Source organism: Photobacterium angustum (genome assembly GCF_003026365.1).
Lineage (GTDB): Bacteria > Pseudomonadota > Gammaproteobacteria > Enterobacterales > Vibrionaceae > Photobacterium > Photobacterium angustum.
The window spans coordinates 1-57,671 of sequence record NZ_PYOM01000019.1; the positions used below are offsets into that span (position 1 = coordinate 1).

53 protein-coding genes and 1 pseudogene (1 of these 54 running past the window's edge) are annotated in these 57,671 nt (G+C 38.2%); 26 read left to right on the plus strand and 28 right to left on the minus strand.

Going from position 1 to position 57,671, the window contains the following annotated elements:
* Positions 1 to 331: 331 nt before the first annotated feature.
* Positions 332 to 763: a PaaI family thioesterase gene (locus CTN01_RS17610; RefSeq protein WP_045147733.1), complete on the plus strand. Its 432-nt coding sequence runs from the start codon at positions 332 to 334 to the stop codon at positions 761 to 763.
* Between the two features lie 63 nt (positions 764 to 826).
* Here CTN01_RS17610 and CTN01_RS17615 read toward each other — a convergent pair whose 3' ends face one another.
* The 3 genes from CTN01_RS17615 to CTN01_RS17625 form a co-directional block, all read right to left on the minus strand.
* Positions 827 to 2,131, minus strand: coding sequence for an inosine/guanosine kinase (locus tag CTN01_RS17615; RefSeq protein ID WP_045147732.1), 1,305 nt, complete (start codon positions 2,129 to 2,131; stop codon positions 827 to 829).
* 297 nt (positions 2,132 to 2,428) lie between these two features.
* The gene (locus tag CTN01_RS17620) at positions 2,429 to 3,127 is read right to left on the minus strand and encodes a DUF2786 domain-containing protein (RefSeq protein WP_045084145.1); all 699 of its coding nucleotides are present in this window, start codon (positions 3,125 to 3,127) and stop codon (positions 2,429 to 2,431) included.
* A 228-nt stretch (positions 3,128 to 3,355) separates the two neighbouring features.
* Positions 3,356 to 4,600: an NADH:ubiquinone reductase (Na(+)-transporting) subunit B gene (locus CTN01_RS17625; protein WP_005367679.1), complete on the minus strand. Its 1,245-nt coding sequence runs from the start codon at positions 4,598 to 4,600 to the stop codon at positions 3,356 to 3,358.
* A gap of 206 nt (positions 4,601 to 4,806) precedes the next feature.
* Between CTN01_RS17625 and CTN01_RS17630 the strand changes: the two genes are divergently transcribed.
* Positions 4,807 to 5,775 (plus strand): hypothetical protein, encoded by a 969-nt coding sequence (locus CTN01_RS17630; RefSeq protein ID WP_045147731.1) that lies wholly within the window; start codon positions 4,807 to 4,809, stop codon positions 5,773 to 5,775.
* Positions 5,776 to 5,988: 213 nt separating this feature from the next.
* On the opposite strand, the gene CTN01_RS17635 is transcribed toward CTN01_RS17630, so the two are convergent.
* From CTN01_RS17635 to CTN01_RS17645, 3 genes are all read right to left on the minus strand, one after another.
* Positions 5,989 to 7,074: a methyl-accepting chemotaxis protein gene (locus CTN01_RS17635; RefSeq protein WP_045147730.1), complete on the minus strand. Its 1,086-nt coding sequence runs from the start codon at positions 7,072 to 7,074 to the stop codon at positions 5,989 to 5,991.
* Between the two features lie 354 nt (positions 7,075 to 7,428).
* Positions 7,429 to 7,914, minus strand: coding sequence for a CIA30 family protein (locus tag CTN01_RS17640; protein WP_045147728.1), 486 nt, complete (start codon positions 7,912 to 7,914; stop codon positions 7,429 to 7,431).
* Between the two features lie 121 nt (positions 7,915 to 8,035).
* Positions 8,036 to 8,308: a DUF3081 domain-containing protein gene (locus tag CTN01_RS17645; protein WP_045128992.1), complete on the minus strand. Its 273-nt coding sequence runs from the start codon at positions 8,306 to 8,308 to the stop codon at positions 8,036 to 8,038.
* 206 nt (positions 8,309 to 8,514) lie between these two features.
* On the opposite strand from CTN01_RS17645, the gene CTN01_RS17650 reads away from it, so the two are divergent.
* The 3 genes from CTN01_RS17650 (at position 8,515) to CTN01_RS17660 (ending at position 10,556) form a co-directional block, all read left to right on the plus strand.
* Positions 8,515 to 8,832, plus strand: coding sequence for a heavy metal-binding domain-containing protein (locus CTN01_RS17650; protein ID WP_045147727.1), 318 nt, complete (start codon positions 8,515 to 8,517; stop codon positions 8,830 to 8,832).
* A gap of 134 nt (positions 8,833 to 8,966) precedes the next feature.
* Positions 8,967 to 9,743, plus strand: a complete 777-nt coding sequence (locus CTN01_RS17655) for a phosphotransferase (RefSeq protein ID WP_045147725.1) — start codon at positions 8,967 to 8,969, stop codon at positions 9,741 to 9,743.
* Positions 9,744 to 10,196: 453 nt separating this feature from the next.
* Positions 10,197 to 10,556, plus strand: coding sequence for a hypothetical protein (locus CTN01_RS17660; protein ID WP_146150434.1), 360 nt, complete (start codon positions 10,197 to 10,199; stop codon positions 10,554 to 10,556).
* A 119-nt stretch (positions 10,557 to 10,675) separates the two neighbouring features.
* On the opposite strand, the gene CTN01_RS17665 is transcribed toward CTN01_RS17660, so the two are convergent.
* Together CTN01_RS17665 and CTN01_RS17670 are read right to left on the minus strand one after the other, a co-directional pair.
* The gene (locus CTN01_RS17665; RefSeq protein ID WP_045147722.1) at positions 10,676 to 11,122 is read right to left on the minus strand and encodes a DUF411 domain-containing protein; all 447 of its coding nucleotides are present in this window, start codon (positions 11,120 to 11,122) and stop codon (positions 10,676 to 10,678) included.
* An 81-nt stretch (positions 11,123 to 11,203) separates the two neighbouring features.
* Positions 11,204 to 11,521, minus strand: a complete 318-nt coding sequence (locus CTN01_RS17670; protein ID WP_244155969.1) for a hypothetical protein — start codon at positions 11,519 to 11,521, stop codon at positions 11,204 to 11,206.
* Between the two features lie 343 nt (positions 11,522 to 11,864).
* On the opposite strand from CTN01_RS17670, the gene CTN01_RS17675 reads away from it, so the two are divergent.
* A complete protein-coding gene (locus CTN01_RS17675; RefSeq protein ID WP_045084134.1) occupies positions 11,865 to 12,224 on the plus strand; it encodes a helix-turn-helix domain-containing protein in 360 nt (119 codons plus the stop codon).
* A 47-nt stretch (positions 12,225 to 12,271) separates the two neighbouring features.
* Here the strand turns inward: CTN01_RS17675 and CTN01_RS17680 are convergent, their stop codons facing one another.
* Complete coding sequence (locus tag CTN01_RS17680; RefSeq protein WP_045147720.1) at positions 12,272 to 12,985, minus strand: phosphatase PAP2 family protein; 714 nt, start codon at positions 12,983 to 12,985, stop codon at positions 12,272 to 12,274.
* Between the two features lie 343 nt (positions 12,986 to 13,328).
* Here CTN01_RS17680 and nagE point away from each other — a divergent pair, with 343 nt between their 5' ends.
* The 3 genes from nagE (at position 13,329) to CTN01_RS17695 (ending at position 16,884) form a co-directional block, all read left to right on the plus strand.
* Positions 13,329 to 14,714: an N-acetylglucosamine-specific PTS transporter subunit IIBC gene (gene nagE, locus CTN01_RS17685; RefSeq protein WP_045147718.1), complete on the plus strand. Its 1,386-nt coding sequence runs from the start codon at positions 13,329 to 13,331 to the stop codon at positions 14,712 to 14,714.
* Positions 14,715 to 14,897: 183 nt separating this feature from the next.
* Positions 14,898 to 15,575: a response regulator transcription factor gene (locus CTN01_RS17690; protein ID WP_005367748.1), complete on the plus strand. Its 678-nt coding sequence runs from the start codon at positions 14,898 to 14,900 to the stop codon at positions 15,573 to 15,575.
* Positions 15,556 to 16,884 carry a sensor histidine kinase gene (locus tag CTN01_RS17695; RefSeq protein WP_045084132.1) on the plus strand — a complete coding sequence of 443 codons (1,329 nt, stop codon included), beginning with the start codon at positions 15,556 to 15,558 and terminating at the stop codon, positions 16,882 to 16,884. The genes CTN01_RS17690 and CTN01_RS17695 overlap by 20 nt, the downstream gene beginning before the upstream one ends.
* A 53-nt stretch (positions 16,885 to 16,937) precedes the next feature.
* Here CTN01_RS17695 and CTN01_RS17700 read toward each other — a convergent pair whose 3' ends face one another.
* The 6 genes from CTN01_RS17700 to CTN01_RS17725 form a co-directional block, all read right to left on the minus strand.
* Positions 16,938 to 17,663 (minus strand): DUF3581 domain-containing protein, encoded by a 726-nt coding sequence (locus tag CTN01_RS17700; protein WP_045147716.1) that lies wholly within the window; start codon positions 17,661 to 17,663, stop codon positions 16,938 to 16,940.
* 505 nt (positions 17,664 to 18,168) lie between these two features.
* On the minus strand, positions 18,169 to 19,947 hold the full coding sequence (locus tag CTN01_RS17705) for a bifunctional molybdopterin-guanine dinucleotide biosynthesis adaptor protein MobB/molybdopterin molybdotransferase MoeA (RefSeq protein ID WP_045147714.1): 1,779 nt from the start codon (positions 19,945 to 19,947) through the stop codon (positions 18,169 to 18,171).
* Entirely contained in the window at positions 19,934 to 20,527 is a 594-nt protein-coding gene (gene mobA / locus CTN01_RS17710; RefSeq protein WP_045147712.1) for a molybdenum cofactor guanylyltransferase MobA, read from the minus strand. Before mobA ends, CTN01_RS17705 begins: the two co-directional genes overlap by 14 nt.
* Positions 20,514 to 21,215, minus strand: coding sequence for an energy-coupling factor ABC transporter ATP-binding protein (locus CTN01_RS17715; protein ID WP_005367760.1), 702 nt, complete (start codon positions 21,213 to 21,215; stop codon positions 20,514 to 20,516). The genes mobA and CTN01_RS17715 overlap by 14 nt, the downstream gene beginning before the upstream one ends.
* A 15-nt stretch (positions 21,216 to 21,230) precedes the next feature.
* A complete protein-coding gene (locus tag CTN01_RS17720; RefSeq protein ID WP_045147709.1) occupies positions 21,231 to 21,932 on the minus strand; it encodes an ABC transporter permease in 702 nt (233 codons plus the stop codon).
* A 128-nt stretch (positions 21,933 to 22,060) separates the two neighbouring features.
* Positions 22,061 to 22,885, minus strand: a complete 825-nt coding sequence (locus CTN01_RS17725; RefSeq protein WP_045128982.1) for an ABC transporter substrate-binding protein — start codon at positions 22,883 to 22,885, stop codon at positions 22,061 to 22,063.
* 274 nt (positions 22,886 to 23,159) lie between these two features.
* On the opposite strand from CTN01_RS17725, the gene CTN01_RS17730 reads away from it, so the two are divergent.
* Together CTN01_RS17730 and CTN01_RS17735 are read left to right on the plus strand one after the other, a co-directional pair.
* The gene (locus CTN01_RS17730) at positions 23,160 to 24,611 is read left to right on the plus strand and encodes a sigma-54-dependent transcriptional regulator (protein WP_045147707.1); all 1,452 of its coding nucleotides are present in this window, start codon (positions 23,160 to 23,162) and stop codon (positions 24,609 to 24,611) included.
* A 59-nt stretch (positions 24,612 to 24,670) separates the two neighbouring features.
* Positions 24,671 to 26,665, plus strand: coding sequence for a sensor histidine kinase (locus CTN01_RS17735; protein WP_080896153.1), 1,995 nt, complete (start codon positions 24,671 to 24,673; stop codon positions 26,663 to 26,665).
* Between the two features lie 437 nt (positions 26,666 to 27,102).
* Here the strand turns inward: CTN01_RS17735 and pbpG are convergent, their stop codons facing one another.
* Positions 27,103 to 27,999 (minus strand): D-alanyl-D-alanine endopeptidase, encoded by an 897-nt coding sequence (pbpG, locus tag CTN01_RS17740; protein ID WP_045131720.1) that lies wholly within the window; start codon positions 27,997 to 27,999, stop codon positions 27,103 to 27,105.
* 598 nt (positions 28,000 to 28,597) lie between these two features.
* On the opposite strand from pbpG, the gene CTN01_RS17745 reads away from it, so the two are divergent.
* On the plus strand, positions 28,598 to 29,056 hold the full coding sequence (locus CTN01_RS17745) for a hypothetical protein (RefSeq protein ID WP_045147704.1): 459 nt from the start codon (positions 28,598 to 28,600) through the stop codon (positions 29,054 to 29,056).
* 125 nt (positions 29,057 to 29,181) lie between these two features.
* Here the strand turns inward: CTN01_RS17745 and CTN01_RS17750 are convergent, their stop codons facing one another.
* Entirely contained in the window at positions 29,182 to 30,093 is a 912-nt protein-coding gene (locus CTN01_RS17750; RefSeq protein WP_045147702.1) for a helix-turn-helix transcriptional regulator, read from the minus strand.
* Positions 30,093 to 30,974 carry a formate dehydrogenase accessory sulfurtransferase FdhD gene (fdhD, locus tag CTN01_RS17755; protein WP_045147700.1) on the minus strand — a complete coding sequence of 294 codons (882 nt, stop codon included), beginning with the start codon at positions 30,972 to 30,974 and terminating at the stop codon, positions 30,093 to 30,095. The genes CTN01_RS17750 and fdhD overlap by 1 nt, the downstream gene beginning before the upstream one ends.
* 311 nt (positions 30,975 to 31,285) lie before the next feature.
* On the opposite strand from fdhD, the gene CTN01_RS17760 reads away from it, so the two are divergent.
* The 10 genes from CTN01_RS17760 (at position 31,286) to cobB (ending at position 41,540) form a co-directional block, all read left to right on the plus strand.
* Positions 31,286 to 31,780 carry a DUF3305 domain-containing protein gene (locus CTN01_RS17760; protein ID WP_045147697.1) on the plus strand — a complete coding sequence of 165 codons (495 nt, stop codon included), beginning with the start codon at positions 31,286 to 31,288 and terminating at the stop codon, positions 31,778 to 31,780.
* Positions 31,770 to 32,465, plus strand: coding sequence for a DUF3306 domain-containing protein (locus CTN01_RS17765; RefSeq protein WP_045147696.1), 696 nt, complete (start codon positions 31,770 to 31,772; stop codon positions 32,463 to 32,465). Before CTN01_RS17760 ends, CTN01_RS17765 begins: the two co-directional genes overlap by 11 nt.
* Before the next feature lie 301 nt (positions 32,466 to 32,766).
* Complete coding sequence (locus CTN01_RS17770) at positions 32,767 to 34,422, plus strand: 4Fe-4S binding protein (protein WP_045147694.1); 1,656 nt, start codon at positions 32,767 to 32,769, stop codon at positions 34,420 to 34,422.
* A gap of 9 nt (positions 34,423 to 34,431) precedes the next feature.
* The gene (locus CTN01_RS17775) at positions 34,432 to 35,049 is read left to right on the plus strand and encodes a TorD/DmsD family molecular chaperone (RefSeq protein ID WP_005367775.1); all 618 of its coding nucleotides are present in this window, start codon (positions 34,432 to 34,434) and stop codon (positions 35,047 to 35,049) included.
* 97 nt (positions 35,050 to 35,146) lie between these two features.
* Positions 35,147 to 35,341, plus strand: a complete 195-nt coding sequence (locus CTN01_RS17780) for a twin-arginine translocation signal domain-containing protein (protein ID WP_045147692.1) — start codon at positions 35,147 to 35,149, stop codon at positions 35,339 to 35,341.
* Between the two features lie 13 nt (positions 35,342 to 35,354).
* Positions 35,355 to 38,213 (plus strand): formate dehydrogenase subunit alpha, encoded by a 2,859-nt coding sequence (locus CTN01_RS17785; protein ID WP_045147690.1) that lies wholly within the window; start codon positions 35,355 to 35,357, stop codon positions 38,211 to 38,213.
* Positions 38,214 to 38,224: 11 nt separating this feature from the next.
* The gene (gene fdh3B / locus CTN01_RS17790) at positions 38,225 to 38,842 is read left to right on the plus strand and encodes a formate dehydrogenase FDH3 subunit beta (protein WP_005367779.1); all 618 of its coding nucleotides are present in this window, start codon (positions 38,225 to 38,227) and stop codon (positions 38,840 to 38,842) included.
* A gap of 94 nt (positions 38,843 to 38,936) precedes the next feature.
* Positions 38,937 to 40,007 (plus strand): formate dehydrogenase subunit gamma, encoded by a 1,071-nt coding sequence (locus CTN01_RS17795; protein WP_045147688.1) that lies wholly within the window; start codon positions 38,937 to 38,939, stop codon positions 40,005 to 40,007.
* Positions 40,008 to 40,183: 176 nt separating this feature from the next.
* Positions 40,184 to 40,684, plus strand: a complete 501-nt coding sequence (locus CTN01_RS17800; protein WP_045147686.1) for a prepilin-type N-terminal cleavage/methylation domain-containing protein — start codon at positions 40,184 to 40,186, stop codon at positions 40,682 to 40,684.
* Between the two features lie 142 nt (positions 40,685 to 40,826).
* Positions 40,827 to 41,540, plus strand: coding sequence for a Sir2 family NAD+-dependent deacetylase (gene cobB, locus CTN01_RS17805; RefSeq protein ID WP_045147684.1), 714 nt, complete (start codon positions 40,827 to 40,829; stop codon positions 41,538 to 41,540).
* A 67-nt stretch (positions 41,541 to 41,607) separates the two neighbouring features.
* Here the strand turns inward: cobB and CTN01_RS17810 are convergent, their stop codons facing one another.
* Positions 41,608 to 42,078 (minus strand): glycine zipper family protein, encoded by a 471-nt coding sequence (locus tag CTN01_RS17810; RefSeq protein WP_045147683.1) that lies wholly within the window; start codon positions 42,076 to 42,078, stop codon positions 41,608 to 41,610.
* Positions 42,079 to 42,362: 284 nt separating this feature from the next.
* Between CTN01_RS17810 and CTN01_RS17820 the strand changes: the two are divergent.
* Positions 42,363 to 42,821 (plus strand): annotated as a pseudogene (locus CTN01_RS17820) (Sir2 family NAD-dependent protein deacetylase); the annotation flags it as partial.
* A gap of 67 nt (positions 42,822 to 42,888) precedes the next feature.
* Here CTN01_RS17820 and CTN01_RS17825 read toward each other — a convergent pair.
* From CTN01_RS17825 to potA, 6 genes are all read right to left on the minus strand, one after another.
* Positions 42,889 to 43,335 carry a glycine zipper family protein gene (locus CTN01_RS17825; RefSeq protein ID WP_045147678.1) on the minus strand — a complete coding sequence of 149 codons (447 nt, stop codon included), beginning with the start codon at positions 43,333 to 43,335 and terminating at the stop codon, positions 42,889 to 42,891.
* Positions 43,336 to 43,520: 185 nt separating this feature from the next.
* Entirely contained in the window at positions 43,521 to 44,576 is a 1,056-nt protein-coding gene (gene potD, locus CTN01_RS17830; protein WP_005367797.1) for a spermidine/putrescine ABC transporter substrate-binding protein PotD, read from the minus strand.
* A 305-nt stretch (positions 44,577 to 44,881) separates the two neighbouring features.
* On the minus strand, positions 44,882 to 45,919 hold the full coding sequence (locus CTN01_RS17835) for an extracellular solute-binding protein (protein WP_045147677.1): 1,038 nt from the start codon (positions 45,917 to 45,919) through the stop codon (positions 44,882 to 44,884).
* A gap of 183 nt (positions 45,920 to 46,102) precedes the next feature.
* Positions 46,103 to 46,873, minus strand: coding sequence for a spermidine/putrescine ABC transporter permease PotC (gene potC, locus CTN01_RS17840; RefSeq protein ID WP_045084112.1), 771 nt, complete (start codon positions 46,871 to 46,873; stop codon positions 46,103 to 46,105).
* Positions 46,873 to 47,730, minus strand: coding sequence for a spermidine/putrescine ABC transporter permease PotB (gene potB, locus CTN01_RS17845; protein WP_045128969.1), 858 nt, complete (start codon positions 47,728 to 47,730; stop codon positions 46,873 to 46,875). The genes potC and potB overlap by 1 nt, the downstream gene beginning before the upstream one ends.
* Positions 47,714 to 48,832 carry a spermidine/putrescine ABC transporter ATP-binding protein PotA gene (gene potA / locus CTN01_RS17850; protein WP_045147675.1) on the minus strand — a complete coding sequence of 373 codons (1,119 nt, stop codon included), beginning with the start codon at positions 48,830 to 48,832 and terminating at the stop codon, positions 47,714 to 47,716. The genes potB and potA overlap by 17 nt, the downstream gene beginning before the upstream one ends.
* Before the next feature lie 444 nt (positions 48,833 to 49,276).
* Here potA and CTN01_RS17855 point away from each other — a divergent pair, with 444 nt between their 5' ends.
* From CTN01_RS17855 to CTN01_RS17870, 3 genes are all read left to right on the plus strand, one after another.
* Positions 49,277 to 50,107, plus strand: a complete 831-nt coding sequence (locus CTN01_RS17855; protein ID WP_045147673.1) for a DUF2189 domain-containing protein — start codon at positions 49,277 to 49,279, stop codon at positions 50,105 to 50,107.
* 395 nt (positions 50,108 to 50,502) lie between these two features.
* On the plus strand, positions 50,503 to 51,732 hold the full coding sequence (gene pepT, locus CTN01_RS17865; protein WP_045147669.1) for a peptidase T: 1,230 nt from the start codon (positions 50,503 to 50,505) through the stop codon (positions 51,730 to 51,732).
* 144 nt (positions 51,733 to 51,876) lie between these two features.
* Positions 51,877 to 52,314 (plus strand): DUF4174 domain-containing protein, encoded by a 438-nt coding sequence (locus CTN01_RS17870; protein WP_045147668.1) that lies wholly within the window; start codon positions 51,877 to 51,879, stop codon positions 52,312 to 52,314.
* Between the two features lie 14 nt (positions 52,315 to 52,328).
* Here the strand turns inward: CTN01_RS17870 and CTN01_RS17875 are convergent, their stop codons facing one another.
* The 3 genes from CTN01_RS17875 to CTN01_RS17885 all read right to left on the minus strand — a co-directional run.
* The gene (locus tag CTN01_RS17875) at positions 52,329 to 55,223 is read right to left on the minus strand and encodes a hybrid sensor histidine kinase/response regulator (protein ID WP_045147667.1); all 2,895 of its coding nucleotides are present in this window, start codon (positions 55,221 to 55,223) and stop codon (positions 52,329 to 52,331) included.
* Positions 55,216 to 56,487, minus strand: a complete 1,272-nt coding sequence (locus tag CTN01_RS17880; protein ID WP_045147665.1) for an acyl-homoserine-lactone synthase — start codon at positions 56,485 to 56,487, stop codon at positions 55,216 to 55,218. Before CTN01_RS17880 ends, CTN01_RS17875 begins: the two co-directional genes overlap by 8 nt.
* Before the next feature lie 136 nt (positions 56,488 to 56,623).
* Positions 56,624 to 57,671, minus strand: the 3' portion of a protein-coding gene (locus CTN01_RS17885; protein WP_107188391.1) for an MFS transporter. It continues 155 nt past the right edge of the window; only the last 1,048 of its 1,203 coding nucleotides appear in the window; its start codon lies beyond the right edge, outside the window; its stop codon occupies positions 56,624 to 56,626.

Genomic DNA, 57,671 nt, shown 5'->3' on the forward strand with positions numbered 1-57,671 from the left:
GTGTATATCTAGTTTAAGAATTTTTATTAAGTTCAAATAAAACAGTGAAAATGTGTGACAAAAATATCACCGCTGATTAAATACTATAAAATTTTTAATTTTTCTGTATTTTTTATACTGTTGGAACGTTATATCCAGTGTCTTATAAGCGTATTCGTGATGAAATTTATGAGTGTAAATTAGTACTTATTAAAAGTAGATGAAAGGCGATAGTGTTGAAGCACTGTTGGTTTTTATATATTCATCACATCAGTAAAAGCAATAATTGAATATACTGATATCATTAATAATAAAAAAGCCTTAAACCCTAGTAAAGGAGTGTTTTCTCAACATGGATGTTCATTATAGAAAACTTGAAAACATGTATGCCGCTGCACCTATCAATCAGTTTTACTCACCATTGATGACTGTTAGTGAAGGGATGGCTGAGATTGAAATTAATGCCAACTCATCGTTACATCATTCTGCGGGGGCTGTTCACGGCTCAGTGTATTTTAAAATGCTTGATGATGCTGCTTTCTTTGCGGCGAGTTCACTAGAAACCGAAGTGTTTGTATTAACAACATCATTTACGACTTATTTAACCCGACCGATTTCAGAAGGGGCAATGCGGTCAGTGGGAAAGGTGGTAAACCAAAATAAATCTCAGTTTATTGTTGAAGCGGTAGTTTATGATGCTGAAAACAGAGAAATAGGGCGAGGTAGTGGTGTTTTCGTTCGTAGTAAACAGAAACTTGCTGAAGTAAATGGTTATGGTGTTTAAACCATATTACAGATATGAAAAAAGGAGCTAATGAGCTCCTTTTTAAACTATTGCAAATTGGAATTAACGTTCCCAGTATGCTTCTTCCAAACAGTCTTCACGCTCTGGTAGGCCATGAGATAGGCGAGGTGCGTGTTGTATCAATACTTCATAGCTAACACGGTTAGAGTACTGACAAATCTGAGAGAAAGACGAGTACGACAAGAAGTTCGCAGTGTGTTTCGCAGAATTAGGTACATTAACCTTATGGAAACGGTTGGCAGACATATCGTGTAGAAGCGCAGAAAGCGCAGCATCACCTGCACCATTTGTGTTTTTGATCTCAACTGGGCCGCCAAGGTAAGGGGCGATGTGAGAGTAAACACGAATTGGGTTTTCACATGCACTTTTTGCCATTGGGCGGCTGAATTCGTATTTATTGAATTCTGGGATCTTACCCGGAAGAAGTGGCAGTGATGATTCACGCTTTAATGAATCTTCGGTGTAACCTGCCATGTATAAACCAGCAGGACCTGCTGTACACAGAACCATATCAACCCAATCAAGTGCTTTATCAGCAGCTGTCAGTGGATCTGTTTCACCTGTTAATGCTTCTGCTTCTTCTTCGTTCATTGCAACACAGGTTACGTGCTCTTTTAGAAACTCAATCCACCACTCGCGCTTATCTTCGATAACGTATTTAGTACCCATAGTCAGTACTACTGGCACATTGTACTTTTTCGCGTATTCGATAGCTTTAAGTGCTGCATCTTTCATTGGGTCTGTTGGCTTACCACGAACAAGGTAAGTTGATAGCACCAATGCAGAGGCTTTTTTGAATGCAGATTCAGGAATACTTTCTGGACGAAGCTGGTTCATTTGACCTTCGTTAATCGCGAAAGTACGTTCACCATCTTCACTGATAAGCGTGTAGCAACGACCGATAGGACCATTTACTGGCTGTAGATAATCTAAATCCATACGGCTAGAGGTGTTACATAAATAGCGGTATGCGTATGAACCGATTTTTAGATCTTGGCTCATTACACCAAGCAGAATTGACTTATCATCAGCTAATACAGAGTAGTTGTGCAATGTATTACCAATGGTATCACCAGGGTATTCGTGGCTGATAAGCTTACGATCTTTTAATTCTTTATAAAGCAGTTCAGCTTTATCTTCATCAAGAACGACAGATTGTCCCTTAGTAAGAGCATGTCTGGCTAAGAAGCCATCGTCAACGCGAGCTTCAATATCAACTATGGTTTGACCAACACCAATTAGATGTGATTTTGCTAATGGATTGTCTTGTTGAATTTGAACAACTAATGGATCGCGGGCATTGACAGGAAAGTAATGCTTTGACTTACGTTGACCTGGAAATTTCATGTCTTGATGGCTATGGAATTAAGGGATTTTGATTTATTCTAACATAAAAACGCGACTGGAATCTCATTTCTTTGAAATATCGTGTTAATAGATGTTCTTTTGCTGCTTTTTTGAACGAGTCAAATAAAGTTACACAAAAAGAGGCTAATAACTATGCTTTTAAGCTATTTATCAATGTTGTGCATTGGTTTTTGATAGGCGTGAAATAGCCGTTATATTAGCTATTACGGTAATTTATAAATTGTAAAGTTATAAAAAAAGCCGCATTAGCAGCTTTTTTAAGAGAAAAGGTTAGAATCAGTTAAGTCTTTTTAATTCTTCTTGTGCTGATTTACCACCAACAGGGCGGCTGACCGAAATAGAGCGGCCTTTTTTCATGCCTTTTTCATAATCATCGGTAAGTGCTTTCATTGCTTCTTGAAGCTGCTTTTTAAACGTTTCACGATCAAGGTTTTCAAATTGTTTATCAATGTAGTTAGCCATGCGTTGATCATGGTCGTCGTCTGTCGTTAACTCCGGCAGTTTTTCTAATGCACCTTCAAGCCAACCCGCTAAGAAAGAATTTACACGTCGTGTTACTTCCTGTGTGCTAGTACCAGTACCGGCGAAACTGTTTCTGAATTGACCTGTTTGTTGATTCATTTCACGATATACAACATCAAAAGCAAAAGCGGCGAAAATTGCACGTTCAGCCATGCCAATGAACTCAGCTTTTTTTAAACCCTTGTAATTGGTCAGTACACATTCCACACCGAATCGACGATTAATACCGCGAATGATTTTTAAAATCTGTGCACTAATATCACTTGGGAGTAAGGTCTGAGATTTTGTTTTGCCCATTTTGATGAATTCAATATCGTCTTTTTCAAGACCATATTTGAGCATGAGGCGATGGGCCATACGAATAGCTTGCGCGGCTTCATTAACGTTAGCCGAGTTACCTAACTCAAGGCATTTTGCTATTTTCTTCAGCGCCTTTCGCTTTTGTTCAGACATTCAACATACCCACGATTTAAAACAGGGCGCGTATTTTACCGCTTTAGTTGCTTCTACATCAAGCGTAACGGCTCTTAATAGGGGGAATTAATACTAAGAATCGAATATTTATCATAACAACATACTATAACGACAATTTATGCTGATATATTTTTCTTGTTATCTGATTACACGAAACGGAAGATTATCGTGTAATCAGATAGTTGATAAGGGTATCAGTGAAGGTTTCTATTTTAATGCCGCCCGTCTAGCACGGCGTTTAATATTTCCTGTTTTGGTCATAAAATCGAACAGTGGTGCAAACAAGTTAGCAAATAAAATAGCGAGCATAATACCTTCTGGATAAGCAGGGTTAAGTACGCGAATGAATATGGTCATCACACCAATTAAAATGCCGTATGCCCATTTTCCTTTATTAGTAAATGCGGCAGAAACTGGATCAGTTGCCATAAAGAAAGTACCAAAAGCGACACCACCTATTACAAAGTGCCAATAGAAGGGCATTGAGAACATGTAGTTGGTATTTGAACCAATAGTGTTAAGTAGTAAAGAGGTACCTGCGAGGCCGATGAAAACACCTAGTACAATTCGCCAGGATGCAATTCTCATAAAGATTAATATCAAGCCTGTTAGGGCGATAAACAAGGTTGAGACCTCTCCCATAGAACCGGGAATATTACCAATGAAAGCATCAAACCATGAGATTGATTGCCCCGTCATGTTATTCGTCAGTGCATTTTGACCACCTTCATACCACTGGCTGAGTGGTGTAGCCCCTGAATAACCATCAGCTGCAACCCAAACAGCGCCGCCTGACATATTTGCAGGGTAGGCGAAGTATAAAAAAGCACGACCGGCGAGAGCTGGGTTTAAGAAATTTCGACCAGTACCACCAAAGATCTCTTTTGCGACAACAATACCAAAAGTGATACCTAGCGCAGCTTGCCAAAGTGGAATAGTCGGAGGAAGAATAAGCGCAAACAAAATAGAAGTGACGAAGAAGCCTTCATTTACTTCATGCCGCCGAATAATGGCAAATAATACTTCCCAAAATCCACCAACAATAAAGACAGTAAGATAAACAGGGAAAAAGTAACTAGCACCAACTAAAAGATCACTGATCCAACTTGATTGCTGAACTGCGTCGAGAGAACCCCATACCCAGCTAAGTCGCCATGAAGAATCCAATGCTTGCTGAGCCGCCGTCGCATCAAGTCCGTATAACAACGCATTACTGGATTGTTGTCCTATATTGTACATACCCCAAATCATGGCGGGAAAAACAGCTAGCCAAACCATGATCATAATACGTTTCAAATCAATACTATCTCTAACATGAGTAATTCCTTTATTAACTTGTCCTGGGGTGTAGAAAATAGTTTCAACAGCCTCAAACAAAGGATAAAAGGTTTGGTACCGTCCACCAGGTTTGAACTTTGGTGATTGATTATCTAAGAAACTTTTAAGACTCATAACACATCCTCCTATGTAGTATTACGAGCGCACGCTAAAATAGATCGCTTTTTAAGCAAGTTAGTGCTTTTCTTTTATCTAGCACCTATATATTTAATGAAAGATAAAATCAGATTAGCCATAAACACAGACTTTAAGTATAAATAGGCATATCAGGTTGAGAACATATCAACCTTACTAATAACCACAACAATGAGTACTCCCATATGACGACCGATTATGTGTCGATTGATGTGCCTTTTGAGTTTCGTCATACCTGTTGGTTTTGTGGCGAACCTTATTATGAAAGCCATGCTTTTATGGCAAAGCCTAATTATGATGGTCAATCTTCACCGATCATGGTGCCTTGCTGCCAAGAGTGTTTTGGTTTTACAAAAGAGATTAAAGTAAGCAGCCTTGATCTTTTGCGAGATAAAGTGAAAGAGAAACTGCATAAGAAGTATCAAAAGCATTTACAGATTGGCGTTAATTGGACCAAGCAAGAGCTGGAAGAGTGTGAGTTTGAAGGCAAAGCACTTGAAGGTTTTCGTGAAAGCGCATGGGCAATGTTTGAAATTGCCAAAGGGCGTGTTAATTATCGTGGATGGGCGGTAAGTATTGATGGTATTCCTGTTGAAGGCCTAACAACAGCGTTCCAATTTGAATTTGATGGCATTGTGTATACCAGTTTAAATCATGCCGTGATCCAACTGGCTACGGCGTATGCGATCCCACAGCCCTATTTGGAACAGGTCATTGAATTAGTCGGACGCGATAAAATGGCGTATGCCTTGCGTTTTTGTAAAACAAGCTACGGTTATTCAAGTGCTGAAATTGCGGCAAGTTTAGCGAGTTTACGAGCACTGTTAGCGGAAGAAAAAGCCAACAGAAAGATTGAAACTAGCAATAATCGTCGTCGAAAAAACACAAAAGTCGCTATTTCGGAGATTAAAGAGCTGATCTTACATCGCACGATGATTTCACCTTATGCCATTCAATGGGCGCTAGAACATGGTGCAACCACACTGCAATTGTTAGCTGAACAAGAAGAGGCGTTTTTCGAGCATTTTAATAAAGAATCTGAATTAACAGCCTTTACGTATTTTAATGGATTACAGATTTACCTTGAGCAACGAGAGATCGATCCTGAATGGGTCGTTAATTCTGATCCTAATAAGCAGCTATTTGAATCTTAATTGAGTAAATTACAGCCATCAAATGGCTGTAATAGTGAGGGGAGATTGTTGCGCTCTTACTAAGTCAGTTTCAGTGTTTCTATGGTGGAGATTTTCCTTAACCTTATAGAGCAACGGTGTATAGCGCGTAAAAAATGCTATACACCGTTTATATTTGAGTAATCTTTAACACTCGGTATAGACAGAAGAGTGTAATTAAAATAACCCAATCAACTAGCTTTGGGTTATTTCGTGCATCAAACTGTCGATTTGGACAACCACCTTTTTACTTGCTTCTTCCATAGCGTTTATTGCCGTTACCACTTCTGGCATATTGTTCGATTTAGCTTGGCTCATCGCTTCTCGACCCATTTCATGAACTGTTTTATGAGGCTCTTCCATTAATGCATAGCTTCTTAAATGGCTAAATGCTTTACCTTCACCATGGTAGTACCATTGACCTAAACGACACTCTGAGTGGTTATTAACGACTTCATTAAATGCACCACGCTGTAGGAAGCTGTAAATATTATTTTTCCAGATAGCATGATCGAGTTTAACGGTGTCTAAAAAAGCACGCGTTGATGCAATATGAATAACCCGCTGCATATGCTCAGATTGGCCAACGACTTCATTAACAATTGCACCGATTTGAGCAGAAGAAGCTGACACCTCTTCAGCACAAGATTGGTTCTCATTAATCGATGATTTTATTTCATTAACCTGTTTAAGCACTTGGCTAACAAGCGTGTCTATCTGCTCGCTGGCTTCGCTCGCTTTACCTGCCAAATTTCTAACTTCATCGGCTACAACTGCAAAACCACGCCCAGCTTCACCCGCACGAGCGGCTTCAATAGCGGCATTAAGCGCTAACAAATTAGTTTGGTCAGAAATTTCTTTAATCGTAGATACAAGGTGAGAAATAGAAGTGGCGGTTGTATCGAGTATTTGTACAGAGTCAGTGCTCTGAGTTGCTTGGGAGCTGATGTTAACGGCACGATTTTCAAGGCGTGAAAGAGCCTGATGGGTTTGTGAAAACATTTCGTCTAGTTGTTGTAGCTGATGGTTTTCATGTTCCATTGATTGAGCACTTTCAACCATCTCATTACGGATAGTTGCAAGCATGTCGCCACCTTTTAAGCTGCACGATAATAACTCATTACTTTTATAGTTATCCTGCTTAGTCGATTGAATAAGTTGCTGTTTTTTTTGAAGTTTTTCTTCTAGGGTGGTGATATCAGCTTGATACTTTTCTTTAAGGTCTGCTAACTCTTGCTTTAGCGCTTTATTTTCTGTTTCTATTCGTTTTCGTCCAAACATCGTTATCAAACCTTTATTTAGCCGTGAAATACAATGGATCTTCCATAGTTAAAGTAATACTGAGTACTAATAATAAAATTAAGAATATTATCTTATAAATACAATTTTTATACCGTGACTTGTTACAAAAATTTAAAGATTGTGAATAAAAAACAAAGCAATGTGTTGTTAACCAGTTAACAATGGAGTGGGGGGATTGTAAAAGCTTTGTAGGCAGATCAAGTGAAACAGCTTCATTAACAATTGAGTGAAGACATCCAAGCACATTAAAGTGTTTAATATTTTTATTAATTATGGAGTGGTAGGAAAAGACTAGTTAATTCTCTCCCCCACATTTCTATGCGTAAATGAAGTTTATTTAAAATTAAGGAATTCAACACTCTGAATTTTCAAGACGAAAGGGAGTGGTGTTTTGTCAGCAATTAAAAGGCCTATTTGTTTGATATCTTGTGCGGCAAGTTCGGGAGCGCCACTCAGTAACCTTCCTCTAAAAACAGCTTTAAAATTATTAAAGTTAAAAGTTTTACTTTGTTGTCCTTTAATCGTTTCAAATTCATGTTTGTAGTTAATACGGTAGCCATCTTTCCAAGTTGTAAAGCGTAATTGATATGTTCTACCATCACCAATATAGCTGAGGTTTACAGCGTTAATGTCATTAGTTAATGGTGGTAGTAATCTATTTACCGAGCTAAATCCGCCGTTGTTAGCTAATGATAGCTCACCGGTAAATTGACTTATGCTTCCATCATAGCTAAATTTCCCAGTGGAAATACCACCCATTACATCATCATTAACAGTAGTCCAGTATTGATGTTCATTAGGTTGAGTAAAATCAATCATATTGAGCCTTGATGCAAAAGTGTGTTTAGAAAAAATAATACAAGTAACGATCAATACCAACAGTGATAAAAAGTGTTCTAATAAATTATATCGATAAATACTGGATAATTTCATAGAAACCCTACATATTTTCTTTATCGTTCGTGGCGAGCATAGCTAAGCATTGATGAGTAAAATCAGAATAATTTGCAAGTTTATCGTACTCGACGTTGAGAGAGCCATGAAACATAAGTGTTACCGTAACGTCCCTATAATTGAGCCAGCATGTGTAACCGTCATAATCGTGCCAAGCGTATATATCGCCTAGTTTATATCTATTATTGAGCTGTTCTCCTGTTGAGCGAATATAGTCAAACACTCTGAGAAACTCTTTAATAGTCAATTTTCTCTCCATTGTGATCCTAGTTATCTTTATGAATAGATTAATTATATACAACTAAAGATACTACGATTTAAGGATATTAATTGATCACTTAAAATCATTAATGAAAGCTTTAGAAATAATGAGATAAAAATTAAAAAAACATGACGTATTAAATGAATAGCAATGTTACTTTGATAAGGTATTGATAATTTTTAACTATGGTCAAGAGGCAAGTCATGATTTATACAACAACAGAAACAGTTCCAGGTCGGGAAATTGAAACGATATTAGGTGTTGTTAATGGCAATGTTGTTCAGTCTAAGCACGTTGGAAGAGATTTAATGGCGGGGTTGAAAAGTATTGTTGGTGGTGAATTGAAAGGCTACACCGAAATGCTGACTGAAGCACGAGCTATCGCGACGGAAAGATTAGTGTCAGAGGCTAAGAACCTTGGTGCGGATGCTATTGTTGGCGTAAGGTTTACTACTAGCGCTGTTACTGATGGCGCGTCCGAGATTATGGCATTTGGTACTGCTGTTAAGTTACGAACATAAGGATAAGAGTTATCCACTATTTGTCACTTTATACGTTAGCTGAAGTGTTGGAATAGTCTTGTGAAAATTGTCTATTGGTGCCGTTTATTTATAAATACATTCTTATTACATGGATTTTAATGAAAGGAACTAGTATGGAAGAGCTTCAAGGTGGACGACAAGGGCAAATTTTTCTTACTGAAGATGAAGTGTATCGACCAAGTGGTTTCTGGTCAGAGTCCGTTCATAAGTTGTTATACCACCTTGAAAATAAAGGTTTTAATAACACGCCAAAGTTTTTAGGCTTCGACTGCGATGGAAACGAGATATTGTCTATCGTATCTGGGGATGTTTACAATTATCCGTTAGAGGGAAATATTGCCACAGATGAGGCGTTAATTTCTGCAAGTAAGCTTTTACGCCAATACCATGATATTACTGCTTCGTTTATCACTAGCCCATCATTTAAACATTCGCAATGGATGCTACCAAGTAGAACACCATATGAGGTAATTTGTCATGGTGATTTTGCGCCTTACAATGTTGCTTTAGATGGTGTTAAAACAATCGGTATCTTTGATTTTGATACGGCTCATCCAGCGCCAAGGCTTTGGGATATTGCCTATGCTATTTATTGTTGGGCACCATTTAAAACCAATCAATATGATGCTTTAGGAGATTTGGCAGCCCAATCCGTTAGAGCTCGTCTCTTTTGTGATGGTTATGGTTTATCAAATAAAGAGCGCGGAAAGTTAGTTGAAACAATGATTGATAGGGTTCAAACCTTAGTTGATTTTATGCAAAGTGAAGCCAACAAGGGAAACGCTTCCTTTATTGATAATATTAATAATGGTCACCATCTCGCTTATCTTAGCGATATCGAATATTTTAAAACAAATTCTCAATTCATAACGAATAATTTATATAAGTAAAAATTAAGACTTTTATTAATTAAAAGACCTAGGGAATGTAATATCTTGGTCTTTTATTTTAAATACAGAACGTTTATTGATTGTGCTATAAATAATCATTATTTCAGCCCTGTTTTTGTTACTTATCGCATTTTGATTAATCTCATTTGCTCTGTTTACTCGGCCAATTATACTTTTATTCAATCAGTTTATTTTTCCTGCTTTGTCCATACTGAACTCTATATATTTGAAAATATAGCGTTTAGATTATTAATATTTAGCAATTGTATATTACATACGTTGATAGCAATATTTTTAACGAGATGTATCAATAAAGTGTTCAAGGTGTCTCGTGATATATGGTTTCATGAGATGTTAGTACGATTAAATATTTTGATGTTTTAGTGTAATAACTTGTCAGTATATAGAAATGATTATTGAGGCTATATGTTTCGTTATGCCATAGGAGGGCTTGTGAGAAATCTATTATTTTTAATTTTGTTATTGAGTGTCAATGTACATGGTGGTGAAAGTACGCTTTTCTTTGTTGATAAGTCTCGAGCCATTGTTATAGCGGAATCAGCGATAGCTGAAAAGTATGGCGCTTTTGTTGAAAATTATAAAGAGCCTATTTTAGTTCAACACCATTTTAAGAGTCCGGTTGAGCAATCGGAGCATTTACAAGTTCAATTTACCAAACAGGAATCAATAGAGCAATTAGCTAACGGATATGAAAAAATCACCAGTAATAACTTTACTGTTAGGATGGATAAAAGTGGTGAAGTATTAAGTGTGAATAAAGGCTTATCTCTAATGACCTCGAAGAAAAAATAATGATTTATAAACGATAAATGCATTAACACATTATTAATCTTAGTGTGAAAAAAGTGATAAAAAAGCCCGTTATTAAAAAACGGGCTTTCTTTTGTTACATGTATTTATATACGTTTAGATTACTGGTTGTGGCGTGACCAAACCATGGTGTTGCCATCCTTATCAAATGCTAACACTTCATAGGCATCTTTTTTATCGCCATATTCCATACCAGGTGAGCCCATTGGCATACCACCTACAGCAAGGCCAATCATACGCTCAGGCTTACTTTCTAAGAAACGCTTAATTTCAGCCGCTGGAATATGTCCTTCAAAAGTGTAACCTTCAATTTGTGCAGTATGACATGACGCATATTCAGGACGTAAACCCAATTTAACTTTAATTGGTGTTAAGTCTTCTTCGTACACCATATCTAATTTAAAGCCATTGTCTTCCATATGCTTAACCCATTCTTTACAACAACCACAGTAAGGTGACTGGTAGTTAGTGCCAGTAATTGGTGTACTTGCTTGAGCCAATGAGGTAAAAAATAAGCATGTAGCTGCAAAGATATGTGAAATTTTCATCTGTAAATCCTTCAAATTACGCGAAAACTGTCGCGCTAAATAACAAAATAAAGTGGTGGCAAATGCCGATTAGTTATTTTGTTAAACGAGAGGAGGTCTTAGCTGTGTTTCACTAAAATGAACAGGTGTGTGTGTTTGACTTGCATATAATTGAACGTCATTAACAATCGCAGAAAACGCAAAGAAAGTTAACAGTGCGGCTTGTGTTTGTTTGCTCTTGCAATCATCGTCATTACAGCATGATGATTTTTCTTTAACAGTATCGTTGTGAGTGAGTGATATATCATCGATATCGCTCATATCACAAGAGGAAAGCGTCGTTATGTTCGTTGACAACATAGGCATACCTTCATCGCAGCATTGTTCTGGATGGGCTGCTTCTATTAATGGTGTTGTCATTTGAAGGCAATGTATCTGAGGTATTTGATCAAAGCTAATGGTGCGTGCAATTACAGCGTTAGTAAAAACACTGAAAATGATAAATAGTGTGAGGATTGAACTACGACACAACCTAACCATATAAAAGCAAGCATTCCTTACATAACATTAGCTTATAAATATTAATTACTAACAAGTATATATAAACATAATGTAAGTACAATAACGAGGTTGTAACGAGTTGTGTTATCGAAGCAGAGCTTAACGCGATTTTGACATTAATACCTAGTAACTAGGCGTAAACTATTCTGACTAGAGGAAATTACTCTGTTTTAAAATAAAAAATGCGCTGTTAGGGCTAATTATGTTGTATACCGAAAAAGATCGTCAAATTTTGCATGACACATGGATGAGTTATAAAGCAAAAATGCGTATAACTCAGATTGAAATGGCTAAAAAGCTAGGCTTAACGCAACTGGAGTTTTCAGATATTTTACGAGGATCTAAACCGATTGAGCAACAGTTCGTCAATGAGTTTTGCGGTTTATTAAATGTTGACCCTATCTTGATTTTACCGTCACTGCGAGAGCAAATGGCTTCAGGACAAAGCGCTAATTCATCTATTAAGAATACGTTTATTTTTGATGGTGAAATTACTAACGTAACGTATTCGGGTAATCAATTGATTGTTGAATACGAACACAAAGCGACACCTGTACAGTAAGTTAATATCGTGTTGATGTAAAAAGGGCTCTTGCGAGCCCTTTTTTATTATTTCTCAGAATCTACTCGCCACTCGGGTATAAATAAATATAACACTGCGGCAGATAAGATAGATCCCATTACGTCTGATGAGAAATGCATACCTAGCCATAAACGGCTAATACCTACACCTACGGCCCATACTACAAGTCCACCAGCTAATAAATAGTGGCGAGTACGTAATAAGAAGCCGCCCCAAAACAGAATACAAATCGCTGCAAAGATTGTATGCCCTGATGGAAAAGAATAGTTAGTTTCACCTTCCCAACTACGAATACGCCATCGGCTAATATAGGCAGATGCTTTTTTAACTACGTTTTCCTTTTCACTTTTATTCAGCTGATAAAAGTTTTCAGGTGATGGGATTAGGTTTAAACGCTGTAGTTCATAAGTATAAGGACGAGGTATTGCGGTTTCATGCTTTAAGATTGTTTTCGCGCCAAAACTTAATACCAACAAAATAGCGAATTGAATCCACAATTTAATGATTTGTTTTTTAGGTAAACGGAAAAAGACCGGTAATAAACACAGTAGTACGGTTGTGATAAGGAAGAAGGGTTTACCTGCCGTATCCGTTAATAAAGAAAATGATAAACCAGCCGCATCATTAATGGGATCGCTTAACAGAGGTACTGGGAATATAGAGATAGCAATAAAAAGTGCTAATGCAAAAAAAGCTAATGCTAGATAGTTAACAAGTTTTCGAGAGATAAAAAACATCATAGTTAAAGTCAATCAGTAATAGGGTATGGGTAGGTTGACCGCAAATTCTACTGAAAGTGCCATAGTATTGATATTTTATTTTCATAAACCCAATCATTTTTTACGCTAAAAGGAATGCTTAATACCACATAGGAATACCGATTTGTTGTTAGTTATTTTCCGTATTAAACGTGCAAAACGGTAAAATTTATAAAACTGTGATATCCATCACTCAGGATTGTGCTTTTAGAAGCAAACATTAAGAATCCTTAATCTTTTGCTTAATTCCAATTAAGAATCAAAGCGTATCATTAAGTTATTAAAACAATTTACTTTAATTTTAACTTTTAACGTGGAGAAGAGGATGAGCATTCTCGGACATTTCCAAAAGCTAGGAAACGCAATTATGTTTCCTATTGCAGTTTTACCGATTGCTGGTATTTTGCTGCGTATTGGACAACCTGATCTATTAAATATTCCTTTTATTGCAGCTGGTGGCCAGGCTGTATTTACCAATCTTGCATTACTTTTCGCAATGGGGGTGGGTGCCGGATTTTCAAAAGATAATTCAGCAGCAGCAGCGATTGCATCAGCCGTAGGTTATTTCATCCTGATGGCGGCACTTAAAACGTTAAATCCAGATGTTGATCCAGGTGTTGCTGGCGGTATCATTATTGGTGTTTGCGCAGGTCTTCTATATAACCGCTTCAATGCAATCAAATTGCCAGAGTTCCTTGGCTTCTTTGGTGGTAAGCGTTTTGTACCTATAGTAACGGGTTTAGTTGCTTTAGTACTTGCTTACGCATTCAGCATTATTTGGCCTCCAATTCAAGATGGTATCAACCATCTTGGTCAATGGATTCTAACTAGTGGCGTACCTGGTGAGTTCGTTTACGGTGTTGCTAACCGTCTATTAATTCCACTTGGTTTACACCATATCCTAAACAGCATGGTTTGGTTTGTATTCGGTAGTTACACAGCCGCTGATGGTCAAGTTGTAACAGGCGAAATCTCTCGTTTCTTTGCTGGTGACCCTACTGCTGGACAAATCTTAAGTGGTTTCTTCCCTGTTGTTATGTTTGGTTTGCCAAGTGCTGCGCTTGCATTCTATGTAACAGCGAAGAAAGAAAACAAGAAAGTGGTTGGTGGTATGTTGTTAAGTGTTGCATTAACTGCATTCTTAACTGGTATCACAGAGCCAATCGAATTCATGTTCATGTTCCTAGCTCCAGCATTATACGTAGTACACGCTATTTTAATGGGTGTGAGTATTGTTGTTGCATCTTACCTGAATATCCACATGGCCTTTAGCTTCTCTTCAGGCTTGATTGATTACATCTTGAACTACAACGCACCAGCAGCACACAACTCATGGGAAATCATCCCAATGGGTCTTGTGGTTGGCGCAATCTACTTCGTAATTTTCGTTGCAGTAATTAAGATGTTTAATCTTAAAACACCGGGTCGTGAAGATACACCAGCTGAAAACTCAAACCCAGAAGATGATGCTGCAAGCAAAGCGGATTTAGCTAAATCTTACCTAGAAGCTCTAGGTGGTAAGGATAACTTAACTGATATTTCAGCTTGTATCACTCGCTTACGCTTAGGTATTGTTGACCGTGCAGTTATCGATGATGCAAAACTTAAGCAACTTGGTGCTAAAGGTGTAGTGAATGTAGGTTCTAACAACCTTCAAGTTATCCTTGGCCCACAAGCTGAAATTATTGCTAACCAGATGAAGTCACTTTAAGACGTTAACACAAAGAGATTCGTGATTTCATAATTCCCCCTATGGTCACGTTAAACGGCCTACCTTTTGGTAGGCCGTTTTTTGTTTTTAAAAGGTAAAGCTATGATCCTATTACCTGAAAATTATATCTCTTGTGTATATAATGCGAGAATAAGCGCTGAGAAGAAAATGATTAGGTATTAAATGAAAGTTCTCGTTATTGAAGATGATGTCACTACGCGTGAATTTATTGCACAGGGATTGCGAGAGCATGGTTTTGTTGTTGATGAAGCAGAGGATGGTCATCAAGGGTTAATGATGGCAACAAGTTGTGAATATCAACTGATTATTTTAGATCGGATGTTACCTATACTTGATGGTTTAAAAGTACTTGCAGCATTACGAGCAACAGAAAATGAAACCCCGATCCTAATTTTAAGTGCCATGGATAGTGTAGAAGATCGTGTCGCTGGATTAACTGCAGGCAGTGATGATTACTTAACAAAACCTTTTGCCTTAGCTGAACTCATTGCTCGCGCCAATATATTAGTTAAGCGCCATCAGTCTAGTGTGAATATTTCATCTGAATATAGCTATGACGATTTACGGCTTGATATTAAATCTCATCGGGTATGGCGCGGATCTCGTGAATTAAATTTGCAGCAAAAAGAGTTCTTACTACTGCAGTATTTAATGGAGCATGCAGAAAGTGTAGTTTCGCGGATGAGCTTATTTGAATCGGTATGGAGCTACCACTTTGATCCTAAAACGAATGTTATCGATGTACATATCGCAAACTTACGAAAAAAATTAGAAGAAGGTGGAGAGCCAAGTTTGATACATACCGTAAGAGGTGCAGGTTATGTCTTACGCAGGCTCTGATCGATTATCGCGTTCGAGTACTTTTAAAGTTCTACTCTATTTTATTAGTTGTGTTGCCATTATATTTATACTGTTTATTAACCAAGTTTTTGTTAATTCAGAAATGTTTTACCATAAACAGTTAGCACAAGAATTAAGTAATGAAATGGCACTGTTTGAGCGTATGGTTCAAAAAGGTCATATTAACGAGATACCTGATCTTGTTAAAGAGCATCAGCAAATCCAAAATGTGTTTGAGTATAGGATTACCAAGAGACCAGAGGCAAATACTGCGATAACGTACCCTGCAGCATTATCAGATACAGAACTACGTGTTAATCGCTTTCAGAGGACATTAAATTTACGGAATAATAATATACTAATTATTGGTATCAACCCTGAATTAATGCGCTCATACCGAGACAATATGGTACCAATGCTAGTTTCTGGCATTGTTGTTCCCGTGATATTAATGCTAGCGGGCGCTCTATTATTTGCGATTTCTATTTTAAAGAAATTAGAACGTGTTAATCATGGTATGAACCGAGTTAGCCTTGGCGAGAAGGGGGTGAAACTCCCAGTCAGTAAAAATGATGATGAATTTGATGTACTGACAATCCACCTTAACTTTCTTATTGAACAAGTTGAAAAGAAAGAAGAGTCACTAAAGGAACTCTCGGTTGGTATGGCGCACGATTTGCGTACACCAATTGCAAGAATGAAACTTCGGCTTGAAAGCTTACTTGAAAAAGATACGGCGCCGTTTACCAAAGATTTAGAAGCTTGCCATGATGATTTGGAAGTACTACTTAGTATGTTCAATGGCATGTTAGAAATTTCTCATATCAATACAGGTAAACATAAAATTGATAAGCAATGGGTTAGTCTATCCCAAGTTTGCCAAGATGTTGTTGATTTTCTATTGCCTATTTCGGATGAAAAGAAACAGGTTTTATCATTTCGTGAGGATGAGCCATACCATGTAAAAGGTGAACCTAGTTTACTTTTTCGTGCCATTTATAATGTGGTTGAAAACGCAATTAAATATACACCTGATGAGGGAAGTATCGATGTTGTCGTTGATCATTTTGGTGTGGTAGTGATTGATAATGGGCTTGGCGTATCGGATGAAGATAAAGGACGCATTAAAGAGCCGATGTACCGTGCTGATAAAAGCAGGACGCATCAAGGTTTTGGCTTAGGATTATCTCTTGTTGAAGCGGTGATGAAAAGGCATGGTGGCGATTTAGCGTTTAGTGATAATAATCCTGGTTTGCGGGCGCGATTATATTTTCCATTAAAACATGACCATAGAATGAATGATAACTAATAAAAAGCCCGCTAATTGCGGGCTTTTTTAAATACAAAATATGACTAATTTGTTTAAACTTCTTCTGTTTGAAGATTATTGTAATGTTCTTTTTTAGCGTTAAAACGAGAAACTAAATCATCGATACCATCTTGGCAATAAGGTTTTAAGCCACTCATTAGCATACGCTTCCGACCAGTACCCACAATCTCTCCATTTTCTTTAAAACAGAAATTCAGTGTCACGCTTCCACGCTTTCCATCAACATCAATATTTGAACTTGTTAGCTCTACATGGGGTGCAGTTAAATCTAGTCGACAGAACTCAAGTTCCATGCTTTCGTAAATAACTAATGGTCGAGTAGGGTTGATCATCATGTCTTTAGATTTCATCAAAGGCACCATGATATGAGGAAAATTCATTCCTGAAAATTGAACGTAACTTTTAGTTATTTGGGCAATTAAATCTTGGTCATGGGTAATTTCACCAGAACGTGCAAGATGAAGGAATTCCTTACCTTTGCTATCGATTAATGATAAATCAGTATCGGATTGAGTTGAAATACTCAGTTCTGTACTCTCATTTATCATACCAGCAAACGTCACACGCATCTTCTGGCTGATACCAACATTGGCAAGTAAGACAGAAAAAAGTAGATCGCCAGGAACACAGAAGCGCTTATTGTCTGGATCGTGAATAGGGTTGAAATCACCCGCAATTCTTTTTGCAAAATCACTTGCTTGTTCACGAGTAAAAGAAAACTGACCACTTTTATCTGAATAGTATGTATCTAAAAACATGTTACGTATGAATACCTAAAATAGAGACTGCGTCTATTCTACAACATAAAGTGTTGTGTAATGGTCTAGCCAGATGAAAACGAGTAGCTCTTAACTTATGTGTAAATGCAAGAGGTTCTATTCATAATTGACACTTAACGAATTAATATTGCGAACAGTATCACATTAGATTTAATGTTAATTATATAGAAATGTTTGCAGTTTTTTTTGAAAATTTCAACATAATTATTATATTGATTGCGTAATATGCTTAACCACTATTTTTTTAATGTTTTTCCCATGAAATTGATGATTGGCGTAGATCTCAATAAATTATTCGGTATTATCGTTTATCTAAAGAATAAAGAAATCTTTTGTTACAACCTGACATATGATGAAAGGTTTTTATCAACTTCTAACGTGTAGAAGACAGGAAATAAAAAAGTGGCACGGAAGCTACATATAAAAACAAAAAAGCCAAGCTATTTAAAGTAGCTTGGCTGTTTATATTATGGAGGCAGAAACGTTACATGCGTATATCTAATGGAATGATTGTAACTTTATCACCAATTTCTGCATTTACTTGCTCAGGTGCTATTTCAATCAAGCAGTTTGCTTCGCTCATTGAACGAAGTATGCCTGAACCTTGCGAGCCTGTACTTTTTACCACTAAACGGCCATTAGCATCAAAACTCGAAATACCGCGAGTATACTCAGTACGTCCTGAGCGGGAGCGAAGCTTTTCAATCGCGATAGCTTGATGTGTTTTCGGCTGCCAATTGATTTTGCCTTGCTGTTTTCTAATAGCAGGTTCCACAAATTGTAAGAACGCAACCATTACCGCAACAGGGTTACCTGGTAATCCAAAGAATGGCACATTACCAATAGTGCCAAAAGCAAGAGGACGACCTGGGCGCATATTGATACGCCAGAAGTTAATCTTACCTAATTTATTTAACACGGTTTTTATATAGTCCGCATCGCCGACAGATACACCACCAGAAGATAAGATCAAATCAGCTTTCGTGCTCGCTTGTGTTAACGTTTTTTCGAGCGACGCTTCGTTATCATCAATAATACCGAGATCAATAACTTCACAGCCTAAGTTAGTGAGTAGGGCATATAATGTATAGCGGTTTGAGTCATAGATGCAGTTTTGTTTTTGCGTTTCACCCGGTTGCTGAACTTCATCACCGGTAGAAAAAATCGCAACGCGAATTGGTTTGTTGATCGTGATTTTATCAATACCCAGTGACGCCACCATGCCAAGCTCTGGCGCTGTGATTGTCGTGCCTGCTGCAACGGCAATTTGACCTAAAGCGAGATCTTCACCTGCTTGACGTACGTTTTGACCCGCTTTAATGTTACCCATTGCTTTATCAAACGTGACCGTGTCACCTTTCTGGGCTGCTTGCTCACGCATTATGACGGTATCGGCACCTTGTGGAACTGGTGCACCTGTCATAATGCGTACAGCTTCACCATGTTCTAATGGCTTATCGTAACTATGTCCGGCAAGCACTTGACCAACAACATGATAACTTTCACGCTCTATATCATCACCAGAAATAGCATAACCATCCATCGCAGAATTGGTATGTTGAGGAACATTGACTGGTGATAAAATATCGTGTGCGGCAATTTGTCCTAGTGCTTGATATAGATTCACAGACTCGCTGTTATGTAATGGTTTAATCTGCTCAAGAATTTTTTCTCGACCTTGAGTGACTGATAACATGCCATCTGGATTTATATCGCTACAACTTAATGTTTGCGCTTCAGTGTTCGTACTGCTATTTACGTAATCAATAACAAAGTCAGTAATTTGATCAAGATTATTGATCTCCATTTGTGGCAATGCACTTTCAGCTGGGATATTCGCTGCGATGGCAATGATGTTGCTATCTTCTAGGTGTAGCCAAGGTTTGCCGATTTCTTTGCGGTGCAATTCAATTTTAGGGAAATCGAGCTTTTTAAAACCTTCAACCAAAATGAGATCGAGTTCGGTTTGATCTAATTGGTTGAGTAAATAGGGAAGTTGAACTTCTTCTTCCGGTGTTTCTGTCACCAGTGCGCGACGGTAACGAGAAGATATCAGCATTTGGCTTGCGCCAGCTTTACGAAGGCGGTAGCTGTCTTTACCTTCTTGGTCAATATCAAAATTATGGTGAGCGTGTTTTACCACGGCTACACGAAGTCCTCGTTCTACAAGCTTAGGTAACATTGCTTCAAGTAAAGTGGTTTTACCTGTACCACTAAATGCAGCGAAACCAAGTAGCGGTAAAGAAGCGTTAATTTGACTCATGTAGCACTCCAAATTGAGAGAGTTCTTCAGGGGTATTAAGGTTTACAAAAGCATCTGTTTGATCACTAAAATCAACCGTGATCATATTACATTGGCGGTAAAGCAGAATGATTTTTCTATCACCATTAGCTAGAAAGGCTTCAAGCTTAGGTAAAATACGACGGTGAACAAGCGTTACTACTGGTTGAATATGCTCACCATTATGAGCTACAGCAATATCGGTTTCTTTTGTACAAGCGTTTGCCATTCTTGCGACTAAATCATGCGGAAGCTGTGGGCAATCACAAGGCACAAAACCAATCCAGTCGTTATCGATATGAGAAAGTGCGGCATGCATCCCCCCCAAAGGGCCGGGGTAGTCTTTAATGGTATCACCAAAGACTTCACCAAATTCAGCGTAACGTTCATGGTTGCGATTTGCATTGATGGTGATGTGTGATGTTTGTGGGCGCAGCGTATCGATAACATGTTGAATTAATTGCTTATTAGCCAATTTAATTAACCCTTTATCATTACCTCCCATACGGCTGGCTTGTCCACCCGCCAAAATAACCCACTGAGTTTGCTCAGGCGTAGGCATAGTTATCCTTATCTTTTTTAACTAGCTGCAAATCTGCACGCTCAATTAATTTTGTGTCATTGATTGTCCACTGTCGACGGCATAAGTCGGTTAGCTCATTATGCTGGTGGCTAGTGATGACAAGGCTAGAGCCTCGTTCTAATAAGTCTTTTGCCAATACAACTTGGCGGCTAATGGATTCTTTATCCATACTTGCACTGGATTCGTCCATCAATAATACACTTGGCTTTAATACCCATGCTCGTGCCATTGCTACACGTTGGCGCTCACCGCCAGACAACACAGATACATGTTCATCGGCAAGGGTTTCTAACCCAACCATTCTTAAGGCATTAATGGCTTCATTACGGCGTTGTTGACGATCTCTAATAATATATTTTAAGCCATAACAAACATTATCAAACACTGTTCCATCAAACATATAAGGGGTTTGATGCATGTAGATAATGCCATTTTGATAACAGCCTCCAAACAAACGACTTAACCAGTGGTGTTGAGTATTGATTGTTCCAGTGGTTGGCTTTTGTAATCCTGCGAGTACTTTTAAAAGCGTTGTTTTTCCAACACCATTATCACCAGTAAGATAAATCGCATCTTGTGGTTCTAACTTTAACTGAGGAATATGGAAAAGTAGGCGATGTTTAAAACGAACAGAAAGATCTGTTGCCTCAATTGAAATATGCATCATATCAATACCCTCAGCTTAGTTCGTACGCAAGTGGGCTTTGCCACGAGAGATCGATAAAATAAAGTTTAGTCCGAGAGCAAGAATTAATAAGACCATTCCCAAGGCAACGCCTTGTGCAAACGCACCTTTAGAGCTTTCCAATGCAATGGCTGTCGGAATATTTCTGGTTGAATTTAAGATGTTGCCACCCACCATCATTGAGCAACCCACCTCAGTGATAATACGGCTGAAAGAGGCAACAATTGCAGCTAATAGTGGAAAACGGCTTTCCCACATAAGGCTCATTAGCGCTCGAGGGTAGCTTGCACCTAATGAAATAGCAGTTTCCCATGCACGACGGTCACTATTTTGGAAGGCGGCATGCATCATAGATATTAAGATTGGAAAACAAATTAATATTTGTCCAAGAATCATCGCTCGCTGAGTAAACAGCATTTGCCAGTCACCTAAAGGTCCTGAACGCGATAGCAACATATACAACAATAAGCCAATAACAACAGTTGGAACGGATTGCAGTGTATTAACAAAAGAAAGTATTAGCCATCGACCTGGAAGTTTTCCATAAGCAAGGGCGAAAGCAACTAATAAAGAAGGAATTAATACAATAGCAATGGCTAACAGAGAAACTGAAAAAGAAACACCAACAATGCCCCATAGCGAGCTATCTCCACTAAACAGAAGTTGGATTGCTTGTTGCGTTGTTTGCCAAATATTCATTGTTATTTTATTTCTAATATTTAATTGGTTACGCCGAACATGGTCTTATTTCATTATAACAGAATTGTTAATTAGATAAGAGAATGTGTTCGGCGTAAAATGCTACAAAATCAAATAAAGCTAATTATTTATTGTGTGATTGCATCTGCAACAAATAGTTGTTCGCCATGACGCTGGTAACCATTGATCATGGTTTGTGCTTTAGAGTTAACTAACCAATCGCTGAATGTTTTTGCACCTTGGTAGTTAATGTCAGGGTAACGGCTAGGGTTAACTAAGATCACTTGGTATGGGTTAAATAAGCGTTTGTCACCTTGAACCATGATTTCTAGGTGTAGTTTATTTTGGTAAGCAAGCCATGTACCACGGTCAGTTAGAGTGTAAGCTTGTAATTCAGATGCCATGTTTAATGTTGGGCCCATGCCTTGACCAACAGCTTTGTAGCCACCGAAGTTAGGTTCCATTTTTGTTTGTGCCCAAAGATTAAGCTCTTTTTTATTGGTACCAGAATCATCACCACGAGACACAAACACAGAATTTGTTTCGGCAATATTAACCAGTGCGTTAGCAACGTCTTTATCACCTTTAATTTTTGCAGGATCTGCCTTTGGACCAACAAGCACGAAGTCGTTGTGCATTAGTTTGCGAGGAAGGATACCGAAACCACCATCAACAAATTTGGCCTCTGCTTTAGGTGCGTGAGTCATGACTAAATCAACATCACCATTTTCGCCCATGCGTAGTGCTTTGCCTGTACCCGCAGCTAGAACCTCAACAGTGTAGCCCGTGTCTTTTTTAAACGCTGGTAAAAGGTAGTCAAGAAGCCCTGAGTGGTAAGTACTGGTTGTCGTTGCTAAACGAATTGTTTTGTTTTCTTGGTTATCGGTTGCGGCATGGCTAAGGCTTGCTGCAGCTAAGCTTAAAACAACTAAACTCGTCTTGAAAAAATTCATAAGATTCCTTGATTTACAGACTCAACATAAAATAAAAAAGAGATGATTTGAGACATTCCGCCTCAATAAATAGCTTATGCGCCTATAAGCAAATAAAATGCCAGAAGCGATAAGATTTATATTATGTGAATATTTATTCTGTAATTTGTTGATTATAATGTTTTATTTTTTCTTTTTTGCGCTGCGTCATCTTTATGCTTCAAATCTGTTTTGACATTGATCTTCACTGTGAGACAAAATGTCGCATCTTTTTTATGGGTAATAATGTCCCTTTATGTCTGATCTTGAATTAAATACACCTTGGACTGCCGTTTCTGTATTGGTTGTCGATGATGAACCGGGTATGCGTGCCATTTTAAAAAAAGCATTAAGTAAAAAGTTTGCTCAGGTTGATACCGCAGGCAGTATTGAAGAAGCCGAAGAAATAAGAAAACGCTGTCATTTTGATTTATTAATAGTAGATATAAATCTTCCAGGGCGCTCAGGAATTGAATGGCATGAAGCGTTTGATCCAAATACGCGTCGTAGTGATGTTATTTTTATGACAGGCTATGCAGATTTAGACATGGCGATTCAAGCATTGCGTGCAGGGGCATCAGATTTCATCTTAAAGCCGTTCAATTTAGAACAAATGATGCAGTCAGTAAGCCGTTGTATTGAACGTCGATTAGTTGAACGTCAAAATTTTGCACTCCAACGCGATGTAGAACGCAGTTATCCCGTTGATATTATCGGTGATGCTACAAGCACCCAAAAAATGAAAAAACTGATCACCCAATTAGCGCCATCTATTGCTGCTGTATTGGTTGAAGGTGAATCAGGCACCGGTAAAGAGCTGGTGGCACGTGCGCTTCATCAGCTAAGTAAACGTACAGGACCATTTGTACCTCTAAACTGTGGCGCGATTGCACCTGATTTATTGGAAAGTGAATTGTTTGGTCATGTTTCTGGCGCTTTCACTGGTGCTAAAAAAGGGCGCGATGGTCTATTTCGGGTAGCAAATAACGGTACACTGTTTTTAGATGAAATTGGTGAAATGCCGTTATCCATGCAATCTTCGTTATTACGTGCGCTTGAGCAAAAAGCAATACGACCAGTAGGTGCTGAGCGAGAAGTGAATGTTGACGTGCGTATTGTGGCAGCAACGAATAGGAATTTGAAAAAAGAAGTCGAAGAAGGACGCTTTCGTCAAGATTTGTACTATCGCTTAAATGTTCTCACCATTGAATTACCCGCATTACGTGAGCGTATAGAAGATATTCCAGCGTTAGCTCACCACTTTACACAGCAGCTTTCGAAAGATTTAGGAATGAAGCCAATTAATTGGGCACATGAAGATATTCTAGCAATGCAAGCTTATCAATGGCCGGGTAATATTCGTGAATTACGTAATATGATGGAACGTTGTATTTTATTGGGTAAATCACCTTCTGAGTATTGGCAGGAATTAAATGGGGATGTGCCTGCAATATCATCGCCAGAGAAAACGCCGACTGTATTAAATAGTGATGAGAAGCGACCATGTCAGTGTCACGATGGTGAACAAGAGCAATATTGTTACCCAGTAGACTGGACGTTAAAAGATGTCGAAAAAGCGCATATTATGCAGGTAGTAGATTCAAACGAGGGTAATAAGTCTGCGGCAGCTCGTCAGCTTGGTGTAGCGCGTAAAACGTTAGAACGTAAATATAAAGAATGGGCTGAAGAATCGGCATCATGCGAATAACCAAAGCGTTAATGCATCCCAAAGCTTTTATATTATTATGGCTAAGGCGGTTTCGAACTATGGTTCGTTATCGTCTGTTAGTCTTAACATCTGTTCCTATTATCATCACATTATTTGCGTTAATTGGTTTAACTTTTTATTGGACTGTTACTTACACTTGGCAAAATGCGCTAATGAATGTAAGGGCAGATTTAGCTGTTGCTCACCATAGTATGGAATTATTACAAAAAGAGCAGCGAATGGAATTGCAGTCAATGGCTGACTCTTATGATTTCCAATATCGTTTACGCTTTGATGAATCCTCCTTAAGTCACTGGGTACGCTCTGAAAACCAGCAATATAATCTGGATTTTATCGTGCTTCACCCTGCATCAGCATTGGGTGAGTTCTCTAAGCAAGAGCGCCGTCTGTTACTTGAAGGAAAAGAGCAAACATTTTTTCAGGTACTAGATCGTAGAGAACTTGCAGGATTGAATAGTGATTTACCTGCTCGCGCGCAAGTGCCACTGCTCAAAGAAAATAAGATAGAGCAGAAGGGGTTAGTGAGTCGAAGCTTGATTCCCATTTTTAACAGTGAAGGGCACCTTCAATGGATTCTTGATGGCGGTATATTACTCAATAATAGTACGGAACTGGTTGATCGAATTCGTAATTTAGTTTTTGCGTCTGATACGTTACCTACTGGCAGTATTGGCACTGTTACTATCTTTATGAATGATGTTCGTATTAGTACAAATGTACCATTAGATAGTAAAAATTTGGTCGGTAGAGCGGTTGGTACTCGTGTATCAGATGAAGTGAGCCGTGAAGTGATTACGTTTGGAAAAACCTGGGTTGATAGAGCTTATGTCTATGATAGTTGGTATGTTTCTGCTTATGAACCTTTACGCGATATAAACGGTAAAGTGATTGGTATGCTTTATGCGGGCTATTTACAATGGCCACTGATCAAGACCTTTTTAACGAATATTATTGAGCTCGGCATTGGTATTATTTTGGTACTGGTTATCTCTGGTATTGTCGTTTATCGGGGATCACGTGATTTGTTTTTACCGATTGAAAAAATCTATCAAGTAGCAAAATTAGTTCAGATGGGTTCTGATCGTCGAGTGGGTAAATTAGACGTTTACCCTGATCACGAACTGCAAATTTTGGGTAATCAGTTTGATACCATGCTGGATCAGCTTGAACAGCGTAATCAAGCGATAAAGCAGGCTGCTGTGGAATTAGAAGAAAAGGTTGAGCAACGTACTCATAGCTTGCACCATAAAACTGAAGAATTAGAGCAACATATTAAACTGCTTAATCAAGCAAGATCTAAGCTGGTGGTGAGTGAAAAATTAGCTGCACTGGGGGAACTGACAGCAGGTATCGCTCATGAAATTAATAATCCTCTTGGGGTTATCTTAGGTAATGTTGAATTGATCCAATTTGAGTTAGGGGATAATACGGTTCAAGTTCAAGAAGAGTTAGATGCAATCCATGCTCAAATTGACCGTATACGTAATATTACTCGAAGTTTGTTGCAGTACAGTCGTCAGGGTGGCGTACAAAATGAAGTGACATGGCATCACCTGAACCAGATTGTTGAAGAGAGTTTAACTTTAGTACGCTCAGGAACAAAAAAGCTATCAATCACTTTTGTTGTTGAACTTAATGCGAAATGCAGCGTGGAAGTTAATCGCCATCAATTATTGCAAGTGTTAGTGAACCTTCAAATGAATGGTATTCATGCCATGGACGATAAGGGGCGATTAATCATTAGAACAGAAGATTGGATTGATGAGCAGGGGCTATCTATTGGTGCAATTGTTCGTGTCATTGATCATGGCTGTGGTATTGCGAAAGAAAACTTAGAGCGAATATTTGATCCATTCTTTACTACTCGTCGTTCTGGTACCGGGCTTGGTCTCTCTGTTAGCCAAAGTTTAATTGAAGATATTGGTGGAGAGATAACGGTTGAATCTGAGGTGGGTCAAGGTACAACGTTCTCTGTCTACTTAAGACAAAAAGCGTCAACAAGCAATGATCTAGATTTATTGATGATGTCTTAGCTTTATTACAATACTTAGCTTTATTACAACAAAAGCCCCTTGGTATTTATTTAAATAAGAAAAATACCAAGGGGCTCTTTGTTATATATGTACTTTAGAAATTACATGAACGATAAGCCAATAAATAGAAAGGCTAGAGAGGTAAGAGAAATACGAGTGATTAAACTCAGGTGGGTAGGGTTGATCATTTCTTGATGCTGCATAGGCGCTCCTTCTTTAACACTAATTTAAGCATAGTCGAAGAATGGCGTAAATGTGTGTTTTTTTCTTAAATAATAATAGTCTAGGAAGGTTGTGAGAAAAATACTTAATACAGGTTTAAAAAGCAGTATATCAACATACTTCGAAGTTTTTTCAAATCATGGTTTATGATCGTTCTAAAAGTAAAAAGCCAGCAATAGATGCTGGCTTTTACTTATATCAATTAACAGTAATGATTATTTCGTTAATTCTTTTAGTTTCTGTTGTTGGTAGTATTTTGCATCAGCTGTAATTGGTTTGCTTTTACCCGTTTGTAGCCATTGCTTAATACGGCCAGCATCACCAATAGGTGTTAGTTTGCCTTGAGAATCTAACATAACCATCAGGATTCTCTTACCATCAATCGTTGTTACCATACCTAAGCAACGACCAGCTTCATCAAGGTAACCTGTTTTCGTTAAGTTAACCGTCCACTTTTTACCACGTGCTAGGGCATTTGTATTCGTGTAGCCAAGTTTGTAATTAGGTTTACCAAAGTAAGCAGTATGCACTGGTGATGTACTGTACTTACGAATTTCAGGGTATTTGTAAGCAGCGCGTACCATCTTAGCAACATCTGATGCTGTCGAGTGGTTATGGGGATCAAGGCCTGAGCTATCAACAAAATGGGTATTGGTCATACCTAAAGATTTAGCTTTACGGTTCATCGCTTTAATGAATGCCTTGTAGCCACCAGGATAGTTTCCTGCAAGTGTCGCTGCTGCTAGGTTTTCAGAGGACATTAAAGCAATATGAATTGTCTCACCACGACTTAGGGTAGAGCCCATACGAATACGTGTATATGTATTGTACATGCGTTCTTTATCAGTAGGAGTAAACGTTAGTTTTTCGTTTAGTGGGAGTTTTGCGTCAAGTGTTACCATCGCTGTCATTAACTTAGTTAATGAAGCAATTGGCATTTTTACATTAGAATTTTTTTTGTACAGCGTCTTTCCTGTACTAAGGTCTATCACATAATTACTGACTGATGCCGTTTGTAACTTATTAGGATCTAGCTTGCTGGTGTTGATGCTAGCCATGGAAGAGAAGCTAATACTAGCAAGAGTAAAAAACAGAATGAAAGCGTTACGCACAACGGCTCCTTGAAAATGCAAAGGGAAATAATAACAGTATTGTTAATGTCGCTATTGTTGACTTAACTTATGCTGTTAGGCAAGTCATGTTTATGTAAATAGGCCATTTATTTGTACCAAAATTATCTATGAGTAAACATTTGTAATTAAACATTATTCAATAAAATTAAAAGAGACCGAATAGTATAAATAATAGCTGTAATCTAAATAATGGCTATCAGTTCGGAGTGTGTGAAATTTATTCTATGATTGCATATTTTTTTTTTTGATTTTGGATTTCTTTGATTAGATAGTTAATGCTGGTGGATGTATAACAGTGTCTTTGTTTTTTTGATTGCATTTGTGTGATTGCTTAAAAAGTAGATACACATTAAACATAGGGTAACGTTGATTGAGTTATTAGATTTCTTGTCTCAAGTGCAAATTTGAAGAGTGTTGTATAGGGCTTAAAGATCCACATAGACATCCCTGAAATAATATAAAGGAATGTGATCCATAGATGATATATATATCTTCTGAAATAAAATTAACACTCGAAGGGTGAAAAACGCCGTTCAACTGGTTAAGATGTTTGAAAATTCGATTAATAGGACTAACTATGCTTGCTCGTTGCTTACTTATCGCTTTCGTTTCACTGACGTCGCTATCATCTTACGCAACAATTGACGATTCAGATTTAAACGATATTAAAAATAGTATTGAAAAGTCACAAGATACAATGCATTACGTTCGTACTGTATCTGGTTCGATCCCTGTACCTATGCCAAAACACAATGAAGATAAACCAGCTTATAGTTACTATGAAATCGTCTCTTATGATATTTATAATAGTCAAGGTGGAAAGCGTATGATCCAAGCGGTAATCACAAACCATTCCGGTGGTGGTATTGCACTTAAACCTAAGCAGATCAAAGCGTATTTCAGTAATAATACCTATGTTGAACCGACACGAATTGAGCAAAAGGGTAAATTTGCGCAAGGTGAAACAAAGTCAGTGACCTTGTATTTTGGTGAAACAGACGCTTCTATTATCGGTTTGCTTACTCGCTCTTATTAATTCGCTTAAGCTAATAGTAATGCGGTTTTAAACTGAATGAAAAAAGCCCTGATAATCATCATGTATTATCAGGGCTTTTTATTATCCATCTTATTTCAAGGATTGGTTATTAGCGGGTGACTGACTCAGTTAGCACTCCATACCTGTTTTCCTGTACGAGCGAAGTTATAACCACCGAGTTCTTTACCATGAGCTTGAACATCTTCCTCTGAAATCGCTTGCAGTAATTGTTGTTGAAGCGTTCTGAAGTAAATGTTTTTTGGAATCACCAATTCAAACGCTTCAGTACATAGAGGAATAAAGCCTAAACCAAACTCACCCGCTGTACTTTGACTAGCACAACCCACATCAGCTTGACCGCGAGCAATGGATGAAGCTAATTCACGTTCACTGTTAAACACATCTGATTGATTAAGCATTGAGAGGTTATAAGCGTGACCGTGTAACCACTCTTCTAACGCACGCATGCTACCTGCACCTTCTTGACGTAGTGCCCAGCGCCAGCGAGAAGATAGTAATTCAGGCAGTTGGATAGATTTTGAATTTACCGCTTCTGCTAACTCTTTACTGACCACTAAGCCTTGTTCACGTTCAAAGGCATGGACTAATACCCAGTTCTTATGCCCTTGGTATTGTTGTAATAGCGCGGGGTGACGCAGGCTAGCTTCTTCAGCATTTCCCCAGTGAATGGCACACATATCAACGTGGCCTTTACTTAACATGGCTAAGCCTTGTCTTGTGCCCGTTGAGGTATAACCAACTAATGCGGTACTGCCTAATTGGTTCGCCATCTTACCTACCACCATTTGTAATAGTGGATCGTCTGAGCCTGCAATTAATAAGCGATCGGTTAACACGCCGTTATGGCAAGATTCTAATAGCCATTTATCCAACATTGCTTTAGGAAATAACCATTTACCTGTCACTTTTGTTGCTGGAAGTAAGCCATCGTTAGCAAGGGCATACACTTTCTTCTCATTAAGATCTAAATATTCCGCGACAAGCTTCGCGTTCATGAATTCTGGAAACTCAGCCATTAGTTTTGCTCTTTATAAGAAGAAGGTTGCTCTGTTTTATTCGATTGCTGAGAGGCATTCGCACCTTTCACATCAAGAATAAGATTCTGACCGCCATTATAAACTTGGAAACGATGACCTTTAGCGCGGGCAATCATTGTGATACCGAGCTTCTGCGATAATTCATAGCCCATTTGTGTTGCACCAGAGCGAGATAGAAGTACGGGAATACCCATCTGTGCGACTTTAATTACCATCTCTGAGGTTAAGCGCCCTGTGGTGTAGAAAATCTTATCTTCGCCAGTTTCACCTTTTAGCCACATTTCACCGGCTAGGGTATCAACGGCGTTATGGCGACCTACATCTTCGACAAACGATAATATCTCTGTATTACGGCAAACGGCACAACCATGAACGGCACCTGCAGCCTTGTACGTTTCATTGTGGTGAGTTAGCGCTTCAAGTAACCCATACAACATAGATTGCTTTATTTGTACTTGCGGTAGTGTCACGTTTTCTAGCTTTTTCATGACGTTACCAAACATAGTGCCTTGACCACAGCCAGAGGTAACGGTTTTTTTCTCTAATTTCTTTTCTAAGCCATTGGTATTTTCACGGGTGATCACCGCAGCTGAATTGGTATCCCAATCAATAATCACAGATTCAATGGCATCAATATCTTCGATAAAACCTTGGTTCTTTAGATAACCGAGCACAAGTGCAGAAGGTCGTTCACCTAGAGTCATCAGGGTAACGATCTCAATCCAATTTAAATAAACCGTTAGGGGATGTTCACACGCAATTTCTTTGGTTTGAAGATCACCGTACTCATCCATGATCTCCACAGACATTGTCTGCTTAACGGCGGATTTAGTTTTTATAATTTTAGGGAGTTGGCTCATTAGGATATCCAGTGGTTACAAGAAACGTATCGAGATTTCAAATAAGTCCGTAAAAATACACTCAATGATACTAAGCTCAATAGGTAGCGTTAAATGACATGTATTAAGGCAAATAAGTTTGTCTCTAACGCCATAAAGCAAATATTGTTCCATAAATTATATTTACAGATTGAAAGAGGCTACTGGTTGCCATTATTGGCTATGTTTTGATTTATATTTCGCACTTGGTCTAAATTTTGCTTAATACGGACGAATATTCTCAACATACCGCTATAGGCGAGTATGTAAAAAGCAAGATGTAAGGAGTAATTGTGCCAGAACAAGTAAAGCTAGAAATAAAGAAAGATGAAAGCATTTGGCCTATTTATTTTCGACTTCAAGCAGAAGAGAGACAAGTTGGGCGTTGGACTACATACGCATGGACGATTGAAGATCTTTGTTTGAATGGTGAAGAAGACTCAAATGTAGCACTTGCGGAAATCGGTGCTGGTAATTACATACTGCCGTTAGAATTATTTCGTGATGAACGTATGGAGTATCGCTTTAACTTAAACGCACAAGACCCACATTTATTTTTTGTTTGTGCTGAAGAAGATGAACAACTCAAACCTGTATTAATGACGGCAGCTCAAGGTGTTGCAGCCCGATATATGGATGGAGATTATGTTGTTCTTCACATTCAAATCCCATTACCTATTCAAGTCTGGATGGAAGCGTATCTTGGGCGACACGGCGAATTAGAAGAGTGTAAACGTCGAGGCGGTGGCAAAGGTAAAAAGCAGAAAGGGCGTTCAAGTGGCAACTAATTTTTTTCAACGTTGGTCTCAAAGAAAATTAACCAAAACAGAAGATGAATCTGTTGATGAGACATTAACTCTCGAAAGTGCTGAAACGGCCCCTGAACAAGATGTAGTTGTTACCGAAAATACGGCTTCAAATGCAGATGTTATTGAACCTATTGAAACGGATAAAGCTTTAGATAATCAATTAGATAAAACTGATTTGGTCGCTGATGATATCCCTGATATTGCACTGACGCATGATGATGTATCAACCGTGACTTATGATTCTGGCGTTGCATCGTTTATGAAAGAATCGGTTGAAAAATCAGTTAAGAAAGCAGCATTACGTAAGTTATTTCATTCAGAAGAATTTAATTATATCAGTGACATGGATGATTGCACTGAAGACTTTAGCAACATCCCAACGTTAGATCCTGCCATTGCTTCTCAAATGCGTGGTTGGGTAAATCAAGCGGTAGAGAAAGTAACTGATATGGTTGAAGATTTAAGCAGTGAAACGATGAACAACTCTGAGTTAGACAATAAGGCTGAACAGTCTGAATTAGCACTAACAGCAACAGAGGAAACATCCTTAACTTCTCAAGATACTCTCCAGTTAACAATACCTTCATCTACGGATAATGGTGCTGAGGATGAAACTAACCCTACAACGGTTTCTCCAGTGAAAAATTCAGCACAAGACATTTAAATTTATAGAGTGAGACAAAAAGGGAACTAAAACCTTATTAATTGTTGGGACATTTTGGCGCGGTGGGTCTTTTGCGCTAGGACAAAATGTCTCAATGCTGGTGGGTGTAATTATCCACCTCCGACTTTAGTTCCTTTTAAGTCATTTTATTCCGTGAAAAGTTGGATCGGTTATTGCTCTATATAGGTAAGAAGAAGCAAAAAAACGAAAGTCAGAATTTATTGTAGAAAAACTTTAAAGCATAACTTCGTTACTTCTTCAATCGGCACTGACTAGCGGTGACGGGCAAACAGGAATAAGAATGTTAAAAAGTACACTAGAAGCATTTTCTGATACAAACGGTAAAGCACGTGCTGCTGCAATTAATGGCACAGTAGAGCTAACAAATTTAATCCCGCCTACGGTTACTTATGAAAGCCGTGGGGATTTATTGATCGTGGGTACTCAGGAAAACATCATTGCACTTGCTGAACAGTTTTCAGAGCTTAATAGCGTAACTTTGCTGTCAACTGATGCAACAGGCGAAAAGTTAGGCTTGTCTAATCTTTACTTTAGCCAAGACATATCAGCAAAAGGTTACCTTGGCGCGTTTGAAGTGACATGTCAGGTTGCAGGTCAACTAACAAAAGCAAATTTAGCAAAAGTAGCTATTGGTCGTGACTGTTTTGATTTGATCTTAGATATGACAGAAAACGGCATTATGTCGTTAGAAATTCCTGCTCCGGGTTATTACGCGGTAGGTAGTCGTAAAGATAAACTGGCTCAGCTGGTGGAAGATCTACCGGCTATGATGGGGACTTTTGATAAACCTAAATACTTTCGTCTAAATCCTGATCTCTGTGCGCATTCATCGCGTGGTGTTTCAGGTTGTGATCGTTGTTTAGATGCATGTCCTGCTGGCGCACTAAGCAGTGATGGGGTAGAAATTGCGATTGATCCTTACCTTTGTCAGGGTGTTGGCACATGTGCTACAGCTTGTCCAACAGAGGCGATCACATACGCATTACCTGATCCTCAAAATACGCAAAACTTTGTTCATCGTGTTCTTACTCGTTATAAGCAAGAGGGCGGTGAGAAACCAACATTACTTTTGTACGGTAATCGTGATGAAAAAGCGGTGACTGATGCATTAGCAACGTTTCCAAGTTCAGTTATTGCGATTGCATTAGAAGAGCTTGCAACTGTTGGTGTTGATACATGGTTTAGTGCATTGGTTTATGGTGCGCATCAAGTTCTTCTTGCGACTAACACAAAATATATTCCAGCCACGATTGATCGCGTTTTATCGAATGAGCTTGCTATGGCTCAACGTTTCTTAACGGAAATGGGTTATGACGCTGATCGTATTTGCCTGTTTGATTTTAGTGATGTTGATAACTTTGTTTCTTATGACGATGCACTAGTTTCTCCTGTTACAGAGGCTTTAACTGGCTCTAAACGTGAAAAACTATTTTCTTCACTTGAAATGCTTTACACCGAAGCGAGTACAAAACCAGAACAATCTTCCGTTGTAGAAAAAGCGCCTTATGGTTCTGTTTCATGTGACACAACGGATTGTACGTTATGTATGAGTTGTGTAGCAGTTTGTCCAACTCGCGCTTTACATGCCATTGGTGATCGTCCAGGACTTCTATTTATTGAAGAGGACTGTGTTCAATGTGGTATGTGTGAAAAAGCATGTCCTGAAAAAGTGATTTCATTAGAACCTCGTTTTAATTGGGATTGTCATGCTCGTAAAGAAGCACGTCTTGTTCATGAAGAGCCTGCTGCTTGTTGTATCAGTTGTGGAAATGCATTCGCGCCAGCGTCTATGGTGAAAATGTTAACTGAAAAACTTCAAGGACACTCTCACTTCCAAGGTGATGCTATTCGTCGTTTATCCATGTGTGAAGATTGTCGTGTTCGCGATATTTTCGAACAAATGGAAAAAGATCCAGAAAGTCAGGCTCGAGTTTAAGGAACGAAGATGGAAACAATTGCTATGAGCCCAGCTCAAACGTCATTGAATGAAGACGCAGTACTTCGTATTGAAATTTATAACATGCTTGCACATTTATTTCGTCAAGCGCCTGATCAAAATGTATTGAATTTTTTGGCTGATATAGATGTTGATACGGCGAATAAACCTCAACAATCTACTATGTCTGCTGCTTGGCCTTTACTGAAACTTGCAGCACAAAAGAGTATGCCACTTGCAGTTGAAGAAGAATATCAAGATGTCTTTATTGGTATTGGTCGCGGTGAAGTTGTGCCTTTTGGATCATGGTACTTAACAGGTTCATTAATGGAAATGCCTCTGGCTTATCTTCGACGAGATCTTAAACAATTAGGATTTGAACGTGATGAGTCAGTGAAAGAACCGGAAGATCATATTGCGGCTTTGCTTGAAGTTATGGCAATGCTAGTTGAAGGCGGCGATGAGCACCTTCAAAAAACGTTCTTTAATCGTCACTTAGCTGAGTGGTGTGAAAAGTTCTGTACCGATGTTAAAGCTGCTAACAGTGCTGTTTTTTATACCGCTGTTGGTGAGCTTGCTTTGCAGTTCTTAACTGTAGAGAAAACACGCTTTTTAGAATCAAAATAATCCCTATACGTTGCTTGCAACGGTTTGATTCAAAGCAATAAAACTAAGGCAAAAACCCATCGTAACTTATTTTAGTGACGATAAAGGAGCAAACTTTATGAGTGAGCAAAAAACCAATGAAAGCCGTCGTCAATTGTTGAAAAACATTGGCTTAACAGTGGCTGCTGGTGCTGTTGCTGCTGGAACGACAACAGTAGTTCAAGCTGCTGAAAAGTCAGAAGAGAAAAAAACAAAAACAACTAAAGGTTATCACGAGACCCAACACATTCGTGATTACTACAACACTTTGTAAGGCGGAGCTCTAAATGAAACTTACTAAACGTTCCGATAAAGTGAGCAAGGTAGAAAACCAGCTGGGTATTTCTCGACGTTCTTTTATTCGTAATACATCTCTAGCTGCTGCTGGTGGCATTGCAGGGGCAAGCATGTTTGCTCCTGGTATGATGAAAAAAGCAGAAGCTGCATCTGAAGATGTATATGACGCGCCTAAAGTGGTTAAACGTACTATTTGTTCACACTGTTCAGTGGGTTGTGGTATTTACGCAGAGACGCAAGACGGTGTGTGGACTCATCAGGAACCCGCTTTCGATCACCCTTTTAATGCTGGTGGACACTGTGCGAAAGGCGCAGCACTTCGTGAACATGGTCACGGTGCACGTCGCGTAAAATACCCAATGAAGCTTGTTAATGGCAAGTGGAAGAAACTGAGCTGGGAACAAGCTTTAGATGAAGTTAGCCAGCAAGTGCTTAAGATCCGTGAAGAGTCAGGTCCAGATTCTGTTTACTTCCTAGGCTCTGCGAAGCATAACAACGAACAAGCTTACATGTTCCGTAAAATGGTTTCTATGTGGGGCTCTAACAACGTTGACCACCAAGCGCGTATTTGTCACTCAACAACAGTGGCAGGTGTAGCGAACACTTGGGGTTACGGTGCAATGACTAACTCGTTAAACGACATGCATAACTGTAAGTCGATGTTATTCATTGGTTCAAACCCAGCAGAAGCTCACCCAGTAGCAATGCAGCACATCCTTATCGCGAAAGAAACTAACAGCTGTAAGATTGTGGTTGTCGATCCGCGCCGTACACGTACTGCGGCAAAAGCAGATCACTACGTTTCTTTGCGTCCGGGTACTGACGTTGCTTTTGTATGGGGTGTGCTGTACCACATTTTCAACAATGGCTGGGAAGATAAAGAATTCATCCGTCAACGTGTTTACGGTATGGACGAAGTTCGCGCAGAAGTGGCGAAATGGAATCCAAAAGAAGTTGAGCGCGTAACTGGCGTGCCAGAAGCTCAAGTTTACCAAACAGCTAAAATGTTGTCTGAAAACCGTCCTGGCTGTGTTGTTTGGTGTATGGGGGGGACTCAGCATACAACAGGTAACAACAACACACGTGCTTACTGTATCCTTGAACTTGCACTTGGCAACATGGGTAAATCAGGCGGCGGTGCAAACATCTTCCGTGGTCACGATAACGTACAGGGTGCAACAGACTTTGGCGTGCTTTCTGACAACCTACCTGGTTACTACGGTCTATCTGAAGGTGCTTGGAAACACTGGGCGCAAGTGTGGGATGTAGACTACTCATGGCTACAAGGTCGTTTCGACCAAAACACTTACAACGGCAAAAAACCAATGAACAGTGCAGGTATTCCTGTTTCTCGTTGGATCGATGGTGTTTTAGAAAACAAAGATAAGATTGAACAGCGCGATAACATCCGCGCCATGTTCTACTGGGGTCACGCTGTAAACTCACAGACTCGTGGTCCTGAAATGAAAACTGCGATGGAAAAACTGGATATGATGGTTATCGTTGACCCATACCCAGGTGTTGCTGCTGTAATGAATGGTCGTACAGACAATGTATACCTATTCCCAGCGACTACGCAGTTTGAAACATACGGCTCAGTAACGGCAACTAACCGTTCTATTCAATGGCGTGACCAAGTTATTGAACCGCTATTTGAAGCGAAACCTGACCACGAAATCATGTACCTTCTTTCTAAGCGTCTTGGTTTTGCGGATCAATTATTTAAGAACATTAAAGTTGAAAACAACCGCCCACACATTGAAGACATCACACGTGAATTCAACAAAGGTATGTGGACGATTGGTTACACAGGTCAAAGCCCTGAGCGTCTAAAAGAACACCAACAAAACTGGCATACATTCAACCGTACTTCTCTTGAAGCGATTGGTGGCCCAGCGAACGGTGAAACTTACGGTCTACCTTGGCCTTGTTGGGGTACGCCTGAGATGAAACACCCAGGTACACACATTCTTTATGATACATCTAAGACTGTGGCACAGGGTGGCGGTAACTTCCGTGCACGTTTCGGTGTTGAGCACAATGGTGTAAGCCTACTCGCTGACGATAGCTACTCATTAGGTTGTGAGCTAGAAGATGGTTACCCAGAGTTTACCGCTAAGATGCTGAAGCAACTTGGTTGGTGGGACGATCTAACAGCAGAAGAGAAAGTGGCTGCTGAAGGCAAAAACTGGAAAACTGATCTTTCTGGTGGTATTCAGCGAGTAGCGATTAAACACGGTTGTATTCCTTACGGTAACGCAAAAGCACGTACTGTTGTTTGGACATTCCCAGATGCAGTGCCTATTCACCGTGAGCCACTATACACACCACGTCGTGATCTTCTTCCTGAGTACCAAACTTGGGATGATAAGGCGCACTTGTTCCGCTTACCAACACTGTACAAGTCAATTCAAGACAAAGATATGTCGAAAGAATACCCAATTATTCTAACGTCTGGTCGTCTGGTTGAGTATGAAGGTGGTGGTGAAGAAACGCGTTCAAACCCATGGCTTGCAGAGCTACAACAAGAAATGTTTGTAGAACTTAACCTAAAAGATGCAAACGATCGTGGCATTAAAGATGGCGAGATGGTTTGGGTTGAAGGTGCAGAAAAAGGCCGTATTAAAGTGAAAGCGATGGTAACCCCACGTGTTCGTGAAGGCTTAGCATTCTTACCATTCCACTTCGGTGGTGAATTCGAAGGTGAAAGCCTACGTAGTCATTACCCAGAAGGTTGTGCTCCTTATGTTTCTGGCGAAGCTGCTAACACAGCAACGACATACGGTTACGATCCAGTAACTCAGATGCAAGAAACAAAAGTCACCCTTTGTAACATCACTAAAGCGTAAGGAGTCATCAAATGGCACGTATGAAATTTCTTTGTGACTCTAAGCGTTGTATTGAATGCAACGGTTGTGTGACAGCTTGTAAAAATGCTAACTCAGAAGCAGTAGGCTGGGGTATTCAACGTCGTCGCGTTGTGACACTAAACGACGGTCTTCCAGGTGAAACATCTATTTCTGTTGCTTGTATGCACTGTAGTGATGCGCCTTGTATGGCGGTTTGTCCAGCAGATTGTTTCAGTCAAACAGAAGACGGCATCGTTCAGCACGATAAAGATCTTTGTATTGGTTGTGGTTACTGTCTATTTGCTTGTCCGTTTGGAGCGCCTCAGTTCCCTAAACAGGAAGCGTTCGCAGAGCGTGGCAAAATGGATAAATGTACTTATTGTTCTGGCGGTCCAAATACTGAACCTGGTTCAGAAAAAGAGCGTGTACTTTACGGCGCAAACCGTATTGCAGAAGGTAAGTTACCAATGTGTGCATCTATGTGTTCGACTAAATCATTACTTGCAGGTGATGCTGAGAAGATTTCTGAAATCTTCAGCAAGCGCGTTGTTGCTCGTGGTGCAAAAGATGCCGGTTGGGCAAGTACTGAAGATCTAGCGTACGACGCAGCAAAAGTACGTAAAGCGTAATTGTCTTTATTTGGGCTTAACATAGGTGTTGAGCCCAAATATTGGATCTCGGATGTAACAAATTTCTGTTCAAATTGAGCAGGCAGGAGCTTTAATGACTAAGCGAATTCAATGCTGGTTAACGGTATTCGTTACCGCATTAATGGTTGCGTTTTCTGTCCAAGTGATGGCAAATGAAGCCACTACAACAACCAGTAGCGAGCAACTTGGCGAATCTATGGTAAAAAAAGAAGTCATAGGTTTTGCGGGTGCTGATTATTGGCGATCGGTCAAGGATGGCGAAAAAGGGTATACAACATCAGGTTGGCCTGAGCACGATGTGTTGATCAGTGTTCCGGGGCAAACATGGTATATCTTAAAAGAAAAGTGGATGTCACCACTTGGTGCGATGGCTATTTTTGGTAGCCTTGTGATGGTGACGCTAGCATACTTTATTGTAGGTCCTCTTAAATTAAGTAAGCCTAAAACAGGTCGTAAAATTCAGCGTTGGAGCCGGATGGATCGTGCTCTACACTGGAGTTTAGCATTCACATTTTTAACGTTAGGTTTTAGCGGTTTAACTCTTGTTTACGGTAAACATTTTATTAAACCTATCGTACCAACAGAAGTGTGGGGCTGGATCATTTACGCAGCGAAACAATACCATAACTATATGGGACCATTGTTTGCAATCATTCTTCTTTTCGTTGTCGTTAAATGGTGGCGTAAGAGTATCTTCAGTAAAGTTGATATTGATTGGTTTAAGAAAATGGGCGGTATGGTGGGCAAGCATAAAGGCTCACACCCTAAAGCTGGCTTCTCAAACGGTGGTGAAAAAGCACTGTTCTGGTTACTTGCCTTCTTTGGTGTCTTCATTGTGGTGAGTGGCTTTGTTTTAGATTTTCCAATTTTCGACCAAACGCGTCGACATATGGAATTATCAAATCTAGTACACATGATTTCAGCACTTATTCTGATCTGTGGCTTTATTTTCCACATCTATATTGGTTTATTCGGTATGGAAGCGGGTCTTGACGGCATGGTAACTGGTGAAGTTGATGAAACGTGGGCGCGTGAACACCACAGCGAATGGTTTGAAGAAGTAAAAGATCTTCCTGAAAACCAACCAGGATATAGTGAATCACAACAGCATGAAGTGAAGAGTAAACCTTCGTCTAATGCATAATCATAGTTAGTGATTTTTAAAACCGACATTCGTGTCGGTTTTTTTTATACCTAATATTCGAGCTTAATGTTTTTTGTTACTTATCGCTATTCATTTACTCTGTTAAGCTTTTGTACAATAAAGTAAAATACTACTGCTAATAATGTCAATAATAAAACATTGAAAAGGATCAATTGATGAGGACTAAAGCAGGATTTACCCTGATTGAAGTTGTTATTGTTATAGTCATTCTTGGCATCCTTGCTGTTACTGCGGCTCCCAAATTCCTCAATATTTCTTCAGATACTTATCGCGCCAAACTACATGAGCTGAAAGGATCGATGACTGAAATATCACGAATTATCTATGGAAAAGCTGTAATGCAAGGCGATGAAAATGATATTACTGGCAGTAAAAAGATAGAGGGGATAGCTATCTGGAATGGTTACCCGAAAGGTAATTATGCCGGTATTGGTAAGACAATTGTTGATTTACAAGATAATTGGGCTGCTAATCAAGATACATCGATATCAAACCAACCAGGCTATCGAACTTATGTTATGACATTTATGAAAAAAGTGTCGAAAAGTGAGTCTGATAGTGTTGAAAAAATTAAAGCGACAAATTGCTATTTAAGTTACAAAGAAAATAACACTGGTGATGAGCCTATTATTACAATTATTGATTCAGGTTGCTGATCTAACAGTGATATTGAAAGCTCATTTACACGGTTTTGTAGGGCGAAATCACGCATAATTAAGAACCTAGATTGTTAGGGTTAAATTCTATGTATTTCAGTGCTATAAAGGCACTATAAATACCGAAATAAAGGATGTTCATATGCTTTTCCCCTACAAAAATATCGTTGTACTTACGGGTGCAGGTATCTCGGCTGAATCGGGCATCCGAACTTTCCGTGCCGCTGATGGCTTATGGGAAGAACATCGTGTTGAAGATGTTGCAACACCTGAAGGCTATTTACGAGATCCTGAGCTTGTGCAACGTTTTTATAATGCTCGTCGAGCTCAGATCGAGAATGGCTCTGTAGCCCCAAATGCTGCGCATATTGCACTTGCTAAGCTTGAACAAGAATTAGATGGTAACGTGACAATTGTTACGCAAAACATTGATAATTTGCATGAGAGAGCTGGGAGCAAAAATGTCATTCATATGCATGGCGAGTTATTAAAAGCACGATGCTGTGAATCAGGACAAACAGTTGAATGGCATGGTGACTTAACGACCAGTGATCATTGTCATTGTTGTCAAATTCCTGCACCGATGCGACCAGATATTGTATGGTTCGGTGAGATGCCAATTGGAATGGATAGAATTCATGATGCAATTGTGAGGGCAGATTTATTCATTTCTATTGGTACATCTGGCAATGTATATCCAGCAGCTGGATTTGTACATGAAGCTGCCTTACAGGGCGCTCATACGATTGAATTAAACCTTGAGCCAAGCAACGTAGAAAACGAATTTGAAGAGAAACGCTATGGTAAAGCTTCTGAATTAGTGCCAGCTTATGTAGAAGAAATATTATCTGCTTAATAAGAAAAGCCTCACATTTGAGGCTTTTTTATTATGAGAACAAAAAGTGAATATTTTTATCGACTAATTAAGATATATCGTAAACGTGATAACCTTTTTGTAATAAGCATTGGCGAATTACGAGTCCTTTTTTGTTTTTTTCGTCTTTTGCTGCTTCATTAGATCCTGTTATGTACCCGCTAGCTGCACCAACAGCAGCACCTATTACAGTCTCTGTTACGGGATCAATCGAATCGATATGAGATGTACCATACGTTAAGTGATCATGCGAATCGATATCAGATGTACCAAACGCTGATGCGCCTGCTAGAGTACCTATTATTACATCTCTCTTTTGTGTTGCTGCTGTCATTTTAGGTGTTTTAACACTATCAGCAAAACGGTTGCAGTAATCGTAATCTTTTTGATATTGAGCTGTATCGACACCATTCATGTCAACGACAAGCTCTTTATCGACAGGGGTCAATGGAGCACTACAAGCTGAAAGAGTTGAAACAAATAAAACAGGGATTAAAACATTGAATTTAAAGGATCTCATAGTCTCACAAGGGTTATCTTAAACTGTTGTTATAGCCTATAGGTATACTTCTGAATCCAACCTGTATGAATAAAATGTTACAAAGAACGATTGATGCGTATTAATTGTTATGAATTCGGTAGTGATTGATAATAATTGTTCGCCAGATTTAAGCTTTTGTAAGTACTCTTCGTGCACTTTAGCCACAGGACCAACACTGTTTTGCCATTCACCAGCATCCATTTCAGACTGTAGTGGGTAGATGTTTGGATCGTTAGCAAAAATGTGTTCGGCTAAATAATTAAGATGGTAACGTGACCATTGTTACGCAAAACATTGATAATTTGCATGAGAGAGCTGGGAGTAAAAATTCCATTCATATGCATGGAGAGCTATTAAAAGCACGATGCTGTGAATCAGGACAAACAGTTGAATGGCACGGTGATTTAACGACCAGTGATCATTGTCATTGTTGTCAAATTCCTGCACCGATGCGTCCAGATATTGTATGGTTCGGTGATATGCCAATAGGAATGGATAGAATTCATGATGCGATTGTGAAGGCTGATTTATTCATTTCTATAGTTACATCTGGCAATGTATATCCAGCGGCAGGATTTGTACATGAGGCTGCTTTACAGGGCGCTCATACGATTGAATTAAACCTTGAGCCAAGCAACGTAGAAAACGAATTTGAAGAGAAACGCTATGGTAAAGCTTCTGAATTAGTGCCAGCTTATGTAGAAGAAATATTATCTGCTTAATAAGAAAAGCCTCAAATTTGAGGCTTTTTATTATTAGTACGAAAAGATGATTATCTTTATCGACTAATTAAGATATATCGTAAACGTGATAACCTTTTTGTAATAAGCATTGGCGAATCACGGATGACTTTTTGTGTTTTTCATCTTTAGATGCTTCATTAGAGCCCGCTACGTATCCGCCAGCCGCACCAACAACAGCACCTAATGCAGTCACAGCTCCTGGATGTTTTATCGTATCGTAATTATCCGAATCGTAAGCCCCTGCACCAAACGCTGTTGCACCTGCTAGAGTGCCAATTACTACATCTCTCTTTTTTGTTGCTGACGTCATTTCAGGTGTTGTAACACTATCAGCAAAATGGTTGCAGTAATCGTAATCTTTTTGATATTGAGTAGTGTCGACACCATTCATGTCAACGACGAGTTCTTTATCGACAGGGGTCATTGGGGCGCTACAAGCCGAAAGGGTTGATACGAATAAAACGGGGATTAGCGCTTTTAATTTTTTTGACATTATAATCTTATAACTTATATCTGAAATGGTTGTTATAGGATATATAAGTAAACTGAATCATTACTGTATGAATGAAATGTTACAGCTCATGAATGGTTTATGAGCATTAATGTTAATTCGTAAGTGATTGATAATAAAAAACCGAGCACTATGCTCGGTTTTTTTATATAGTTAATAAGTAACTATTACTCGCCAGCTTTTAGCTTTTGGAAGTACTCTTCGTAAACTTCAGCCATAGGACCAACGCTGTTTTGCCATTCACCAGCATCCATTACAGATTGTGGTGGGTAGATACTTGGATCGTTAACAAAGTCTGCAGGCAGTAACTTTTTAGCAGCAGCAACTGGTGTTGGGTAACCAATTTGTAATGCGATTTTAGCTGCAATATCAGGACGAAGTAGGAAGTTGATCATCTTGTACGCGTTATCAACATTCTTAGCATTCTTAGGTATTGCAATGCTATCCATCCAGAAGATTGCACCTTCTTTTGGCCATACAATATCGATTGGGGCGCCGTCTTTACGTGCCATGTAAGCAGAACCATTCCATAACATACCAAGAGATGTCTCACCTGCCATGTAAGGGTTTGCAGGGTAATCTGAGTTAAATACTAATACGTTTGGCATTAGTTTTTTCAGTTCTGCATAAGCGGCTTTAATTTGCTCAAGATCTTGTGTATTACCGGAGTAACCAAGTTTACGTAATGCAATCTGGAAGACTTCACGCGCATCATCCATCATCATTAGCTGACCTTGCCATTTAGGGTCCCATAGATCTGCCCAGCTAGTGATTTTAGACTTGTCGATCATGTCAGTATTAACACCGATACCTGTTGCACCCCAAATGTATGGAATAGAGTAGTCGTTGTTAGGATCAAAAGGTTTATTTAAAAAGTTAGGATCTAGACCTGCGAAGTTTGGAATTTTCGAATGGTCAATTTTTTGCAGCATACCTTCTTTACGCATTTTAGCTACGTAGTAAGTAGAAGGAACAACAAGGTCATAACCTTTATCGTAGGTCTTTAGCTTGGCGTACATCGTCTCATTCGATTCGTAAGTCGAATAAATAACTTTAATGCCTGTTTCTTTTGTAAACTCTTCTAAAACATCTGATGGGATGTATTCAGACCAGTTGTAAAAGTACAGCTCATTAGATTTATTGTTATCATCAGCAGTAGCAACGTTCGAAAACATTGACATTGCACATGCAGCACCGGCCATTAATAAAGACCATTTTTTCATTGTGTTAGCTCCTAACTAAACAGGATGTCGAGAGTGTTCTCTAGCGGTATTGACCGCTTCTCCTAATTGGTTGTCAACGCATTAGACATGCGTAAACAGATGTTGGTCATAAAACAGAGTTATTATAGCAGAGATTATTCGTCGACCGCATCACAAAACAAGAGAAATTTGTCTGTTAAATTCCGCTATCGTATTGATTAATAACAAACATGATAAGTAAAACCTTAGAAAAGAATACAACTAACCATGTTTATTAATAAATACCAAATATAAAAAAAGCTGCCAATGGCAGCTTTCTATTATGTTTATTGATCTGCTTTTAATTCAAGGAAATAATTTTCGTAACGGATATTCATGTCACCGACTGAATCTTGCCACTCACCACGATCTAAATCAGCTTGTGGTGGGAATAGAGTTGGGTCATTTTTATATTTAGCGTTAGATTTTTCTACTGCCGTTAGGTAACCGGTTTGCTCTGAAATTTGAGCGGCAATATCAGGGCGAAGTAGGAAGTCGATCATCTTATGTGCTGCTTCTACATTCTTCGCGTTTTTAGCTATTGCTAAACTATCAACCCAGAAAATACCGCCTTCTTTTGGCCAAACCAGTTTAATTGGTAAACCTTCTTTCTGTGCAGCAGCTGCTGAACCATTCCACAGCATACCTAGACCCACTTCACCAGCAAGGTAAGGCGCTGCTGGGTTATCAGAGTTAAATACCAGTACGTTTGGCATCAGTTTCTCAATCTCTGCTTTTGCTTCGTCAATTTCTTTCGGGTTAGTTGTGTTGCCTGAGTAACCAAGCTTACGTAATGCAATATGGAATACTTCGCGAGTGTCGTCCATTAGCATTAATTGACCTCTAAGTTCAGGATTCCATAAATCTGCCCAGCTGTCGAAATCTTCTGGGTCGTACATATCAGTATTAACCGCAAGACCTGTCATTGCGATTACGTGTGGGATTGAGTAATCGTTATTTGGATCAAAAGGTTTATCTAAGTAATTCTTATCAAGCTCGGTAAAGTTCGACAGCTTTGATTTATCAATTTTTTGCAACATACCTTCATCGCGCATTTTCGCAACAAAGTAAGTTGATGGAACGACCAGATCGTAACCTTCAGGGTGGGCACGAAGTTTTGCATACATGGTTTCATTCGACTCGTAAGTCGAGTAGATCACTTTAATACCTGTCTCTTTCGTGAATTGCTCACGAAGCTCAGTAGAGATATACGGCCCCCAGTTCATAAATACTAACTGTTTGTCTTTCTCTTCTTCTGAAGCAAAAGCATTAAAACTTGCTGAAAGTAGGGCTGTACTAATAACAAGAGATGACCATTTTTTCATTCGAGTGTCTTCGTAGTGAATGCGATAAAAAGTGGCCGAAATTTAGAGCAAGTTTCCGTTTTTAGATAGCAAAAAAGTGTTTAAAAATGTTACAGGGGAATATGTTTAAAGGTCATTGGATCATAAGTAAAAAAATGGCTAACTGAATACAGTTAGCCATTTAGTATGAGCTGTTGTTGATGCTTACTTTATTTTGTCTCGAGCCAGTAATTGTGAACAAATAACCAGAACAAGAGAAACAATCAACATCACTGTCGCTAGGGCGTTCACCTCAGGTGAAATACCGACCTTAACCATTGAGTAAATCTTCAATGGTAAGATTTCGTAAGTTGGACCCGTTACGAACGAGCTTACAATTACATCATCTAGCGATAGGGTGAAGCTTAGGAGCCAGCCAGCAGCAACTGCGGGTTTAGCCAATGGTAGGATAATCTGCTTTAAGATAACCCACTCACTAGCGCCTAAGTCACGTGCTGCTTCAAGCATTTTCACATCAAAGCCTTTTAATCGGCTATAGACTGTTACAACAACAAAAGGTAAACAGAATGTGATATGAGAAAGCAATAGCGTTAAGAAGCCTAAGTTAGCACCCAGTAGTAAGAACAGTGCAAGTAGCGAGATTGCCATTACGATGTCTGGAGACATCATAACGAGAAATAGCATACCTGATACAAACTTCTTACCTTTAAAGTTATAACGAAACAGAGCAACGGCCGTTAAACTACCAATTAGGGATGCCGCTGTTGCAGAGAACACTGCGATAGTGATCGAGTGTCCTGCCGCTTGCATTAAACTGTCATTATTAACCAGTTGCTCATACCATTTAGTAGTAAAGCCACCCCATTTCATACCGAATTTGCTTTCGTTGAATGAGTTAACAATCAGGATAATGATAGGGGTATATAAAAATGCATATACCACTGACATAAAGCTAAATTTAAACAAGCGTCCCATTATTCAAGCTCCACTTTTTTGTTCAGCAACTTACCTGCACGGTAGTAGGCATACAGCATAATTGCCATTGCTAACGTAAGGGCAATACTTGTTGCAGAACCAAATGGCCAATCTCGCGCGTTTAAAACCTGACTCTTAATAACATTACCAATCAGTAAGTTCTTCGCGCCGCCTAAAAGGTCAGAAACATAAAACATACCTAGAGCAGGCAGTAATACCAATAAACAACCAGCAATAACACCAGGCATTGTTAGTGGGAAGATCACTTTAATAAAGGTTTGAACCTTATTTGCGCCCAAGTCGCGTGCTGCTTCAATGTAGTTATTATCAAGCTTTTCGATAGCGGAGTAGAGTGGTAGCACCATAAATGGTAGCAAGATATACACTAAACCGATCATTACTGCGTACTCGGTGTACATAATACGCAGTGGCTTATCGATAATATCGAGGTACATTAATGTGTTATTTAAAATACCACGCGTACCTAACATCAGTTTAAGGCCATATGTACGAATTAGAGAGTTAGTCCAAAATGGTACGATAACCAAAAACAGCATAAATGGACGCCATTTCTCTGGCATTTTTGCTATGGCATAAGCAAAAGGGTAACCAATTACTAAACACAGAATTGTTGCTGTGATTGCCATGTAAAAAGAGTGCCAAAGTACTTTTGCGTACAGTGGATCAAACAGTCTTTCATAGTTATCAAACGTGAAGACCATTTTGATTAGATTTGCATCATCACGAGTTAGGAAGCTGGTTCCTATAATCATTAAGTTAGGTACAAATACAAACAGTACTAACCAACTAACAACTAACGCGATAATGAAATTCTGTAAATTAAACTTCTTGCTCATCAGCGAGTACCACTTCCCAACTTTCAATCCAAGTAATGGCAACTTTTTGGTCAAGAGAGTGGTCTACGTCAGGGTCATCTTCGTTGAAGAATTCGCTAACCATCACAGACTTGCCAGACTCTAACTGCACCACAGAATCCAATGTCATACCTTTATAGGTACGTTCACGAACATAACCAATAATGCCGTTAGTTTCGTCACCGTTATGGATCTCTTCGATAAGAATGTCTTCAGGTCGAAGTAATACTTTTACCTTATCACCAACATTCACATCTAAATCACAGTGGATCAATGAATGGCGACCTTCAACATCAGCCATGATACGTTTTTCGTCTAAACGCTCTTTAACTGTTGCATCAAATACGTTGATTTCACCGATAAAGTGGGCAACAAATAAATTAGTTGGTTCTTCATAAATTTCACGAGGTGAACCATCTTGCTCAACGTGGCCATCGCGCATAACAATGATGCGATCAGACATAGATAAGGCTTCTTCTTGATCGTGTGTTACGAAAATAAAGGTAATGCCTAACTTACGCTGTAGTTGTTTCAACTCAAGCTGCATTTGTTTACGTAATTTGTAATCAAGTGCAGACAGTGATTCATCAAGTAAAAGAACTTTTGGTTTGTTTACAACAGCACGAGCAATCGCAACACGCTGTTGCTGACCACCTGACAGTTGATGAGGTTTACGAGGGGCAAATTTTTCAAGTTGCACCATACGCAATGCTTCCATTACACGCGGTTCAATATCACTCGCGGGTACTTTTTGCATGCGTAAACCAAACGCGACGTTCTCAAACACTGTCATATGTGGGAACAGTGCGTAACTCTGAAACACCGTGTTTACTAGACGTTGTTCAGCAGGAATGTCTGTAACATCTTTGCCATCAATAGTTATCTGCCCATCATCGGCAGTTTCAAATCCAGCAATTAGACGAAGTACTGTGGTTTTACCACAGCCTGATGGACCTAGGATGGTTAAAAATTCACCATTATTTACGTTTAGGTCCAAACCTGAAATGATCTGCTTACCGTCAAAGCTTTTGCTAAGACCCTTCAGCTGAATGACAGGTTTCTGAGATGTTTTTTCAGCGTTCAATTCTACGTTATCTCCACCCTGGGATTATTTGGTTAAATCCCAACATTTTGGCTTTAAAATAAAGGGCGCATGATAGACCTGTAGTCTTTCAAATTAAAGCGTTTTTTCACTAATTTTAATGCAAAGATGTAATATTTTTCATCGTTAAGTAGTGAAATCCCTTATATGGTGTCAGTCACTTTATCGATTTTATAAACAATCTTTTACTTACATGTTGGTAATATGATTATTCAAAAAACTATCGTTATAATAAAAAACCTTATTACAGCTTAGTCTTAATAGTAGATCTTTATGTGAAAGACGATTTTATTATCAGCTTTTTTGACTTTTTTGCATGAAAAACACACAAATTAGTCAGCTTGACTGATTTTTTATCTTAGAAATGTTTTTGTATTATCCTCTCTGAAGTACAATGCCGCCATTACACCAATAACTGACATGAGTATGAAAGAGCCAATTAATCGAAGTTTCCACATTGGTGGGTCTATTGAAAAAGCATTGAAGGGAGAGGTTGAACTACAACCTGTCACCGTTCTAGCTGAAGCGTGGAAAATCACAGGGAAAAACATCTTTAGTTTTTTACCTGCGGTCATTTGCTTGTTTCTTGCGCAAGTTGCATTATTACTTTTAGGGCTTGAAGTTCAATTAGGTAGCCCAACGGTTTTTTTTGATGCTTTCATTACAGGGCAGGGCTTTACAGCTGAAATACTAAAAGCGGGCTTTATGGCTAACTTTTGGTCTGATGTTCTTATTGCGCCACTCTATGTAGGTGTTAGCCTAATGGCATTAAACCATGCGGTAGGTTTACCAAGTAAGCCAAGCCAGATCGTTAAAGGATTTTCTTTTACCCTTGTTTCCTTAATTACCATGTTACTGCTTTCTTCAATTCAAGGACTAGGTAGCAGTGTTTTTCCATTAATTGGCTTGTTCCTAACTATGGCATTAAGCATGGCTATTTTATTAGTGTGTGAAAAGAAAGTTTCACCAATAAAAGCGATCCAATATTCTTTCATGGCAACAATCCGTAAAGTATTGCCAATGACGGCTATCTATATTGTGATCATGCTGATGTTCTTTATCTCAATTGCTACAGCAGGTATCGGTTTGATTTGGACATTACCTTTCTTCTTTAACGTGAAAGGTATTATCTACCGAAATATGTTTGGCGTAACATTACAAGTTACTTCAGTGGCAAAAAGTGATGATGAGCAACCACCGCAAGATGGCGGTGAGCCACCCATTGATAAGATAGATAAAGATGTTTTTAATGCGTAAAGCATAAGTTTAAAAGCTCCTAAATTAGGGGCTTTTTTATTATAGGAATAAACTGATTTAAATTCTAATGCACTATAACTTTATATTTAATTGATAAAATAACAGACAGTAAATAATAAAAATCATGATAGTAATTTAAAAGCTCTTATAGAAAAGAAATGAAGTTGAGTAATGGATTAATTGTTATAACGAGCTGCCTTTCATTGTTGGCTGCAACAAGTGCCTATTCACAAGATATTCAAATGCGCTATAGCTCGTTATATGGGAAGCTTAAAGAAGGGCATGATGAGGTAAAGATCCGTTTATTCATATTAAAAATGATACATCGCAAAAACATTGGTTAATTTATCCGTCATAATTTATTACGCAAATAAATAAGCTATGTAAGGTTAATGATGGATAAGTTACTTGAACGTTTTTTCCGATATGTTCGCATCGAAACACAATCTGATGGTGATGTTGCATCATGTCCGAGTACAGCAGGGCAATTTAACCTTGCACAACAACTAAAATCTGAAATGGAAGAATTGGGTTTATCTGATATTTCATTAGATGAACATTGCTATTTAATGGCACGTCTTCCTTCAAATGTTTCTGCTGATATTCCAGCTATTGGTTTTATTGCTCACATGGATACAGCACCTGATGCTTCAGGACTAAATGTTAAACCACAAATTGTAGAAAACTATCAAGGTGGTGATATTGCATTGGGCATTGGGGATGAAGTGCTATCTCCAATTCAATATCCCGACTTAAATAAGTTACACGGTCACAATATTATCACGACAGATGGTACAACATTGCTAGGTGCTGATAATAAGGCCGGTGTTGCTGAAATAATGACAGCCATTGCATATCTTGTTGCACACCCAGAAATTAAACACGGTGATATTTGTATTGGTTTTACGCCCGATGAAGAAATCGGACGTGGGGCTAATCTCTTTGATGTCGAGAAATTCAATGCACAATGGGCCTACACCATAGATGGTGGTCCTGTTGGTGAGTTAGAGTTTGAGAACTTTAACGCTACATCTGCAGATGTGGTTTGCTACGGCACTAATGTTCACCCTGGTACTGCTAAAGGCAAGATGGTGAACTCAATGAACATTGCCGCGCAGTTTCAGTTAATGATGCCGAGTAATGAAACACCAGAAGCGACAGAAGGGTATGAGGGTTTCTACCATTTAAAATCAATGAAGCCATCTGTTGCTAAAACAGAGTTAGGTTATATTATTCGTGATTTTAGCCGTGAAGGTCAGGAACAACGTAAAGCCTTTATGCAACAGAAAGTTGATGAACTAAATCTACAACTTGAAAAAGGGCGTGTAGAATTGGTATTGACCGATTCATATTTCAATATGCGTGAAATGGTAGAGCCGTACCCACATATTATTGAATTAGCGAAAGCCGCGATGATTGAATGCGACGTAGAACCAGAGATAAAACCGATTCGAGGTGGCACAGACGGCGCGCGTTTATCATTTAAAGGCTTACCATGCCCGAATATCTTTACTGGCGGATATAATTTTCATGGTATACATGAGTTTATTACTGTCGAAGGGATGGAAAAAGCAGTAAATGTGATTATAAAACTGGTTGAAAAAACAACAGAAAAATATAGCTGATTTACCATCAATAAAAGCCCTTTAATTAAAGGGCTTTTATATGTATGAAATTAATGAAGCCAAATTAAAAGCTTTTCCTGACAAAAAGTAGCAATCTAAACTTAAGTTTATACCGTATAAAACGTGATAACTTAGGATAATGCTATGAAATATATTAACTTATTATTTATTAGTGGCTTGTTAAGCTTTAACGCTTCAGCCTACCCAGAATATAGCCAGTTTAAAAACCATCGCAGTATTTTTTATGTTGCTGATGTAAAAGACAAAACGGTTGAGAAATTTATAAATGAATTAAACCAAAATAAGTGTTTATTAGACGAGCGTGATATTAAAACTTTGGTTATTACCCGAAATGGTTTCAAGCTACCAAATCACATGTTCAATCAACAACAAATTGAAAACATGCTTAAGAGTTATAACTTGGGGGATGGTAACCATATTGGCATTCTTATTGGCAAAGATGGTAAAGAGAAACATCGTTGGTCAGGTGATCTTGACTGGTCTTCATTGATGTTGCTCGTTGATGATATGCCCTTAAGAAAAGCAGAGATGGCGAAGAAAAAAAGCCATTGTGTGATTTGAAAAACGGACAATTTTCAATTCGTCACCTTGTTAATTATCAACCATTTAGACGTTAACGAAACTAAAGTTGATTTCTCTATGGGTTTAACAATATAGTCATCCATTATCTCATGTATCTTTGAGACAGTTTTCTCTCCATATTCGCCTGATACGGCAATGATTGGCTTAGTGCTATCTAATTCTTTTAACTGTTTTGCCGTTTCAATTCCATTCATTCCCGGCATATGAATATCCATAAAAATGAGATCGATATTATTTTTTTTGACTTGTTCTATTGCCTCGTATCCTGATGCAGCTTGTATAACATTGATCCCTTCTTTAGATAGGTATGCTTTTACTAATAATCTATTAGCGTGCATATCGTCAACAACTAGGACTGTTTTATCATTAAGACTTCCTAGTGGGGCAAATTTAGCGTCATTGATTATAACTTCTAATGAACACTCAAAAGCTAATGCTCCGTTAAGTGTATCAATGTAGCCTTGCGTATACTTAGGAACAGATATACGGTCATTATTCAAATTTATTGAAGTACTATTAAAAATAAAAATCGGTGTTATTTGAGCTAAATAACCATATTTTCCTTCACGCAGCATACTTATTTGATCGTAATGAGTAATGTAAAGTCGGTGATCTATTACTATAAAATTAAATGGGCGGTCTTTAAGCCTAGTGAAACTAAGGTAGGGATCATTTGAACATTCAATATCCATATTAAGCCCATTAAAACTCTCGGTAAGTTTTTTACTCAAGCTTGATGCACTTAAAATCAGACATGATTGACCTGATAAGTGTTGCTTAATTCTCGGGTTAGTTAGTTCACCATTAGACTGAATATTGCTTGCTGGGAAGGTGAGTGTGAACTCGGTGAATTCACCTAAAATAGAATGGCAAGAGATTGAGCCACTGAACGATTCCATTACTTTCTTACAATAAGCTAAACCAAGACCATTACCTGATACTTTGCCTAAAGAATAAAATTCATCAAATAAGTTTTCTAATTGCTCTTCTGTAATTCCAGGACCAGTGTCACGAACATGTATTTTATTATGCTTAAGTCCTTTTTCAAATTGAATACTGATATGGCTCTCAGGAAAAGTATCAAAATAATAGGCCGCATTTTTTAATAAATTGAATAAGACAAAACTAAATAAGGTATCAGAACCATAAAAATAAAAATTATTTGTGGTCTCAAGATGAATACGTTTCTTATGCTCTTCACTATAAAGACTAAAGTCATTGAGTGCTTGTGAGGTAAGAGAGACAGCAGAGTAATGCTGGAAAAATGAAGTACTAATAGAGGAGCCACGTAATTCATCTAAAATAACATCGATAAATTTTGTACCTAATTGTAATGCTTTTTTACCTTCAGATAATTCTTGATGAATTTTTTCGATTTCAAGTGTAGCAAGTGAATTTATTGATTCTTTATGTGCGCTTAAGAAATCAGAATCAATCTTCTCAAAGTGATATTTGATTTTTGATAATGGGTTACGTATTTCATGCGCGATTGAACCTGCTAGCACTTGGGATTTACGCACTTTTTCTTCTGTGTTGATAAAACGATTAGCTCTTGCAAAAAGTCGTTGTAGCCCCATTATTTCTTCACAAGAAAATAGTACATTGCTCATTTCTTTAGAGGCTATATAGAAATGAGTTATTTTTTTGCTTTCATCGAGTATAGGAACAACTAATGTTACACCTATTTTATGAAGTTGTTCTGAGACGAGATGCAAGTGATTGTCTGCTAGAGCATTATCATTTAATAACGCATCTAGATCTTGTTTTAATAGAATGTTTCTACCAGTCTTAAAGTAATCTCTTAATAATTGGTTTTTATTTGATACTTGTACAATAAGACCATTATTAGAATGAATTACTGTATTAAGTTTTGAAATCCCCAAATCTGTTGAAATTTTAAATTCACTTATTATTTTTGTGATATTTTCAACGGGGTTTCCTTTCTTATGATAGATGATTTTATTTGCAAAGATGCGAACTAAACGTAATGTTCTATGCCAAAAAAAACCAGTAATTAATGTCCATAAAACTAAGAAAAATGGTGTTTCCTTTATGTGATACAGTTCCAATAATATTACTGGAACTGTATAAAATATGATATTAATAAAAGTGCTTGATGTAATGAATGTTATATATTTTAACGAGTAGAATCTACTGTTAAATAAGGCGTAGCCTATTAAGAACACTTCAATTACTGATAAAGCTGGAGGTAGCCAAGCAGCTGTAAAGTCATGAAAAATGACTGCTGCTATGAAGTGAATTAAAAAGGTCGAGGAGATAAAAGCAATTATTCCTGTAATCATGTATTTTGCTTTTACTCTGTTAATACAGGTGTTATTTTTATGGAGGATTAATAAATTTATTATTGTTGATAGAAGTATTATTATTAACATTCCAAAGAAAATAAAACTTAACTCTCCAAAATTTATATAAAATACGCCAATTGCCTTAATGTCAATAGATGTAATATTTATTCTAGGAATTATATTTGTAACCAGTGTTATAATTATACTTGTATATAATAGGAACTTTTGTGTAAATGTGAGACTAAAATTGTCTTTTTTTGATGTTATTCTACATGAAAACAAGTAAGCAAAAATGAAGGCTAATCCGGAGAAAATGTTCGCAGCAAGAGCTATGTTAACTGCAACTATATCGCTTCTTTCAATAAGAAGAGATGATTGGAAATAGGCGTTGGATAAAATCCATAATGAAATAAAAGAAGTGTAAATGATATAAGGGAAATATATACGTTTATCATGGGAAAGTGATGGTTTGCTGTGTAAAAAGCGAGCAAAATATCCAGTCCATACGGCTATTACAGCAGAAATCGCGATCAAAAAGATCGCGATAACATTTGTTGTAACAGCTTGATATAAATCAGCCATGAATGCCTATTCTTTCAAGCTTACGCATACTTATAATCCTTTTGTTGTAACTTCTGAAGTTAGTTTCTTTGAATATTTTACTCATAACATCAGTTAGAACAATTCCCTGGTATGTTTTTAGTTTAGTTCCTTCAACATGCTGGCTGCAAACAGAAACATATGGGCTTATTTCACAATTTTCAGAATTAACTGAACGATAAAAGCCTAATATTGATGGTTGTTCTACTATAGTATAGGCGATCTTTAACCCTATATTAGATAACTCGATGGTCAAATACTTAAGTGTTAAGAAAAGATTGAAATTCAGTTTCTCATTTTTCCCACTTATAGCCATTCTTATTATCTCGCATACAAGATCTTTATTCTTTACCGATTGTAGCATTTTCCTATCTAAATTTTTAATTTCTTTCTCTTGCGCCAAATAATTGACGTTGCCTTTATACATACCGCAATTATTTAAAGTATTAAGCTTCTCATTTGATAGTTCAATTGTCCAATTTTCTGTTTGAAAAAACGGTTGAAAAGTTAGCCACTTGTGCTGATTACTCCATCTTTGAATAAGAGCCGTCGATAGCAACAATGGTAATTCGCCATTATTTTCTTGGTACAGGATAAAGTGTTCACTGTTTAAAGATACATCTAAACAATAAAGCATTTCATACCAATGCTGTTGTTTGATAAATGTTTCTATGTTTATTAGTAGGTTAGCTGAAGGTAGATCCAGTGCAACGTTACTAAATGATGTATGAAATAGTCGGGTATCATTTTCGATGTTACTAACAATTTCATATTTATAACTATCATCTTCATCACAGGTATTTGAAAGAGCAAAATATCCAGAATTATGGATATTTTGAGTTTTACTTGCTTTTGACGTTATTTTATAACATTCATAATTAGCCCAACACTCAAGAATATTATCAAAATATTTAGTTGCACAATTTTCAATAAGTCTAAATAGTGGCGGTAAGCCAAATAATAAATTATCACTTATATTTTTTTTAGCTTCATCTGATGTTAATATTGTATATAAATTTCCTTTTAGCTTTTTTTTATTTTGACTATTTTCAATTTCTTTTATTCGGTATGAGACAATCCTTTGGAAGATATCAATATTTCCGCTTATATCTATGTAAGTATCAATTGTGTATAGAAGTTCATTCTGTTTATTTTTAATTACCTTATTACTATTTTTTAATAAGAACTTTAGCTCAAGTTCTACGTGGGCACTATCGTTTAAACTTTTTTCTTTAAGTAAGTACATTTTCTTAACCTCGACTAATAAAGTGTCTAGTTAAGTGTACTTATATGTATTGTTTCTTATAATTATAATTTTGTAAATAAAGTAAAAATTTTAGTTTAATATTTAATGTATACGTGTTAATGATAAATATATCTTATTATCTTTTATATATAGATATGTAGCTGTAACTAATTAAACTCATTAAACATAGGCTTCCCATTGTTAAATATCCTACAGATAAGCCCCATGTCGTTACGCTAAACCCTGCAACTAAGTATGTTATTAACCACCAAAAATGGGTCAATGAAAAATGCGCAGCAAAAAAAGGACCGCTGTCATTGTCAGAACAAGCATCAGTAATTAATAATCCTGCAGATGTTTGAATACATGACATACCAACTCCCATAGCAAAGCAGACTAAAGTATAACCTACCCAATTAGGTGTTAACGAGCCGAGTGCAAAGGCAAATATTAACGTCAACATGCCAAGCCAATGAAAACGCTGTGGTCGATATTTATCCAGTAACTTGGGTAACAGAAAGGCAATTATCATTGAGCCTAAACCCACAATCATCATAGCTATTGCCGTTTGTGCCTCGTTACCATTAAGAATGTTATGCACATAAACTACGGTATTAACTAAAACCATCGCAGATGCACTCGCAGCTGATAGGTAAGCAAACCACAATGATTTAAGAGAGGGATGGTTTAAGTAATTCTTAATGTTTCCTAATACTGATGAAATACTAATCTTGTCAGAACAAACGCTTACGACTTGTGGAAGCTTACACGTCAAGATCAATGCGGCAGAAACAATGAAGGTTACTGCATCAAATATAAATAAAGACTTAAACGAAACAACAAGTAAGAAAAGAGCGGTAAGAAGTGGGCTTAATAACTGCTCTAAATCATAAGCCATTCTGCTAATAGACAATGCTGTTGTGTATTGGTGCTTAATAGGCAAAATTGTAGGCAGCGTCGATTGAAATAACGGTGTAAAACCTGCGGAGCATGCATTTATAACAAACATGAGTACATAGACCTGCCATATTTGTGTCACAAAGGGTAAAGAGATAAACATCACCGCGCGGATAATATCGAGCGCAATTAAGGCCTTTTGCTTAGGTAAGCGATGAATAATGACGCCAAAAATAGGAGCTAAGCCAATGTAAGCCAACATTTTTATGGCGAAAGAAATACTCAAA

What these genes read in the sequence shown, in the direction of transcription:
- CTN01_RS17785 (WP_045147690.1), top strand. Translation starts at nt 35,355, where the DNA reads ATGAAACTTACTAAACGTTCCGATAAAGTGAGCAAGGTAGAAAACCAG.
- fdhD (WP_045147700.1), bottom strand. Translation starts at nt 30,974, where the DNA reads ATGAGCCAACTCCCTAAAATTATAAAAACTAAATCCGCCGTTAAGCAG.
- CTN01_RS17635 (WP_045147730.1), bottom strand. Translation starts at nt 7,074, where the DNA reads ATGTTTGGACGAAAACGAATAGAAACAGAAAATAAAGCGCTAAAGCAA.
- CTN01_RS17800 (WP_045147686.1), top strand. Translation starts at nt 40,184, where the DNA reads ATGAGGACTAAAGCAGGATTTACCCTGATTGAAGTTGTTATTGTTATA.
- CTN01_RS17825 (WP_045147678.1), bottom strand. Translation starts at nt 43,335, where the DNA reads ATGTCAAAAAAATTAAAAGCGCTAATCCCCGTTTTATTCGTATCAACC.
- CTN01_RS17835 (WP_045147677.1), bottom strand. Translation starts at nt 45,919, where the DNA reads ATGAAAAAATGGTCATCTCTTGTTATTAGTACAGCCCTACTTTCAGCA.
- CTN01_RS17770 (WP_045147694.1), top strand. Translation starts at nt 32,767, where the DNA reads ATGTTAAAAAGTACACTAGAAGCATTTTCTGATACAAACGGTAAAGCA.
- CTN01_RS17625 (WP_005367679.1), bottom strand. Translation starts at nt 4,600, where the DNA reads ATGAGTCTTAAAAGTTTCTTAGATAATCAATCACCAAAGTTCAAACCT.
- CTN01_RS17730 (WP_045147707.1), top strand. Translation starts at nt 23,160, where the DNA reads ATGTCTGATCTTGAATTAAATACACCTTGGACTGCCGTTTCTGTATTG.
- potD (WP_005367797.1), bottom strand. Translation starts at nt 44,576, where the DNA reads ATGAAAAAATGGTCTTTATTAATGGCCGGTGCTGCATGTGCAATGTCA.
- CTN01_RS17880 (WP_045147665.1), bottom strand. Translation starts at nt 56,487, where the DNA reads ATGTACTTACTTAAAGAAAAAAGTTTAAACGATAGTGCCCACGTAGAA.
- CTN01_RS17695 (WP_045084132.1), top strand. Translation starts at nt 15,556, where the DNA reads ATGTCTTACGCAGGCTCTGATCGATTATCGCGTTCGAGTACTTTTAAA.
- cobB (WP_045147684.1), top strand. Translation starts at nt 40,827, where the DNA reads ATGCTTTTCCCCTACAAAAATATCGTTGTACTTACGGGTGCAGGTATC.
- potC (WP_045084112.1), bottom strand. Translation starts at nt 46,873, where the DNA reads ATGGGACGCTTGTTTAAATTTAGCTTTATGTCAGTGGTATATGCATTT.
- mobA (WP_045147712.1), bottom strand. Translation starts at nt 20,527, where the DNA reads ATGCCTACGCCTGAGCAAACTCAGTGGGTTATTTTGGCGGGTGGACAA.
- CTN01_RS17855 (WP_045147673.1), top strand. Translation starts at nt 49,277, where the DNA reads ATGAAAGAGCCAATTAATCGAAGTTTCCACATTGGTGGGTCTATTGAA.
- CTN01_RS17620 (WP_045084145.1), bottom strand. Translation starts at nt 3,127, where the DNA reads ATGTCTGAACAAAAGCGAAAGGCGCTGAAGAAAATAGCAAAATGCCTT.
- CTN01_RS17810 (WP_045147683.1), bottom strand. Translation starts at nt 42,078, where the DNA reads ATGAGATCCTTTAAATTCAATGTTTTAATCCCTGTTTTATTTGTTTCA.
- CTN01_RS17705 (WP_045147714.1), bottom strand. Translation starts at nt 19,947, where the DNA reads ATGAGTCAAATTAACGCTTCTTTACCGCTACTTGGTTTCGCTGCATTT.
- CTN01_RS17615 (WP_045147732.1), bottom strand. Translation starts at nt 2,131, where the DNA reads ATGAAATTTCCAGGTCAACGTAAGTCAAAGCATTACTTTCCTGTCAAT.
- CTN01_RS17690 (WP_005367748.1), top strand. Translation starts at nt 14,898, where the DNA reads ATGAAAGTTCTCGTTATTGAAGATGATGTCACTACGCGTGAATTTATT.
- fdh3B (WP_005367779.1), top strand. Translation starts at nt 38,225, where the DNA reads ATGGCACGTATGAAATTTCTTTGTGACTCTAAGCGTTGTATTGAATGC.
- CTN01_RS17675 (WP_045084134.1), top strand. Translation starts at nt 11,865, where the DNA reads ATGTTGTATACCGAAAAAGATCGTCAAATTTTGCATGACACATGGATG.
- CTN01_RS17780 (WP_045147692.1), top strand. Translation starts at nt 35,147, where the DNA reads ATGAGTGAGCAAAAAACCAATGAAAGCCGTCGTCAATTGTTGAAAAAC.
- CTN01_RS17725 (WP_045128982.1), bottom strand. Translation starts at nt 22,885, where the DNA reads ATGAATTTTTTCAAGACGAGTTTAGTTGTTTTAAGCTTAGCTGCAGCA.
- CTN01_RS17715 (WP_005367760.1), bottom strand. Translation starts at nt 21,215, where the DNA reads ATGATGCATATTTCAATTGAGGCAACAGATCTTTCTGTTCGTTTTAAA.
- CTN01_RS17745 (WP_045147704.1), top strand. Translation starts at nt 28,598, where the DNA reads ATGCTTGCTCGTTGCTTACTTATCGCTTTCGTTTCACTGACGTCGCTA.
- CTN01_RS17610 (WP_045147733.1), top strand. Translation starts at nt 332, where the DNA reads ATGGATGTTCATTATAGAAAACTTGAAAACATGTATGCCGCTGCACCT.
- CTN01_RS17735 (WP_080896153.1), top strand. Translation starts at nt 24,671, where the DNA reads ATGGTTCGTTATCGTCTGTTAGTCTTAACATCTGTTCCTATTATCATC.
- CTN01_RS17700 (WP_045147716.1), bottom strand. Translation starts at nt 17,663, where the DNA reads ATGTTTTTAGATACATACTATTCAGATAAAAGTGGTCAGTTTTCTTTT.
- CTN01_RS17795 (WP_045147688.1), top strand. Translation starts at nt 38,937, where the DNA reads ATGACTAAGCGAATTCAATGCTGGTTAACGGTATTCGTTACCGCATTA.
- CTN01_RS17775 (WP_005367775.1), top strand. Translation starts at nt 34,432, where the DNA reads ATGGAAACAATTGCTATGAGCCCAGCTCAAACGTCATTGAATGAAGAC.
- CTN01_RS17645 (WP_045128992.1), bottom strand. Translation starts at nt 8,308, where the DNA reads ATGGAGAGAAAATTGACTATTAAAGAGTTTCTCAGAGTGTTTGACTAT.
- CTN01_RS17670 (WP_244155969.1), bottom strand. Translation starts at nt 11,521, where the DNA reads ATGACAACACCATTAATAGAAGCAGCCCATCCAGAACAATGCTGCGAT.
- CTN01_RS17640 (WP_045147728.1), bottom strand. Translation starts at nt 7,914, where the DNA reads ATGATTGATTTTACTCAACCTAATGAACATCAATACTGGACTACTGTT.
- CTN01_RS17655 (WP_045147725.1), top strand. Translation starts at nt 8,967, where the DNA reads ATGGAAGAGCTTCAAGGTGGACGACAAGGGCAAATTTTTCTTACTGAA.
- CTN01_RS17650 (WP_045147727.1), top strand. Translation starts at nt 8,515, where the DNA reads ATGATTTATACAACAACAGAAACAGTTCCAGGTCGGGAAATTGAAACG.
- pepT (WP_045147669.1), top strand. Translation starts at nt 50,503, where the DNA reads ATGGATAAGTTACTTGAACGTTTTTTCCGATATGTTCGCATCGAAACA.
- CTN01_RS17870 (WP_045147668.1), top strand. Translation starts at nt 51,877, where the DNA reads ATGAAATATATTAACTTATTATTTATTAGTGGCTTGTTAAGCTTTAAC.
- CTN01_RS17630 (WP_045147731.1), top strand. Translation starts at nt 4,807, where the DNA reads ATGACGACCGATTATGTGTCGATTGATGTGCCTTTTGAGTTTCGTCAT.
- CTN01_RS17680 (WP_045147720.1), bottom strand. Translation starts at nt 12,985, where the DNA reads ATGATGTTTTTTATCTCTCGAAAACTTGTTAACTATCTAGCATTAGCT.
- nagE (WP_045147718.1), top strand. Translation starts at nt 13,329, where the DNA reads ATGAGCATTCTCGGACATTTCCAAAAGCTAGGAAACGCAATTATGTTT.
- CTN01_RS17665 (WP_045147722.1), bottom strand. Translation starts at nt 11,122, where the DNA reads ATGAAAATTTCACATATCTTTGCAGCTACATGCTTATTTTTTACCTCA.
- CTN01_RS17750 (WP_045147702.1), bottom strand. Translation starts at nt 30,093, where the DNA reads ATGGCTGAGTTTCCAGAATTCATGAACGCGAAGCTTGTCGCGGAATAT.
- CTN01_RS17720 (WP_045147709.1), bottom strand. Translation starts at nt 21,932, where the DNA reads ATGAATATTTGGCAAACAACGCAACAAGCAATCCAACTTCTGTTTAGT.
- CTN01_RS17875 (WP_045147667.1), bottom strand. Translation starts at nt 55,223, where the DNA reads ATGGCTGATTTATATCAAGCTGTTACAACAAATGTTATCGCGATCTTT.
- potB (WP_045128969.1), bottom strand. Translation starts at nt 47,730, where the DNA reads ATGAGCAAGAAGTTTAATTTACAGAATTTCATTATCGCGTTAGTTGTT.